Origin of the sequence: Emticicia sp. 17c, from assembly GCF_037153985.1 — a bacterium.
In the GTDB taxonomy this organism is placed as follows: Bacteria; Bacteroidota; Bacteroidia; order Cytophagales; family Spirosomataceae; genus Emticicia.
This window is the reverse complement of the sequence record NZ_JBBAYI010000009.1, coordinates 1-57,671: the sequence shown is the minus strand read 5'-3', so window position 1 is coordinate 57,671 and position 57,671 is coordinate 1. Positions and strand designations below refer to the sequence as shown.

Annotated in this window: 47 protein-coding genes (1 of these 47 running past the window's edge); 33 read left to right on the top strand and 14 right to left on the bottom strand. The window is 38.5% G+C overall.

Going from position 1 to position 57,671, the window contains the following annotated elements; all coding sequences use genetic code 11:
* The 3 genes from WAA15_RS17090 to WAA15_RS17080 all read left to right on the top strand — a co-directional run.
* Positions 1-549 carry the 3' portion of an N-acetylmuramoyl-L-alanine amidase family protein gene (locus WAA15_RS17090; protein WP_337044029.1) on the top strand. It extends 210 nt beyond the left edge of the window, so the window shows 549 of its 759 coding nt (coding positions 211-759); its start codon lies beyond the left edge, outside the window; its stop codon occupies positions 547-549.
* 119 nt (positions 550-668) lie between these two features.
* A complete protein-coding gene (locus WAA15_RS17085) occupies positions 669-1,607 on the top strand; it encodes an MlaD family protein (protein ID WP_337044027.1) in 939 nt (312 codons plus the stop codon).
* 86 nt (positions 1,608-1,693) lie between these two features.
* The gene (locus WAA15_RS17080; protein ID WP_337044026.1) at positions 1,694-2,296 is read left to right on the top strand and encodes a DUF4230 domain-containing protein; all 603 of its coding nucleotides are present in this window, start codon (positions 1,694-1,696) and stop codon (positions 2,294-2,296) included.
* 4 nt (positions 2,297-2,300) lie between these two features.
* On the opposite strand, the gene upp is transcribed toward WAA15_RS17080, so the two are convergent.
* Both upp and pfkA read right to left on the bottom strand, forming a co-directional pair.
* Positions 2,301-2,945, bottom strand: coding sequence for a uracil phosphoribosyltransferase (gene upp, locus WAA15_RS17075; protein WP_337044025.1), 645 nt, complete (start codon positions 2,943-2,945; stop codon positions 2,301-2,303).
* A gap of 28 nt (positions 2,946-2,973) precedes the next feature.
* Positions 2,974-3,948, bottom strand: coding sequence for a 6-phosphofructokinase (gene pfkA, locus WAA15_RS17070; RefSeq protein WP_337044024.1), 975 nt, complete (start codon positions 3,946-3,948; stop codon positions 2,974-2,976).
* Between the two features lie 501 nt (positions 3,949-4,449).
* On the opposite strand from pfkA, the gene WAA15_RS17065 reads away from it, so the two are divergent.
* The 3 genes from WAA15_RS17065 (at position 4,450) to WAA15_RS17055 (ending at position 8,735) form a co-directional block, all read left to right on the top strand.
* Positions 4,450-7,155, top strand: coding sequence for a hypothetical protein (locus tag WAA15_RS17065; protein ID WP_337044023.1), 2,706 nt, complete (start codon positions 4,450-4,452; stop codon positions 7,153-7,155).
* A 422-nt stretch (positions 7,156-7,577) separates the two neighbouring features.
* The gene (locus WAA15_RS17060; RefSeq protein ID WP_337044022.1) at positions 7,578-8,135 is read left to right on the top strand and encodes an acyl-CoA thioesterase; all 558 of its coding nucleotides are present in this window, start codon (positions 7,578-7,580) and stop codon (positions 8,133-8,135) included.
* A gap of 12 nt (positions 8,136-8,147) precedes the next feature.
* On the top strand, positions 8,148-8,735 hold the full coding sequence (locus WAA15_RS17055) for a phosphatase PAP2 family protein (RefSeq protein WP_337044021.1): 588 nt from the start codon (positions 8,148-8,150) through the stop codon (positions 8,733-8,735).
* A gap of 4 nt (positions 8,736-8,739) precedes the next feature.
* Here WAA15_RS17055 and WAA15_RS17050 read toward each other — a convergent pair whose 3' ends face one another.
* Positions 8,740-9,582 carry an AraC family transcriptional regulator gene (locus tag WAA15_RS17050; RefSeq protein WP_337044020.1) on the bottom strand — a complete coding sequence of 281 codons (843 nt, stop codon included), beginning with the start codon at positions 9,580-9,582 and terminating at the stop codon, positions 8,740-8,742.
* Positions 9,583-9,671: 89 nt separating this feature from the next.
* On the opposite strand from WAA15_RS17050, the gene WAA15_RS17045 reads away from it, so the two are divergent.
* Both WAA15_RS17045 and WAA15_RS17040 read left to right on the top strand, forming a co-directional pair.
* Entirely contained in the window at positions 9,672-10,613 is a 942-nt protein-coding gene (locus tag WAA15_RS17045) for an NADP-dependent oxidoreductase (RefSeq protein WP_337044019.1), read from the top strand.
* Between the two features lie 115 nt (positions 10,614-10,728).
* Positions 10,729-11,133 (top strand): DoxX family protein, encoded by a 405-nt coding sequence (locus tag WAA15_RS17040; protein WP_337044018.1) that lies wholly within the window; start codon positions 10,729-10,731, stop codon positions 11,131-11,133.
* 59 nt (positions 11,134-11,192) lie between these two features.
* On the opposite strand, the gene WAA15_RS17035 is transcribed toward WAA15_RS17040, so the two are convergent.
* Positions 11,193-11,747 carry a fasciclin domain-containing protein gene (locus WAA15_RS17035; RefSeq protein WP_337044017.1) on the bottom strand — a complete coding sequence of 185 codons (555 nt, stop codon included), beginning with the start codon at positions 11,745-11,747 and terminating at the stop codon, positions 11,193-11,195.
* 261 nt (positions 11,748-12,008) lie between these two features.
* On the opposite strand from WAA15_RS17035, the gene WAA15_RS17030 reads away from it, so the two are divergent.
* From WAA15_RS17030 to WAA15_RS16990, 9 genes are all read left to right on the top strand, one after another.
* On the top strand, positions 12,009-12,950 hold the full coding sequence (locus tag WAA15_RS17030; protein WP_337044016.1) for a helix-turn-helix transcriptional regulator: 942 nt from the start codon (positions 12,009-12,011) through the stop codon (positions 12,948-12,950).
* A gap of 73 nt (positions 12,951-13,023) precedes the next feature.
* Positions 13,024-13,563: a DinB family protein gene (locus WAA15_RS17025; protein ID WP_337044015.1), complete on the top strand. Its 540-nt coding sequence runs from the start codon at positions 13,024-13,026 to the stop codon at positions 13,561-13,563.
* 317 nt (positions 13,564-13,880) lie between these two features.
* Entirely contained in the window at positions 13,881-14,750 is an 870-nt protein-coding gene (locus WAA15_RS17020; RefSeq protein ID WP_337044014.1) for a ThuA domain-containing protein, read from the top strand.
* A 77-nt stretch (positions 14,751-14,827) separates the two neighbouring features.
* Positions 14,828-15,226 (top strand): VOC family protein, encoded by a 399-nt coding sequence (locus WAA15_RS17015; RefSeq protein ID WP_337044013.1) that lies wholly within the window; start codon positions 14,828-14,830, stop codon positions 15,224-15,226.
* 204 nt (positions 15,227-15,430) lie between these two features.
* Entirely contained in the window at positions 15,431-16,687 is a 1,257-nt protein-coding gene (locus WAA15_RS17010) for an asparagine synthetase B (protein ID WP_337044012.1), read from the top strand.
* Positions 16,688-16,821: 134 nt separating this feature from the next.
* Entirely contained in the window at positions 16,822-18,012 is a 1,191-nt protein-coding gene (locus tag WAA15_RS17005; RefSeq protein ID WP_337044011.1) for a M20 metallopeptidase family protein, read from the top strand.
* 131 nt (positions 18,013-18,143) lie between these two features.
* The gene (locus WAA15_RS17000; protein ID WP_337044010.1) at positions 18,144-18,464 is read left to right on the top strand and encodes a hypothetical protein; all 321 of its coding nucleotides are present in this window, start codon (positions 18,144-18,146) and stop codon (positions 18,462-18,464) included.
* Positions 18,465-18,609: 145 nt separating this feature from the next.
* Positions 18,610-19,848, top strand: coding sequence for a hypothetical protein (locus WAA15_RS16995; protein ID WP_337044008.1), 1,239 nt, complete (start codon positions 18,610-18,612; stop codon positions 19,846-19,848).
* Positions 19,849-20,099: 251 nt separating this feature from the next.
* Complete coding sequence (locus WAA15_RS16990) at positions 20,100-21,170, top strand: Gfo/Idh/MocA family protein (RefSeq protein WP_337044007.1); 1,071 nt, start codon at positions 20,100-20,102, stop codon at positions 21,168-21,170.
* Positions 21,171-21,229: 59 nt separating this feature from the next.
* Here WAA15_RS16990 and WAA15_RS16985 read toward each other — a convergent pair whose 3' ends face one another.
* Positions 21,230-23,506, bottom strand: a complete 2,277-nt coding sequence (locus WAA15_RS16985) for a PQQ-dependent sugar dehydrogenase (RefSeq protein ID WP_337044006.1) — start codon at positions 23,504-23,506, stop codon at positions 21,230-21,232.
* A gap of 199 nt (positions 23,507-23,705) precedes the next feature.
* On the bottom strand, positions 23,706-25,847 hold the full coding sequence (locus WAA15_RS16980; protein WP_337044005.1) for a glycoside hydrolase family 97 protein: 2,142 nt from the start codon (positions 25,845-25,847) through the stop codon (positions 23,706-23,708).
* A 467-nt stretch (positions 25,848-26,314) separates the two neighbouring features.
* Here WAA15_RS16980 and WAA15_RS16975 point away from each other — a divergent pair, with 467 nt between their 5' ends.
* The 5 genes from WAA15_RS16975 to WAA15_RS16955 all read left to right on the top strand — a co-directional run bounded on the left by WAA15_RS16975 (position 26,315) and on the right by WAA15_RS16955 (position 35,037).
* Positions 26,315-27,319, top strand: coding sequence for a glycoside hydrolase family 43 protein (locus WAA15_RS16975; RefSeq protein WP_337044004.1), 1,005 nt, complete (start codon positions 26,315-26,317; stop codon positions 27,317-27,319).
* Positions 27,320-27,479: 160 nt separating this feature from the next.
* Positions 27,480-28,319: a transglutaminase family protein gene (locus tag WAA15_RS16970; protein WP_337044003.1), complete on the top strand. Its 840-nt coding sequence runs from the start codon at positions 27,480-27,482 to the stop codon at positions 28,317-28,319.
* Between the two features lie 176 nt (positions 28,320-28,495).
* A complete protein-coding gene (gene glmM, locus WAA15_RS16965) occupies positions 28,496-29,905 on the top strand; it encodes a phosphoglucosamine mutase (RefSeq protein WP_337044002.1) in 1,410 nt (469 codons plus the stop codon).
* 525 nt (positions 29,906-30,430) lie between these two features.
* Positions 30,431-32,605 (top strand): 3-coathanger stack domain-containing protein, encoded by a 2,175-nt coding sequence (locus tag WAA15_RS16960; protein WP_337044001.1) that lies wholly within the window; start codon positions 30,431-30,433, stop codon positions 32,603-32,605.
* A 125-nt stretch (positions 32,606-32,730) separates the two neighbouring features.
* Positions 32,731-35,037: a sialate O-acetylesterase gene (locus WAA15_RS16955; RefSeq protein ID WP_337044000.1), complete on the top strand. Its 2,307-nt coding sequence runs from the start codon at positions 32,731-32,733 to the stop codon at positions 35,035-35,037.
* 5 nt (positions 35,038-35,042) lie between these two features.
* Here WAA15_RS16955 and WAA15_RS16950 read toward each other — a convergent pair whose 3' ends face one another.
* Positions 35,043-35,780, bottom strand: coding sequence for a peptidase (locus WAA15_RS16950; protein ID WP_337043999.1), 738 nt, complete (start codon positions 35,778-35,780; stop codon positions 35,043-35,045).
* A gap of 129 nt (positions 35,781-35,909) precedes the next feature.
* Entirely contained in the window at positions 35,910-36,872 is a 963-nt protein-coding gene (locus WAA15_RS16945) for an alpha-E domain-containing protein (RefSeq protein ID WP_337043998.1), read from the bottom strand.
* 252 nt (positions 36,873-37,124) lie between these two features.
* On the opposite strand from WAA15_RS16945, the gene WAA15_RS16940 reads away from it, so the two are divergent.
* From WAA15_RS16940 to WAA15_RS16925, 4 genes are read left to right on the top strand one after another with little or no spacing between them, the layout of a single operon-like run.
* A complete protein-coding gene (locus tag WAA15_RS16940) occupies positions 37,125-37,778 on the top strand; it encodes a response regulator transcription factor (protein WP_337043997.1) in 654 nt (217 codons plus the stop codon).
* A 25-nt stretch (positions 37,779-37,803) separates the two neighbouring features.
* Positions 37,804-38,304: a hypothetical protein gene (locus tag WAA15_RS16935; RefSeq protein ID WP_337043996.1), complete on the top strand. Its 501-nt coding sequence runs from the start codon at positions 37,804-37,806 to the stop codon at positions 38,302-38,304.
* Positions 38,305-38,350: 46 nt separating this feature from the next.
* Positions 38,351-39,397 (top strand): phosphotransferase family protein, encoded by a 1,047-nt coding sequence (locus WAA15_RS16930; protein ID WP_337043995.1) that lies wholly within the window; start codon positions 38,351-38,353, stop codon positions 39,395-39,397.
* Between the two features lie 2 nt (positions 39,398-39,399).
* The gene (locus WAA15_RS16925; protein ID WP_337043994.1) at positions 39,400-41,106 is read left to right on the top strand and encodes a T3SS effector HopA1 family protein; all 1,707 of its coding nucleotides are present in this window, start codon (positions 39,400-39,402) and stop codon (positions 41,104-41,106) included.
* A 6-nt stretch (positions 41,107-41,112) separates the two neighbouring features.
* Here WAA15_RS16925 and WAA15_RS16920 read toward each other — a convergent pair whose 3' ends face one another.
* Positions 41,113-42,966, bottom strand: a complete 1,854-nt coding sequence (locus WAA15_RS16920) for a tetratricopeptide repeat-containing sensor histidine kinase (protein ID WP_337043993.1) — start codon at positions 42,964-42,966, stop codon at positions 41,113-41,115.
* 192 nt (positions 42,967-43,158) lie between these two features.
* Positions 43,159-45,078 carry a tetratricopeptide repeat-containing sensor histidine kinase gene (locus WAA15_RS16915; RefSeq protein WP_337043992.1) on the bottom strand — a complete coding sequence of 640 codons (1,920 nt, stop codon included), beginning with the start codon at positions 45,076-45,078 and terminating at the stop codon, positions 43,159-43,161.
* A 185-nt stretch (positions 45,079-45,263) separates the two neighbouring features.
* On the opposite strand from WAA15_RS16915, the gene WAA15_RS16910 reads away from it, so the two are divergent.
* The 3 genes from WAA15_RS16910 (at position 45,264) to WAA15_RS16900 (ending at position 48,905) form a co-directional block, all read left to right on the top strand.
* Positions 45,264-45,896 (top strand): response regulator transcription factor, encoded by a 633-nt coding sequence (locus tag WAA15_RS16910; RefSeq protein WP_337043991.1) that lies wholly within the window; start codon positions 45,264-45,266, stop codon positions 45,894-45,896.
* Between the two features lie 88 nt (positions 45,897-45,984).
* Positions 45,985-46,329 carry a LytTR family transcriptional regulator DNA-binding domain-containing protein gene (locus WAA15_RS16905; RefSeq protein ID WP_337043990.1) on the top strand — a complete coding sequence of 115 codons (345 nt, stop codon included), beginning with the start codon at positions 45,985-45,987 and terminating at the stop codon, positions 46,327-46,329.
* 164 nt (positions 46,330-46,493) lie between these two features.
* Positions 46,494-48,905 carry a penicillin acylase family protein gene (locus WAA15_RS16900; RefSeq protein WP_337043989.1) on the top strand — a complete coding sequence of 804 codons (2,412 nt, stop codon included), beginning with the start codon at positions 46,494-46,496 and terminating at the stop codon, positions 48,903-48,905.
* On the opposite strand, the gene WAA15_RS16895 is transcribed toward WAA15_RS16900, so the two are convergent.
* The 3 genes from WAA15_RS16895 to WAA15_RS16885 all read right to left on the bottom strand — a co-directional run bounded on the left by WAA15_RS16895 (position 48,906) and on the right by WAA15_RS16885 (position 50,780).
* Positions 48,906-49,370 (bottom strand): PA2169 family four-helix-bundle protein, encoded by a 465-nt coding sequence (locus tag WAA15_RS16895; protein ID WP_337043988.1) that lies wholly within the window; start codon positions 49,368-49,370, stop codon positions 48,906-48,908.
* Positions 49,371-49,402: 32 nt separating this feature from the next.
* Complete coding sequence (locus WAA15_RS16890; protein ID WP_337043987.1) at positions 49,403-50,287, bottom strand: hypothetical protein; 885 nt, start codon at positions 50,285-50,287, stop codon at positions 49,403-49,405.
* Between the two features lie 127 nt (positions 50,288-50,414).
* On the bottom strand, positions 50,415-50,780 hold the full coding sequence (locus WAA15_RS16885) for a VanZ family protein (RefSeq protein WP_337043986.1): 366 nt from the start codon (positions 50,778-50,780) through the stop codon (positions 50,415-50,417).
* A 295-nt stretch (positions 50,781-51,075) separates the two neighbouring features.
* Here WAA15_RS16885 and WAA15_RS16880 point away from each other — a divergent pair, with 295 nt between their 5' ends.
* Positions 51,076-52,743 (top strand): glutamine--tRNA ligase/YqeY domain fusion protein, encoded by a 1,668-nt coding sequence (locus WAA15_RS16880; RefSeq protein ID WP_337043985.1) that lies wholly within the window; start codon positions 51,076-51,078, stop codon positions 52,741-52,743.
* 183 nt (positions 52,744-52,926) lie between these two features.
* Here WAA15_RS16880 and WAA15_RS16875 read toward each other — a convergent pair whose 3' ends face one another.
* The gene (locus tag WAA15_RS16875; protein ID WP_337043984.1) at positions 52,927-55,152 is read right to left on the bottom strand and encodes an LruC domain-containing protein; all 2,226 of its coding nucleotides are present in this window, start codon (positions 55,150-55,152) and stop codon (positions 52,927-52,929) included.
* 307 nt (positions 55,153-55,459) lie between these two features.
* Between WAA15_RS16875 and WAA15_RS16870 the strand changes: the two genes are divergently transcribed.
* From WAA15_RS16870 to WAA15_RS16865, 3 genes are all read left to right on the top strand, one after another.
* On the top strand, positions 55,460-56,026 hold the full coding sequence (locus WAA15_RS16870) for a dihydrofolate reductase family protein (RefSeq protein ID WP_337043983.1): 567 nt from the start codon (positions 55,460-55,462) through the stop codon (positions 56,024-56,026).
* A 118-nt stretch (positions 56,027-56,144) separates the two neighbouring features.
* Entirely contained in the window at positions 56,145-56,501 is a 357-nt protein-coding gene (locus WAA15_RS24580) for an ISAon1 family transposase N-terminal region protein (RefSeq protein ID WP_442892807.1), read from the top strand.
* On the top strand, positions 56,491-57,474 hold the full coding sequence (locus WAA15_RS16865) for an ISAon1 family transposase (RefSeq protein ID WP_442892808.1): 984 nt from the start codon (positions 56,491-56,493) through the stop codon (positions 57,472-57,474). The genes WAA15_RS24580 and WAA15_RS16865 overlap by 11 nt, the downstream gene beginning before the upstream one ends.
* Positions 57,475-57,671: the final 197 nt, after the last annotated feature.

The following is a 57,671-nucleotide window of genomic DNA, read 5'->3' as shown; positions in this document are numbered from 1 at the left end:
GTAGTTTATACCCGAAAGAAAGATGTTTTTATTCCCTTGCACGAACGTGGTGAAATTGCCAACCGTAATAAAGCCGATTTGTTTATTTGTATCCATGTGAATGCTAATCCGTATTCATCGAAAATATATGGCTCAGAAACGTATACCATGGGTTTGCACAAAACTGAGGAGAATCTGGAACTGGCCAAACGGGAAAACGCCGTAATTCTGATGGAGGATAATTACAAAAAAAATTATGATTTTGACCCTGATTCTCCGTTAGCCCATATTAAAATGGCCAATTATCAGAATGCGTTTATGAAACAAAGCCTCAACCTTGCCTCAAAAGTTGAAAAACAGTTTCAGAAGTCGGGCCGAAAAAGCAGAGGAGTCAAACAGGCGGGCTTTCAGGTTTTATGGGAAACAACCATGCCCGGTATTTATATTGAAACCGGATACCTGACCAACTCGGTTGACAGAGAGATACTTTCGACAGAAGCAGGGCAGCAAAAAATAGCAGAGGCTATCGTAAAGGCTATCAGAATTTATAAAGAAGAGGCAGAAAAATAAATATCAACTCCTAAACGTTGAAACACGAATGCAGAAATGTATTTTTGCAAAAATTTAAGTCGTATAGTCTCCGTTTAGGGTTTAACACTTGAATTCACCCATATCACACGAATTTTAGCATGAAAAAAGAGGTAAAAGTAGGCTTATTAGGTATCATTACTTTCGCAATTTTCTATCTTGGATTTAATTTTCTAAAAGGGCTGGACGTTTTCCGTACAGAAAACGAATACTATGCCTATTATTCAAACGTAGAAGGTTTGCAGAGTTCAAACCCTGTAACTTATAATGGTGTAACTATCGGCAGAGTAGTTGAAGTAATACCAGACCAAGAGCGCAACCGTGTGAAAGTAACACTTGCTATCAAACGTGATATTGTTGTGAATGATAACTCTGTGGCTATTTTATCTGACAATGGGCTTCTGGGAGGAAAAATGATAAAAATGCTGATTCAGTCGGGGACTCCTCTTAAAGATGAAGAAACTTTAAAAAGTGAGATAGAAGGCAGCCTGATGAGTGGTATAAGCGAGAAAGCAGCTCCGGTACTTAAAAACGCCGACTCATTAATTGTTACCCTTACAACCATTGTAAAGCAATTTGACCAGACAGGCGTTGCCCTGAAAGCATTAATAAGCAATGCGAATGACGCAACCACAGGTGTAAATGCAGTGGTGGCATCGAATGCCAAAAACTTGTCTGCTATTACAGCCAATGCGGCCACGCTTACTTCAAATCTGAACGGGCTGACAACAAATCTTGACTCACAAATAAAGCCTATTCTACAAAAAACCAATACCTTTGCCGACTCCCTGAATGCCGTGCGTCTGGGCGAAACAGTGGCGAAACTCAATACTTCAGTAACTAGTTTACAGGGTATTCTGAAAGAAATTAATCAGGGGAAAGGAACCATCGGAAAACTGGCAAAGGACGATTCGCTTTATGTAAATCTTGACAAAACAGCGGCGAATCTGGCGGCTTTAATGGCCGACCTCAAAGCAAACCCTAAAAGGTATGTTCATTTCTCGCTGTTCGGTCGGAAAGACAAAGAGCCGAAGAAATAAAACTCTGTGGTTAATACTCACTAAAAAGCTATGTTTTCCGTTATGTTCACATTACATTTTGATACTGACACTAAAACGTATAGCTGATGTTTCGTCGACCATTCAATCTATTACTCTTGCTGTTTGTTGCCTTTATTTCCATTTTTCTGTGGGAAAAACTCAAGTTTTTGAACCCTTTCAGGATTCAGGATATTAAAACTACCCATAATATTGTACTGAAAGAAATGTCTACTCTAGGCAAAGTAGAGCTAGCCAATTTTACTTTTCGTGATGTAGTAGAACAGGAACTCTCGGTCAGTTATTTGCCTAATCCGAAAGCTATCCTTATTGTGCAAGGAAATGCCGTAGGCTGTATAGACTTAACCAAAATTACGGCTGAAGATATTGTTACAAAAGACGACACGCTGGTGGTACACCTCCCCGACCCTGAGCTTTGCCATTATAGCATCGACCACAAGCACTCAAAAATTTATGATACTCAATATGCTTTTATGAACGAGCAGGCACTTCTGAACGAAGCCTATACCCGTGCCGAAAGCAAAATTAAAGAATCTGCCCTTGAAATGGGGATTTTAGAACAAACAAAGAAGAACGCCGAAATTGTACTGAAACCTCTGCTTGAGAATGTTTCTGGCAAAAAAGTAGTTTTGCAGTACCGATTGAGAGCTACACTTGAAAGGCTGAAATAAAGCCTCAGACTTTCCCACCGAAGGCTAGGTCTCCGGCATCGCCCAGACCGGGCACTATATAAGATTTGTTATTTAAGTCTTCGTCAATATCTCCTATCCAGAGGCGGCACTGAGGCAGGCGCGCCATTATGAAACGGACTCCCCTGCGGCTAGCAATTGCCGACACAATGTGTGTTTTTGCCGGAATACCATAACGTAACATGGCATGATACGCTTTTTCGATTGATTTTCCGGTGGCAAGCATGGGGTCGCTGATAATTAAAATCTTATCCTGAATATCGGGGCTGGTAATGTAGTCCATTTCTATTTCGAACGACTCTTTTTCATCGTGCTTGCCACGATATGCCCCGATAAAAGCGTTTTCAGCTTTATCAAAGTAATTTAATAAGCCCTGATGCAGCGGTAACCCTGCCCTAAGAATAGTAACCAACACTACTTGTTGAGAAACCTGCTGGGTAATTTTTGCGCCTAATTGTGTAACCACATCACGATTCTGATAGGCCAGTGTTTTTGAAATTTCATAGGCAAACACTTCACCAAGCCGCTCCATATTCCGCCGAAATCTCATGGCATCCTGCTGGGTTTCTTTATGACGTAGTTCTGCCAGAAAATGATTGGCAATAGAGCTGTGTTCGGTCAGTACAAACATAGGGTCAAGGCGCTTGTTCGATACAATATTATAGGCTTAGGATATGAACCATTCTTAGCAAATCATCATGAATTGGCTTAGGTTTTTTAATGGTGTCAATAAATGGTGTGTACACCATTTCATTATTAACAATACCTGCCATTACATTTTTATAACCTTTTATGAGGCCCTCTACGGCTCCTACACCCAAGCGGCTTGCTAAAATACGGTCATAAGCTGTTGGTGTACCTCCCCTCTGAATATGCCCCAGAGTAGTTACTCGTATATCCAGCTTATCGGCCACCTGTTCTTTTATTTTGTCTGCTATTTCGGCGGCATGGCCTTCTTCGTCACCTTCGGCTACTACTACAATCGATGATGACTTCGAGCGAGTCCAGCCATCTTTCAGTGTGCTTACTACTTTCTTAATAGGCGTATGGGTTTCTGGCACCATCACGATTTCGGCCCCGCCACCAATCCCCGACTGTATGGCAATATAGCCTGAGTCACGGCCCATAACTTCTATAAAAAACACACGGTCGTGCGAGTCAGCCGTATCACGTATTTTATCAATAGCCTCCAGCGCGGTATTTACTGCGGTATCAAATCCGATAGTATAGTCAGTTCCATATAAATCGTTATCAATGGTACCCGGACAACCCACGGTCGGAATCTCATATTCATTATAGAAAACTTCTGCTCCTGTAAATGTCCCGTTTCCGCCAATCGCCACCAAGCCTTCAATACCTGCATTCATGAGGTTTTCGTAGGCTTTTTTTCTTCCTTCGGGGGTCATAAATTCTTTACTACGTGCCGATTTAAGGGTAGTACCGCCTCTTTGCACAATATTACTAACTGACTGTGAGCTCATAGGGAATATATCGCCGGCAATCATGCCGCTATATCCTCTCCTGATACCATATACCTCTAGTCCATGATAAATAGCTCCTCTCACTACTGCTCTGATACAAGCATTCATGCCCGGGGCATCGCCACCAGAGGTAAAAACTGCAATTCGTTTCATTTTAATATAGGTACTTTTTTGGCTTAGAATTAAAGTATATGTTTAATAAGGTCTTGCTGTTATATCGCAAAAGTAATTAGTTTTATTTACTTCTCCCAAATTTTAATTGTTATTAGTATTTAATGATTATTCTGCCAAAAGTAATTTTATCAAAACAATATTTTATTATATAATTATTTTAAGAAATTTTTGAATAAAACCACCTTAAAAATCATAATAAATCTTTTCCAAAAGGAAAAATTAATTTCTATAAAAACAGTTTTGCTGCACGAGCCTTTGAATACACCTATCAAATAAAAGACAACACTCTGATAATCAACATCTTAAGCTAAAAGTTACGTATGTTATATTTTTGGCATACTATTTGAATCTGATTTAAGTAAAATTATTAGTGGCCAAACCACTAGCTACATGAAAAATAAGTTAGCTATAATTAACTTTTACAAAATGTCAGGATTAAATTTACTATCAAAGAAACATTGTGTTTTCATCGGAAAGCTCATGTTTCTACTCTTAGGTGCTCTCCCTATAATGGCGCAAACCACAAACCCTGAAAATGTTGGGATCGGAACCACGAAACCTGACAGGTCAGCACTATTAGATCTTACATCTACAACTAAAGGTTTACTCATTCCGCGCATGACTTTAGCCCAGCGGGGTAACATTCCGAATCCGGCCACCGGATTAATGATTTATCAGACGGATTTCCTTGCGGGATTTTATTTTTTCGATGGCAGTAAATGGCAAAGCTTAGCAGCCAACGTTATGGGGCAGTCGCTCAGAGCGGCAGCTAACGATGAGGGCTCTTGGGGCCTGACCGGAAACACAGGACTAAGCTCTGACATACATTTTGTAGGTACTACCGACACCAGTTCGCTGGCATTCAGGGTCAACAACCTGAGGTCTGGTTTTATTGATTATCGTTATGGCAATACTTATTTCGGATACAGAGCCGGTTACCGTAGTTCGGGCTTTAACTCTGTTGCGATTGGGGCTTATGCCTTACATGAATTCAATACAGGTTTAAACAACGTAGCGGTGGGGTATCAGTCATTACCTAATAACACCACAGGTAGCGACAACGTAGCCGTTGGAACAAGTTCGCTCTTTTATAATAGTATTGGCTCACAAAACGTAGCAATTGGCTCACAAGCTGGTCAACGTTCAATTGGTGACGGCAACCTGTTTATAGGAAATAGAGCTGGAGCCAACGAAGTAGGCAGTAATAAACTCTATATTGATAATGGCAACCAGAATGGCCCTCTGCTTTATGGGGATTTCCTGAAAGGATATATAGGTATTAATACAAAACAGCCTGAAAGTGCCCTTACTATTAATAGTAGAGCAGCTAATGTGAGTGGCTTACAGCTTCTTAACATGACAAGTGCCTCTCCGGCTGGCCGACCAAATATGAAAGTGTTGTCGGTTGATGACAGAGGTCAGGTAATTCTTGTCAGAGACTCTATTGGTTTAGGTGGTGGTATCACCACAAGTATACCTAATTACTGGACAGCCAAAGGAAACTCAATCGAAAATAATAATAACGGCGATGTAATTGTAGGCAATATTCGTTTCAAAAATTTGCGTTCTACTTCGGCTGCAGGTAAATCAAACCTGAAGGTACTTTCGGTTGATGAGAACGGCTTACTGGTACTGGTAAAAGATTCGGTGGGGGTAACCACTAATTCTATTCCAAATACAGGGCAACCGTCGGCTATCAGTGGCTTCTGGAACGAAACCGATAACAATATTTCAAACACCAATACAAGCGGTAAAGTGATTCTGAGAGGTGGTGTACAACTACAAGACCTCACAGCATATAATAGAGCCTATACACCTTACGGAAAAGTGCTTACCGTCGATGACTTCGGTAACTTACTACTCGTACGTGACTCGGTTGGCGTGGGTTCGGGGCCTTCATCATGGAGCATTAATGGCTCTACCATCTCGAACAATAATGCTGGCAGGGTTTATATCAATAATGGTTTAACTTTACCACAACTTACAAGCCAAAGCATGGTTACCTCTGTAAGTCAGAAATTCCTGACCGTTGACACCGACGGAAACGTAATTCTGGCTAATGTTGACGGCACGTCAGGAGGTACAGGTAGCAATGCGTGGGCACTTAGTGGTACTGCTTTAAGTAACTCCAATACGGGTGTAGTTACGATTAATAACGGACTTACGGCCAAAAACGGCATTAAAATAGAAACCGGCGGGCTTAGTTTTTCACAGTTGAGAGCATCTTCGCCAGCTTCAAAATCAAACGGAAAAGTGCTTTCGTTAGACGATAACGGTAATCTGATTCTGGTAAGAGACTCGGTAGGAGTAAGTACTAATGGTGGTGTACCAATTATTCCTTCTAACGAAAACTCACAATGGACAGTTAATGACAACAACATTTCCAATAAAAATACAGGCAATGTGTACATAAACAATGGCCTGATTTTACCAAAACTAACCAGCGACTCCCCTACTTCGGTTACTTCGCAAAAGGTACTTTCGGTTGATGCCACAGGTAGAGTTATTCTGGTAAACACCCCAACATCAAATGTTATTGGTGGCGGTAATGGTAGTTCTTTATGGAAAACAATTGATAATGGCACAGGAATTGTAAATAGTAACACAACGGGTGGTATTTATATTAATAGTAATGAAGATGACAAAAGCGGTTTGCAGTTCGTGAAACTGAAAGCAGCTTCAGCAGCAGGTAATAGCTACGGCAAAGTGTTATCGGTAGATGATTACGGCAATGTGATTCTTGTGAATGATGCCGTAGGTGGAGGGCCTTCTGGCCAATGGGATACCATCGATGGCCGTTTGCACAGCGCAAACAATAGCAAAGTAGTAATTGGTACAGGTATTAACTCTTTCCCTGATGGCTTTAGCCTGTATGTAAAAGGAGGAATCCTGACTGAGCGTGTAAGAGTAGCGGTAGCAAACTCAGGGCTATGGGCCGACTATGTTTTTCAGGATGGCTACAATCTTATGCCTCTGAAAGACGTAGAGAAATTTGTTAAATATAATCACCATTTGCCAAACGTGCCATCGGCTGAAGAAGTAGCAAAAAACGGGCTTGATTTAACAGCCACCAGTGCCAAATTAATGGAAAAAGTTGAAGAACTGACCTTATATTTAATTGAGGCAAATAAAAGAATTGAAGCATTAGAAGAGAAAATGAAAAATCTCGAAAAAATACAAAAATGACAATTCTCATTGTGTGAATAAACAATTGTGTTTTCCTAAACTTTACTGTTTCTTATTCTAGACACTAAGTATCATTATACTGGCTAAAGTGTGCCTGCTTGGCACTTATTTAGCCAGTATCTTAAAAAAAGTAAATTATTTTTTTCTAGTTTTTTTTACAAAAAAATAATTTCAGAAATAAAACTGGCATACTAATTGCAATAGTTTTATTAAAATAATGCAAATATCAATAGTTTCATAATATTGATTTTTATGGGTTAGGGTTTATTGTTAAACGCCATGATACAAGATTATCGTGGCGTTTTTACATTTACAGGCATATCAGGTTTTTATGTATACATGCAGGTACCAGTTATGGCAATGTATTGGCAAGTTGCCATTAAAATTACCTATATTTACAGCTTCTATACTAATTAAGTAGCATGACAAATATATCTAAGTCAAAACCTGTTTCTCACTCACGTACAACCATAACCGAACTAATGATTCCGTCGTATGCTAATTTTGGCGGAAAAATACATGGGGGCATCCTGCTTTCATTAATGGATAAAGTGGCTTATGCCTGTGCTTCCAAACACGCCGGCACTTATGTAGTAACTGTTTCAGTAGATGGTGTTAACTTTCTTCAACCTATCGAAGTAGGCGAACTGGTTTCTTTACACGCATCGGTTAACCATGTAGGGCGCAGTTCATTGGTTGTGGGCATAAGGGTAGTTTCAGAAAACGTAAAAACAGGAGAAACCAAGCATACCAATACCTCTTATTTCACGATGGTAGCCAAAGACGATTCAGGCAAACCTACCGAGGTGCCGGCATTGGTGCTGGAATCGAAAGAAGATATTCGTCGATGTCTGGAAGCACTGAAGCGTAAACAATTAAAAGAAGCCTATAAAGACAGTTTCGATAACGAAATTTCGGCACTTCATCTGGAAGAAGACCTGCACTTACTCAAGCAAGAACGAATAATTATTCAATCCTAAATTCACGCACGTATGAAATCATGCCTAAGTCTGATTTTTGTTTTCCTGTTTTCTTTACCCGTTTTTGCTCAAAACCCTGACATAAACTTACTAAAAAACATACATTCTAACCGTAATACGCATCTCGACCCCCTATTTGAAAATTTCAGCCATTACACCTACCCTGTTAGCGCGGCTGTTCCGGTAGGGTTATTGGCCGCAGGATTAATAAAAAAGGATATAACCTTACAAAGACAAGGGCTTAGCTCTGGAATAGCCCTCATTACCTCGCTTGGTATTTCATACGGATTAAAAAAAATTGTTGACCGCCCACGGCCTGCCGCAACCTATACTTTTATACATCCTCCTATTGTAGAAACTGACCCTTCGTTCCCGTCAGGGCACACCACCGCGGCTTTTTCGGCGGCAACTTCGTTGAGCCTGAGCGTAAAAAAATGGTATGTGGTAGTTCCTGCCTATTTATGGGCTGGTACGGTAGCCTATTCGCGGTTGCATCTTGGTGTGCATTATCCTACCGATGTGCTGGCAGGGGCTGTTATTGGTGCCGGAACCGCCTGGGCAGGGCATTGTATTAATAGGTGGTTACAGAAAAAACGTTAATCAATTAGCCGGAAACAAGAGCTGCTTTATTCTTTCTGAACTCCGACGGACTCATACCCTTATATTTTTTGAATGTTCTGGTTAAGTGGCTTTCGTCGGTAAAGTTAAGTTCAAAGGCTATTTCGTTCATGCGCATATCACTGTATTGCAAGCGTGTTTCAACCAGTTTCAGTTTATAATTCATAATATATTGCTGCATACTTTCGCCTGTAAGTTTCTTAAAATATTCACTTACATAAGTAGGCGAAATATTAAAATGTGCGGCCATTTCTTCGGCTCTTAGTAGTTCAGGAGTATAAATATTTTTATGTATGTAGCTTAGCATACTTAAATCTTTGCTCTCGGTATTTTTAGTAATTTCAGGCGTAGTAAATGTAATGTTACGAGCCACAATAGTCAGTAAGGTATTTACTATTTGTTGGGTAAGTTCACGCTGATAAGGATATTGATTCACGTACTCACGGATGAGTGCCTCTATTAAAGATTTCACCAGCGGCTTATCGGCTTTATTTTTTAAAATACAGCCCGGCAAACGGTTATGGTTCTGAAAAATAAACTCCAGTTTATTAATCCATTCCTTGCTTTGCTCTTTAATGTATACATCATTAAACCTGATAAAGAAAAACCTCGTACTTTTTTCTATTTTAAAAGAATGGCAATCCTGCGGCATTAATAAAAATAGTTTTTCGGGGCCATAAGGCCAGTTATTTTTGTTAATACATTGTGTGCCTGTTCCGTCAATGATATATACCAGTTCAAAAAAATTATGTTTATGTGCCATTACAGGGCACTCGCAGGTTTCGAGGTATTCTACCTCAAAAGGTTCATATAAATTCCTAATTTGCATACCTGCAAATTTACAAGATAAACCCATATTTATACAAGAATCTTATTGGGCAACTGTCATAATTTTGCAGCATAAAAATCAAGATAAAAATGAAAGCAATTGTATTAAAAGAATTCGGAGACGTTGAAAACCTGATAGTTGAAGAGGTTCCTACGCCTATTATTAATGATAATGAAGTGTTAGTTCAGGTAAAAGCCATTAGCATAAACCCTGTTGATATGAAAACACGTTCAGGGAAAGCCCTAGCCGCCAGATTAAAAACCGAAAGCCCGATTATACTTGGCTGGGACATCTCAGGGGTAATTACTCAGGTGGGCAGTAAAGTAACTGATTTCAAAGAAGGTGATGAAGTTTTTGGCATGGTGAATTTCCCCGGTCACGGAAAAGCCTATGCCGAATATGTGGCAGCACCGGCTACACAACTGGCCATAAAACCTCAGAACATTTCACATCAGGAAGCAGCAGCAGCTACCCTAGCGGCACTTACGGCTTGGAAGGCTCTCGAAACACACGCACAAATACAAGCAGGCCAACGCCTGTTAGTACACGCTGCCGCCGGAGGTGTAGGGCATTACGCCGTACAAATGGCCAAGCACTTTGGTGCTTATGTAATTGGCACTTCGTCGGCAGCTAATAAAGATTTTGTGTTGAGCCTCGGTGCCGACGAGCATATCGACTACAAAGCCCAACCCTTTGAAGAAGTAGTGAATGAGTTAGATGTAGTGCTGGATGCCGTAGGTGGCGATAACATCGAACGTTCGTTTGAAGTTGTGAAAAAAGGAGGTATTGTTATTACACTTCCTTCAAACACCTCGGAAGGTATTGTTGAAAAAGCCCGCCAGAAAGGAATCAAAGGTATGTTCTTTATGGTTGACTCAGACGGCGAAGCCATGCGCAAAATTGCGTCTTTACTGGAGCAAGGCGTTGTAAAATCTCATGTTTCAGCAGTCTATTCCTTCAACGACATACAAAAAGCACATCAACAAATAGCTACGGGTTCTACACGGGGTAAAATTGTTATAACGCTTTAAATAATACCTGAAAACCAATCAAACTATGGTTATTGACTATTGAACTGATAGCCATAGTTGATTTTGCTATATTCTTTTGTAAATTAAGGCTTGATTCTCACAAACACTTACACTTATGATTCAAAACTCTATTACGTTTGTTTTACTTCGTTTAGCCGTAGGCATGAGTATGTTCGGGCATGGCTTGGTACGGGTACCGAAACTTGCTGTTTTTAGTAACTGGATGGTAGAAAAGTTTGATAAATCTTTTTTACCAAATGCACTCGTTGTTCCGTTCAGTTATGTACTACCCGTGCTTGAACTAGCAATAGGCGTATTACTACTGATAGGGCTTTTTACGCGGCAGGCGTTAATTACAGGTGCTATTGCCATGATATTACTGATTTTTGGCTCAAGCATGGTCGAGGACTGGGGAGCTATTCCATCGCAATTGATTCATACATTCTTGTTTGCCGTACTATTATCTTATACCAATTATAACAGTTATGCGGCCGATAATCTCCTAAAAAAACAAGATTAAGTCATCTATAAAAAAAAACCCCGTAGTGTTACGGGGTTAATCCAGAATGCAGGTAATTATTATTTAGGCATTAATACTGTATCTATTACATGTATTACACCATTGCTCTGATTCACATCCGAAATCGTTACTTTTGCCATTCCCCCTTTTTCGTCTGTAAGTATAATATTTTTACCTTTCATGGATGCCTTTAATTTTCCTCCTTGTACGGTTGTTAAGGTAGCAGTTCCGTTACCTTCTTTAATTTTTGTAGCCAAGTCTGAAGCATTCCATTTACCAGCCACTACGTGGTAAGTAAGAATAGTAGTAAGTTTTGCTTTGTTTTCAGGTTTTACTAATGTTTCTACTGTACCCGCAGGCAATTTATCGAACGCCTTGTTGGTTGGTGCAAAAACAGTAAAAGGACCAGCCCCTTGAAGTGTTTCTACTAAACCTGCTGCTTTTACTGCGGCTACTAATGTGGTGTGGTCTTTTGAATTTACTGCGTTTTCAACGATGTTTTTTGAAGGATACATCGGGGCTCCTCCTACCATAACGGTTTTTTCTTTACCACTTTGTGCAAATGAGCTAATTGAAATCAACGCTGACGCAAGGATAACTGCTAAAGTTTTCATGATTAATTTTTGTTTTAAATTGATTATATTATTGTAATTGTAATTATACCTCAACTAACGGAATTCAATAAAAATCGGATTGGAAAACAGCTTTATTTTTTCTTAATTTTTTTCTAAAATGCTGCAAATAAGCCTATTAAGCCAACTATTTTTTCGGAATCAGTTTTTCAAAGCCAAATATTTCAGAAAAGAAATTCATTCGCAGACTCATGAACTTATATATTTATTTCAGATTTTTGTAAAAGGTTTAATAAACAACGTATGAATCGCTTTGACAGAATAACGGCTATACTGATTCAGTTACAATCTAAGAAAATAGTAAAAGCACAAGACATAGCCGACAGATTCGGGATAAGCCTGCGAACTGTTTACAGAGATGTACGTTCTCTGGAAGAAGCAGGCATTCCTATTATTGGTGAAGCTGGTATCGGATACTCAATCATGGATGGCTACCGCTTACCTCCGGTGATGTTCACTCGCGAAGAAGCCCGTACGTTCATCACCGCCGAAAAACTGATGGAAACCTTTACTGACCTTTCTACCAAAGCGAGTTATAAATCGGCTATGTACAAAGTAAAGTCGGTACTACGGAGTTCTGAAAAGGATATGCTCGATAGCATTGAAGAAAACATCGAAGTAAGGCAAAGGACTATCCCTTTCAATACTTCTATCAGCAATACACTTGAAATTATTCTGAAAAGTATTTCAGAAAAGAAACTGGCTCAGATGGAGTATTCGAGCTTTAACTCCAGTGAGCCAATTCAACGAAAAATCGAACCCGTAGGCATTTATCATGAATTTAATTACTGGTATACTATTGCTTTCTGCCACTTGCGTGGTGACTACCGGCATTTCAGAACAGACCGTATCCTGCAAATAGACCTGAGCGATGAACCTTTCACAAAAGAACACTACTCGCTAAAAGAATACCTTGAACGAATGCCCGAAAACGACAACCTTGAAACCGTAATTATAAGGGTAAACAAACCAGCACTCAGATTTTTACTAGAACAAAAATATTTTAATGGTTTTGTATCAGAAACAGATAAAGGCGAGATGATGGAGATGACTTTCCTGACGGCTTCACTTGATAATTATGCCCGCTGGTTCATTACTTTTGCCGATCAGGCTGAAATTATTACCCCAAAAAGCCTGAAAGATAAAATCAAAATGCTTGTTTCGGCAATTTCTGCAAAATTTTAAAAAATTCTTTACCTCTGCTGACATAAGGCTGTCACTAGGCTGTATTTATTTTGTAGCATAAACGAAAAAAGCTATGCTACAAGAAATTACAGTTGCCCCTGACAAGAGCTTACAAACGCTTATAAAGGACTACGCCATTTATAATCAGGTAGCTACCAAAAGAATTGTAACTTGGTTAAAAACCAAAGCAACTGACCTGCTGGATATACAAATGCCTGCGGGTTCGCATAGCCTGAAACAAACGCTTTTACATATCTGGCAGGCCGAACACTCGTGGTTAGCCTGTTTACAGAACAATACTACCGACATTACTTATGAAGACATGGAAAGAAGCTCGACTGACAGCATCTTTGAAGGATTACTGATGCAGTCAGAGAAGTTTGCCGATTATATTTTATCGCTCGAAGAAACACAACTTAAAGAAACCACACACGTATACATACCATACGTAATAGACTGCAACATACCCAAGTTTGAACTCATACAACTTTGTTTTGACCACAGTACTTATCATAGGGTACAAATCACTGATATGGCTCGCCATATTGGGCTGACGGATCCACCAATTACCAATTATATGTATTATCTCTCACGAGAAAATGCGTTTGCCTGACTTATACGTGTTTTAGGGGAACACGAGTACTAATCCACAAAACTTTTAAAAATCCCTCAACTTTTATTAGTGTCTGAATATACCTCCTTTGTGTGTATCCACAAGCATAAAGGAGGTTATTCTTTTATAAAGCTACTTTCGGAAAACATAACCTCAGAACTTAAAATTTTCATCCAACCAGTAAAGAACTAGCAAAAGATACAATACGATTTAAGCAAAGTAGTAAAAAATAAAATAACTATATTTTTGCTGATACCTTACCGAACGACATTACTTTTGTCTTTCAATCTATTCAATCAGGTACTCTCTAAAAAATTATGATTCATTCTGTTAAATTCAAGCGTGTGCTTTTTAGCATTGGTGTATTTGTTGCAATTTGCTTTTGCACTTTTACTTATGCCCAAGCCCAAAGCCCCAAATTTAAAGTTATTGCTTTTTACACAGCCAAGAACGACCGCGCCCATATCAGTTATGTACACGAAGCCAATAAGTGGTTTCCGAAAATTGCTCAGCAATATAATTTCACTTATGATTCAACCAGTAATTGGGATAACCTTAACACAAAGTTTCTTTCTCAATATCAGGTAGTTTTGTTTTTAGACACCCGCCCCGAAGCCCCCGCCCAACGTGAGGCTTTCAGACAATATATGGAAAATGGTGGGGCATGGATGGGCTTTCATTTTGCAGCCTTTGCCTTGAATAATTCGGCTTTTAATCAAGATTGGGACTGGTACCATAACGATTTTCTGGGTTCGGGAGAATATAAAAGCAATACATGGCGGCCTACATCGGCCATTTTGCGCGTTGAAGCCCAAAAGCACCCTGCTACCAAACACTTGCCCGAAACATTTAAATCTTCACCCAATGAGTGGTATCGCTGGAAAAACGATTTAAAGGCAAATCCTGATATTGAAATATTAATGTCGATTGACTCAAGCAGTTTTCCTTTAGGCACAGGTCCCAAACCTCACGAAATCTGGCATAGTGGCTATTATCCGGTAGTATGGACCAATAAAAATTATAAAATGATTTACCTAAACATGGGCCATAACGACATTGACTACGAAGGCAAAACCAATAAAGAGTTATCATTTACACTTGCTAACGACACACAGAATCAGTTCCTGATTGATGCCTTGTTGTGGTTAGGAAATGGTAAAAAAGTAAAGTATAACAAAAGAAAATAGCTTTAATACAACTGCATACCAGAAACACTTTTGTACCAAACCAAGTTATTAAATCAGACAATTTTATCAATACCAACATGAGGCAACAAATAGGGCATGTATCGTTAGTAGTAGATGATTACGACGAAGCCATTAAGTTTTACACCGAAAAACTGCATTTCAGGTTAATAGAAGATACTCCCCTGACCGACACCAAGCGTTGGGTGGTAGTAGCCCCTCCGGGTTCAACTGGTTGTAACTTGCTATTGGCTAAAGCAAGCAACGATGAGCAAAAAAGCCGTGTGGGGAATCAGACAGGCGGAAGAGTGTTTTTGTTCCTCTTTACAGACGATTTCTGGCGTGATTACAAAAATATGATTGCCAATGAGATTAAATTCGTCAGACAACCCACCGAAGAATCCTATGGCACAGTAGCTGTTTTTGAAGATTTATACGGAAATCTGTGGGATTTTATCGAATCCAAGAAACAGGCTTAATCACAGCGATACCCCCAACCAGCCCACAATCAGATTTCCTCAATTAAGATTTTCGTATAACTGCCTTTAGCGTTTTTTAAAATTCAGAGGTTTTACTTTGGCAAAACTACCCTAAATTACTGGTTATCAGGAGCTAAAAAATAAGCTCCTGACACGGGTATTCTGGCTTTTGATTGTTATATTTGATTAAAAATTGATTGTGCCATGGTAAAAAAAGTACTAATTCTGTTTTTTTTCCTGAGTTGCTGGCAGAGTTTTGCTAACTCCATTCTGATACCCATGGATGAAACTCAGACAAATCACCTGAAAGCCTATGGTATTGCCTACCAAACACTTCGGTCTGATACTGAGTTAGACTGGCTACTGAATTACCGTGGCGGCAGTTTTTTATTTGATTATTCATCAACACTAGAAAAAGAGTGCCTCATCAGGGGCGTTTCTTTTGAAGTAATTTCTACGGCAAACGTGCAGGCTATACTGAAAGAAATTTCAAACCCTGACGTAAACATGGAAGTAGTAAGGCTATTTAAAGCAGCAAAAATTGCAGTCTACTCCCCTATTAAAGTAAGCCTTTCAAGTTTTGAAGATACCGACGCCGTTTTATTAGTACTGAAATACGCCGAGATTCCGTATGAAATTATCTACGATGAAGAAATTATCAGAGGCGATTTAGCCAAATATGACTGGCTACACCTGCATCATGAAGATTTTACGGGGCAATTTGGTCGGAATATGCGCCGGATGTCGGCACTCGACATGAAAGCGCAGGAAGATATTGCCCAACGCCTGAAATACACGAAGATTTCGAGCCTTAAACTTGATGTAGCAAAAATGATTAAAATGTTTTGCATGGGTGGCGGGTATTTGTTTGCCATGTGTTCGGGTGCTGAAACCCTCGATATTGCCCTCTCGGCCGAGGGTATAGATATTGTAAGCAGTAGATTTGATGGCGATAACGTAGATGCAGATGCACAATCAAAGCTCGATTTTAATAAAACATTTGCATTTGAAAACTTCCATTTATATCTGAACGATGGCGAGGGCTATGGCTCAATGTCTTTTTCAGACATTAACGTCTGGTCGGGCAGGTTCGACGACGAACAGAGTGGTTATTTTAACTTATTCGATTTTTCGGCTAAATGGGATGTCATTCCGGCTATGCTAGCCCAGAACCACGAGCATCTTATCAGAGAATTTATGGGCCAGACCTCCGCCTTCAACAAGAGGACAGTCAAATCAAACGTGCTTGTAATGGGTGAAGGGAATGAGTCGCACCGGTATATTTACGGTGAATTAGGCTTGGGGCAGTGGGTATTTTACGGAGGGCATGACCCTGAAGGACGCAGGGGGTTTCATCGGATGCCTACTGATTTGAATCTCTTCCCCCACTCGCCCGGATACCGGCTCATCCTGAACAACGTATTGTTTCCGTCGGCTAAGAAAAAGAAACGAAAAACCTGAGCCAACCCAATTCACTATTTGCACACAAGAAATTTTATCAGTCAGGGTCGCAAAGAATCTAAGCAGATTTTAAATATGGTTTTTTAAAAAACGTTGTAGATTTGTAACCTATTTCAAACAAGCTAGCTCGCCCTATGTCGATTGACTCAAAAATAAAGCAATTAGCAAAAGACTATGCCACTGAGGTAATTGCAAACCGTCGTTACTTACACACAAACCCTGAACTTTCTTTTCAAGAATATAATACTGCAAGGTTTGTTGCTCAAAAACTTAAAGATATTGGTCTTACACCTCAGGAAGGTATTGCCAATACCGGAGTTGTAGCCATTATTGAAGGGAAAAACCCCGACAGCAAGGTTATTGGCCTGAGAGCTGACATGGATGCTTTACCTATTTTTGAACAGAATGATGTGCCTTACAAATCGGTTAATGAGGGCGTAATGCACGCTTGCGGACACGACGTGCATACCTCATCTTTGCTGGGTACGGCTAAAATACTGTATCAGTTACGCGAAGAATTTGAGGGTTCGGTAAAATTGGTGTTCCAACCAGCCGAGGAAAAAGCTCCGGGTGGAGCCTCCATCATGATTAAAGAAGGTGTACTGGAAAACCCTACACCGGCCAGCATGATAGGCCAACATGTGGCACCTAATGTGCCTGTGGGTAAAATAGGTTTCAGAGAAGGAATGTACATGGCTAGTACTGATGAGCTATACCTGACAGTGAAAGGAAAAGGTGGCCACGGAGCCATGCCTGACCAATTAATAGACCCCGTTCTGATTGCCTCTCATATCATTGTTTCGCTTCAACAGATTATCTCACGCAATCGTAAACCGGCTAATCCGTCGGTACTTTCTTTTGGCAGATTCATTGCTGACGGAGTTACTAACGTTATTCCGAATGAAGTAACCATTCAGGGTACTTTCAGGTGTATGGATGAAGAATGGCGGGAAGACGGGCTTCGCCGAATGAAAAAAATGGCCGAAGGCATCGCCGAAGCTATGGGCGGAAGTTGCGATTTTGAAGTAATAAAAGGGTATCCTTACCTTAAAAATCATCCTGAACTTACCCGACGTCTGAAAAACCAGACTATTGAATATATGGGAAAAGAGAACGTAATTGATCTTGACCTCTGGATGGCAGGCGAAGACTTTGCTTTTTATTCTCAGGTTGTTGATTCATGTTTCTATCGGCTCGGAACCCGTAACGAAGCCCGCGGAATTATTTCTGGAGTACATACTCCTACCTTTGATATTGATGAAGCAGCCCTTGAAATCGGCCCGGGTTTAATGTCATGGCTGGCTATTCGTGAGCTAGCTCAATAGTAGGTATCCTGCTTTTGCTGTTTTACTTAATATAACTTTACTTTTAACATTATTTTTAACTTTTGCCAGTGCTAAGCTATGCCCTTAAACTGCGGCTATTTACTTAGTTACATTGTAATTAGTGTGAGTTTATGAAAATTCTACTTATTTCTTTACAAATATTGGGTGCCATTACCCTATTCCCGTGGTTTTCGATGGCAGGTTTATCGTTCATTATTTTAAAACCTGCCAAAGCGTTAAAAAAACAACTGGCATGGCTTTTAATAATAGGTATCTTCTCTTATCCGTTTATTTTAGGAAGCAGCTACTGGTGGTCATGGGCAAACCTCATAGAAGGTTACCCCAGAAGAGCCATATTCTTTAGCTGCCTACCCTTAATCATTTTCGGAATAGCGTACTTGCTCATTGCAACCCTGACCGATTTTATTGAAAAAATAAAGGCAAAAAAATAAACTAGTCTAAATACTTACTTTCGTTCATTTCATAGCTCTTTAAAGCTTTCTTTAAAGAGACACTTAGTTATTTCAAACAAAATGCTGAACTTTGGGTGTTAAACCTGTTTTCATTAAATATTGCCGTACTAATCAAACCCGCAGAATGAAAATATTTCAAAAGTTAAGCAATAACTCGTTACCTGTTCAGTGGCACCATATCTTATTTTATACTTTACTCATTGCTATTATTCCCCACACAGGCTTTTACTTTGACCTCAATAAGGACTGGCCTCGTTGGTCATACTATGCCTTCGAGCATGGTTTAAGTCAGATTTATAATTCCGATACCAATTATATGCCCTTCTATCTGCATGGGCTATACTGGTTTGGCAAATTACAAGGCAGCAAAGAGTTGATTTATGCCAATAGTTATCAACTTAAATACTTTTTTCTGTTGTTTGATTTCGGAGGTGCTATTGCTTTGGCATGGGCTCTCAGAAAATACTACACCATAAAATTTGCCGAGTACCTGTTACTCTTTAATCTTGGGTATTTGTATTGTTCTGTCATCTGGGGGCAGCTTGATAGCATGCCTACAACTATTGTTATACTGGCTATTATTTGTTTGTTTGAGCGTAAGTTACTCTGGGCAGCTTTTTTCGGTACACTCGCAGTATATGTAAAATTACAGGCCATTATATTTTTACCTTTCTTTGTTATTCTGCTTATTTACCAACTTTCTCGAAAGTTCGACAAATGGCTTCTGGTCAAGATGATTGGCATTTCGGTTTTAACCCAACTGTGGCTACTGAGCCCTTTTATTTGGGGAGGCACATTCTGGAATTTTGTTAAAGTAGTCCGAGAATCGGTTGGTTTTTTCCCAAGAGTTTCATGGCACGCGTATAACTTCTGGTATCTGGTTATTAAGCAAGACCCTACGCTTCTGAATGATACCTTGCCTTTTGCAGGACTGACCTACAAAAAATGGGGTTTTATATTATTTTTTGGTTCATCGGCTTTAGTATTTATTCCGCTTTTATGGCAAACTTATATAAACATTAAAACCAAAAAGTTGCTGGATGCCAATTATTATGCCCTGCTTTGGCTAACAGCCGCAACCACAGCAACGCTATTCTTTTTTGTTAATACTCAAATGCACGAGCGGTATTCTTACCCAGCCATTGCACTATATTTTGCCTATGCCCTTATTAGCGGAGAGTACGCCCTTTTTGCCTTAATTTCGGTAGCACATTTAGCAAACGTCGATGGCATGAACAAGTATTTCGGTTTAAATCCTTTCAAACCTGAATACACGGCTCTTATTTTTGGGCTTATATTGCTTATTTCCTTTGTTAAGTTATTTATCTGGGCCAAAAACCTAAAGAATATTTATACCACCTGAATGTATTAATCTAGGTAAATAACAAATTTTTAAACTTGAAAATACAATACAAACTATTTATATTGAATTTTCAAAAAAATATGAAAAATACTTTCTTTTAGCAAAATATAAAGGCGTAGAACTTAAAAGCCTTTTTGTTTAATGCCTGAATAAGAGTATTTTTGCCTTGCTCAAAAAATAACCTTAGTAATTAATGCCTAATTCAGGATGTATCAATCTATTGAACTCTATAAATAATATTTGAAAAAATTATGACTCCTATTCGTGTACTAGTTGTTGGCTGCGGAAATATGGGTGCTTCTCATGCCTTTGCGTATCAGTCAATTGATGGCTTTGAAATCTGTGGTATTGTGTCTACTGGCAAAAGTAAAGAAGTACTTAATGAGAAACTTGGTGGTGGCTACCCTTTATTTTCAGATTATGAAGAAGCTCTAAATGAGACCAAACCAGATGCCGTATGTATTTCGACTTATCCTGACACCCACGAGGCCTTTGCCATTAAAGCACTTGAAAGTGGCGCACATGTATTTATTGAAAAACCATTAGCCGATACAGTTGAAGGTGCTGAACGCGTAGCAGCAGTAGCGCAAAAAACAGGAAAAAAATTAGTAGTAGGTTATATTTTGCGGCATCATCCATCTTGGGAAAAATTCGTAGAGTTATCACATCAGCTAGGCAAACCACTGGTTATGCGTATGAACCTGAACCAGCAAAGCCACGGTACAATGTGGGATGTACACCGTAACCTCATGAAAAGCCTTAGCCCTATTGTAGACTGTGGGGTACATTATATAGATGTGATGTGCCAGATGACTCGCTCAAAACCTTTACAGGTAACAGCCATTGGTGCCAGACTAACCAATGATATTGCCGCCGATAACTATAACTATGGCCAGCTGCAAATCAGGTTTGAAGATGGCTCGGTAGGTTGGTATGAAGCTGGTTGGGGTCCTATGATAAGCGAAACCGCCTTTTTCGTAAAAGATGTAATCGGGCCAAAGGGTTGTGTATCTATTGTTGCCAAAGATGCTGGCGCAAGTGGCAAGTCTGACAACGTAGACTCGCATACCAAAACCGAATCGTTACGATTCCATCATGCCGATATTAATGAGAAAAACGAGTTTATTAAAGAGGATACATGGTTTAACCTGACCGACGAGCCAGACCACCAAGAACTTTGTAACCGCGAGCAAAGATATTTTCTGAAAGCTATTCAAGAGAATATCGACCTTACTGACCACGTACAGGATGCTGTAAACAGCTTAAAAATTGCCTTTGCCTGTGATGAATCGGTTCGTACAGGGCAGGTTGTATACTTATAATCTACTAAGCCCACTTACAGACAACAACTAACTGCAAGTGGGCTTATTCCTTTCATACGCTACTCTTTAAGTATTTTCAGGGTTTTATGCATACTACCATACCTGATATTGAGTAGATAAACCCCAAAACTCTGTTCCGACAACGCCCTGTTTACTTCTTCTTTCAGGGTTCGCCAATAGCCAGTTTTTTCCACAACCAGTTGCCCTGTATTGCGGTATAGGCTTAGCTCTACCATATAATCATCTAAATCGTCTGTTGCTACAAGACTAACCGTATTTTTTGTCGGATTCGGATAAACACCTAAAATAACAGGGTCAACATTTGGGTCAGGGTCGGGGTCACCTGGGCATAAAGGCTTAATATCTTTTGTATAAGTAGCACTTAAGCCCAGAGGGTCGGTCACGGTCAGGCTTACCTGATAAAAATACGTTTGGTTGTCGCAAGGTACAACACCAAGTACTATTACTCCCTGTGGCTGTCTGAAACTGGTTACAAAATGTGTATGGTCTTCATGGCGCAATATTACCAGCCATTGATACGACAAATCTGTTTGTTCTTTGTCGGTTACAACAGCCGAGGCATTAATTGTAAAATCCTGTATGTTGCGAAACGAAAATATTTGGTCGAGCGTAGTACTTACAATTTTTGGAGGTGTATTATTGAGGTAAATTTTTATGGATTTTGAGTCAGATTTCCCTCCTCTATCGGTCACGGTTAAGGTAGCTGTAAATATTTGAGGTTGGTCTGAATTAGCCAGATAAACATGGCTTGGATTAGGTTGATTAGAATTTTGACCATCACCAAAATCCCAGAAAAACTGTATGGCATCTCCTTCGGGGTCTTTTGAATCGCTCCCTCTGAAATTAACGGTCAAAGGGCTTGCCCCATACTCGGCCGATACTTCTAATACAGCCAGTGGGCGGAGATTTGCATTAGGGTCGAACGTAATTTTTCTGATTTCGCTTATATTCGGAAACAGAAAGCTCACATAATAAATGCTTCCGTCTACCGGATTCAAAGCAAAACAAGTTGGGTGTACATTATCAGTAAAATCAATTACCTCAACCGGATTATTTTTTTCGTCTAGCCGGAAAGCCTTCACCCAACCTTGATAATCACCCTGAAAATACAGATTACGATAAGCCTCTGGAAACGCTGTCAGGGTATAGAATACCCCTCCTATCGAAGCGTTTCCCGAAAACGGATTTCCTTTAAACTGAGCCGACCCTACGCCATAGGCTTGCCCATCAACCCATGCCTGTACCAAAGGGCCTCTCCATTCAACAATAGGCAAAACCGGTTCTACTGGCAGGTATGAAGGGTTTTTATAAGACTCATTCGTGTAGCTCATACCCTCATAAGTTGGCCAGCCAAAATTTTGGCCTCCTTTGCTGATAATGTTAATTTCTTCCCGATGGCTCCAGCCCACATCACCTACCAGAATGGCTCCGGGCTTACCATCGGCCGGATTCGTACTTCCTGTATTGGGCTGCACATCAAAACGAAACGGATTACGTAAACCATAAGCCCATATTCTGGATTTGGCAGCACGCGGATTGGCAGGGTCATAGAATGGGTTTGAAGCTAGCCCGTCACCAGTATTGGGGTCAATCCTTAGCATTTTACCATTCAACGAATTTAACGACTGGCTCCGATACGCATTAATATTCTGGTCGGGGGTAATTATGCCTACTGAAATGGCTTCCTGAAACCACGGGTTTTGGGTATCGTCGCTTGGTGGCTCGTTAGCCAATGCAGCATCTCCGGCCGTAGCAAGCAGGGTACCATCTTTAGCAAATACCAATGAGCCTACGCCATGATTATCAACCAGAATCGGGATTCCTGTCGAAATACTTTCGCCAAGCAATACTTTACGGCTGCTGTAATTGACTGTTTTAAAATTATCGGCTTTATTAAGAGTATAGCGCGTAATGCGCCCGATAGTTGTTTTAAAACCATCTGCATTAGTTGAGTCATAAGCGGGTGTACCAAAATATAAAGCATAATGCCTTTTTACTGTATACATTAAGTAGATGTATCCATTATTGAGGAAATCGGGATCAAGGACTACACCATTTAACCCGTGGTCATTAAAGTCTAATACCTCGGCCGATATATCAATGATTGGTTTAGTAACTTTGACACCATTTTCGACCATAAATATCTTACCCGATTTTTCCCATACATACATTCTTCCCTGTTTGTCGAATGTCAGGCCAACAGGAATCGTCCATCCATCTGAAATTTTCTCATCAATAAAACCTGTGGGTTGTGCCAAACTATCTTGAAAGCAGATTATTAAAGTAAAAAGTAGGGGGTAAATTAATTTTCTCATGCTAGGTTGTTGTGAATATAACAGTTTTATAGTTGGATTATTTATTACAACGAATACAAACGCTATCAGCGTGTATTATGGTGATGACTGCCTTTTGGCTGAAATGGTTTGAAAAGCCTCTGATTAATTTTGTATAAAATAAAAATCGCACCTCCATGTAACAGAAAGTGCGATGCCTATTTTATAAAAACAACCAAAATCAATTCTGACAGCCCCCTATCTGAGCTTTAAAGGTAGCTCCTGGGCTTGCTTCAAACCCAGACAACAAGGTTACTGATTTGCCTGCGTCATAGGTTACATTTCTGCTGGAATTTATTTTTACCGATGAACTAATGGTATCTGATACCAGATATAAGTCTTTCAGCGTATCGTTTCCGGTAGTAATGGTATAATCTTTTATACAGTTTTTCTTTGTGAGTACAATCAAAAAACCGCCATAGGGTTTCATGGTTTCATTAATGTTCAAACCAACCTGAGTAGTAAAATCTGTTTCAGACGTAACAATATCTCTTGGTGTATCTCCGTCTTTGAGTTTCTGCATTGTGTACTCTCCGGCAGTAATAAGCCCAAAATTCAGATTCACTGCTTTGTCGGTCTCTAACCCATTAATACCTGAAATATACCAGTTATCGCCTTTACGTCGGGCCATTATTACATGAGTACCCGGAAAACCATCTACCAGATGGGTTTCGTCCCATGTTGTAGGAAACCCCTGAATTATATTCTGTGCAATGGCAGGCAAACCCAGATAACTCTGCGCTCGGTCTACCAGATGCGTTTGCCCTGATTCAAAGTTATTCAACAAAGCTATTTCATGTACATCGGTGGTATAATGTACCACTCCGCGGCCTTCTCCGATAATTACAGGGGTGTAGTCCATTACCCCAATTACGTTTCGGGTAAAAGGCAGTATTGTATGATGGGCCGGAGCATTGGGTCGGAAATTATCACCGTCGAACAGGTAGGCTTCTGCACCTTTTACTGCTTCCATAGCTACCAGATTAGGATAGGTTCTCTCCCATCCTTTCGGCACCGTACTTCCATGAAAGTTGACCATGAGCTGATACTCGGCGGCATCTTTCAATATATCAAGATATAATTTGATAACCTCCTGTTTGTCGCTCTGAAAATAATCAATCTTAACCCCTTTTATTCCCAGATTTTTAATTCGTGCGAACTCGGCCCGCCTTGTATCCCGAATATGCATCAGGTCTCTTGGCTGGTCATTAAAAAAAGGATTAGTTGGCCCACCCGAATTATACCAAAGCCATAGTTTTACGTTTTTAGTATTTGCATAATTAATGATGTCATCAATGTTTCCGCCATTGGTCATGGTATTCCAGCTAACGTCAACTAAAAAATAGGGAAGTTTAAATTCTGCTGTAAAATCAATAAAGTTGCGGGTTTTAACAAAATCAGTCGGGCTATCAAGGCTCGACCACCAACTCCAGCCTGTTAAACCGGGTTTAATCCATGATACATCGGCAATCGTAGATGGCTGGCTTACATGGCTTACAAGGTCTGACTCCACAATATTCTTGTTTTCTTTACCAATAATAATTACCCGCCAGGGCATCACCCACGGCAAGCTAGACTTTGCATAAAAAGCATAACCGTTGCCATCTTCCCAGATGGGCGGCACTAACCTGTAAGTACCATTACCATAATAAACATCTATGTGGCTTCCATAAAAGTTATCCTGCAAGTCAGATTCGGTTAGCAAAAGCCAGAACTTTGGAGTTTTGAACAGAGCCGGAAAACCAGAATGGTTCCAGATTGACTGATTCATGTCTATGCCATTTCTATAAAGATTTTCATAAACCGGTCCATAAGTGCCATAATTTTGTATCCATGCTTTTCCGTCAACAGGCAACTGAAACGTAGTATTTTCGCCTACTACGTAATATTCTGCACCAGAGGTTTCAGGAAATACATAACGAAACGCAACGCCATCGTTATAAGCCCTGAAAATAACATTTAGTAGCTTGCCATTTAAACTGAAGTTGAGTTGAAGTTCATTGGCGTTATTTCTAAGACTGAGCTTTTTTCCGGTTGTTTTCTGATAATTTTCATCTATACTTCGGGTTGATGAACCCTCAAAATTAAAATTGCCAATAAAAAGCTCATCTGCTCTTCTTACGCCTAGCTCTGACGTACCCACAATATTATCAACAGTTTCATTCTCAACGTAATCAACTGTATAAACCAGTTTTCTGTCATCGGGGGTAAGTGTAATCGTAGCGCGGATTTTAGTATCCGGCGAAGCAACGCTCCAGCTCTGGGCAGTTATTTTTAAGGATATACAAAAGCAAAAAACCAATAAAAGGAGTTGTTTTTTCATAAAGGCTGTAAGGTTAACTCATCTGTTAGCAAACTAATTAAGCACTATATTCTTAGCGTGGGTGTATTTGATTCAATAGGAAAATTTTTAACTAAACTTTAGCCTTTGCAGAAAAGGGAGTATTTCTACTAGTTTGGTAATAGAAGAAAAGTAAAAGATAGCCTCAAATTTGTAAGTACAAATCTATATGAAGGAGTATGTTTTATCCAAATTTATTATCGCTAACAAAACCAAAAAGTTTTTATATGGTCGGATATTATCAAATATCAATTTTATGTACCGGTATATTTCCAGTTAAGTAGTTTTTAAAATCAGCTTCGTAAATATATTGAAGAATAATTTTGATAAGCCTGATAAAATATGAATATTCACGACCGGAAACCAGAGGCTTCTCTGGCTCTGCTGATTTAAACGCCAGCCTGAGTATCTGAAACCCGATTGATACCTTTAATTTCGACTATAAACCTATGTTTCGTAAAACCTCGTTTGACCTTTTGAAAGTAACATTCTTATTTGTTTTCTCCTTCGGTGTGTTCATACATACAACAAGTATAGCCCAAACTAAAAAAACAGCCGGAAACCCTGTTTTTCAGGGTTGGTATGCCGACCCCGAAGGCACTATTTTTGGTAAAAAATACTGGATATATCCTACTTACTCGGCTCCTTATGGCAAGCAGGTATTTTTTGATGCTTTTTCGTCACCTGATTTGGTTAACTGGACCAAACATGAAAGAATATTGGACACCGCAAGTGTAAAATGGGCAAAACGCGCCATGTGGGCTCCTTCAATAGTTGAAAAAGGAGGCAAATATTATTTGTTCTTTGGTGCTAATGATATTCAGAATGATAAACAACCCGGGGGTATTGGAGTAGCCGTGGCCAACAAACCCGAAGGGCCCTATAAAGATTACCTCGGGAAACCCCTGATTGATAAGTTTCATAATGGCGCGCAGCCTATCGATCAGTTTGTATTCAAAGATAAAGATGAATATTACCTGATTTATGGAGGCTGGAAGCATTGTAATATTGCGCACCTAAAAAAAGACTTTACAGGTTTCGTTCCGTTTGAAGATGGTAGCACTTTTAAAGAAATTACGCCCGAAAACTATGTGGAAGGCCCTTTTATGTTTAAGAAAAACGGAAAATATTATTTCATGTGGTCGGAAGGTGGCTGGACAGGCCCTAATTATAGTGTAGCCTATGCCATTGCCGACTCTCCTTTCGGGCCATTTAAGCGTATCGGCAAAATATTGCAACAAAACCCCGAAATAGCCACAGGTGCAGGGCATCATTCGGTGATACATGCCTCTGGTACCGACGACTGGTATATTGTGTACCATAGAAGACCTCTTGGCGAAACCGACGGTAACTCGAGAGTAACTTGCATTGACCACATGTATTTTGATGAAAATGGCTTTATAAAGCCTGTTATTATTACTAACGAGGGTGTCGAAAGAAACGCCATTAAATAAATTTGCAGGGATACTAAACGGCTAAAGTACGATACAATCATTTATCAGTATAAACTTTAGAATGATTATAAAAGACAGGCTTATTTAAATGGGGTGGAACTGACAAGGAATAAAATTTTGTTCAGAATTTGGTTAGAAAGCAACACTTATCCAACAATTTATGATTCTAAGTGTCGAACATACATTACATTATAAATATTCGCAACCAGTTTTTTTAACGCCCCATTATATTTATTTGTCGCCTAAGGCATCTCCTCATCAGGAAATCCGTAGTTATAAACTCGATATTACCCCAGTAGCCAACCTGCTTTATAAAAACATTGATGTAGAAGGCAATGCTCAGTACATTGCCTACATTAACGCCTCTTGCGAAGAGCTTACTTTTAAGGCTACTTTTGAAATAGAATCAAAACCGGCAAATCCGTATCATTTTGTTTATTTCCCGTTCAATTCTGAAAAACTTCCTTTTAATTATCCCGAAAAAGAAGCGGCTTTACTAACCCCTTATCTTAATCAGACTGGCGTAACTACTTTAATTCATCAGTTCTCAAGACAGATAGCAGCAGAAGCGAACTGGAAAACCACCGAGTTTCTGGCTAGAATCTCCAAATATATCAAAGAAAGTTTTGTGTACGAAAAACGGCTGGAAGGCCCCGCTAACCCTGCCGAACGCACACTTTTAAACCGAAAAGGCACCTGCCGTGACTACGCCGTGCTGATGATAGCCAGTTGCAAAGCCTTAGGTATTGCTGCCCGATTTGCCAGTGGCTACTGCTACGGCAGCCAACTACAAGCCCATGAACTTCATGCCTGGGTTGAGGTTTACCTGCCCGGGGCAGGCTGGCGTGGTTTTGACCCCACAGAAGGTAAAATCATTGACAATCATTACATTACTCTCGCGTCTTCGGCACAACCCGAATTAATTAACCCCATTACCGGTGGCTTCAGGGGGAGTGCAAAATCACAATTAAATGCCTTTGTAAATATTAAGCAGCTATAATATTTCGTTAACCGAAAGGGTTTTCTCAAGGCCTGAATAAAGCCGAATACAAAAAATCAGTTTTTTTTATATCTTTGTGTGCGATTATTCCCAGTTAAAATTAAATTCTCAATTTAAAACTGTATTTAGTCGGTAAGATTAACAATGGTTTTAAAATCACCCAAAACACGTTTACAGTGACCCTAATTAAATCTATTTCTGGTATCCGCGGGACTATCGGCGGCAAAAGTGGTGATGCCTTAACTCCTTTAGATGTCGTAAAATTTACAGCCGCTTATGGTGCATGGCTTAAAAAAAGGAACCCAGATGCTAACCTAAAAGTAGTACTCGGAAGAGATGCGCGTTTATCAGGTCAAATGGTTTCTGACCTTGTTTGTTCTACCCTTGTGGGCATGGGTTTCCATGTTATTGATTTAGGATTATCTACAACGCCAACAGTCGAAATTGCGGTTCCTCTGGAAAAAGCAATTGGCGGTATTATTCTGACTGCCAGCCACAACCCTATTCAGTGGAATGCCCTGAAACTTCTCAACGAAAAAGGAGAGTTTATTTCAGGTGAAGACGGAACTGAACTGCTGGCTATTGCAGAAAAAGAAGATTTTGAGTTTAGTGATGTTAAACATCTGGGCAAAGTAACCTCAGACGACACTTATTTCAAAAAACACATTGATTTAATTCTGGCCTTGCCATTGGTCGACAAAAAGGCTATCGAAAAAGCAAAGTTCAGGGTTGTAGTTGACGCCGTTAACTCAACAGGGGGCTTAGCTGTTCCTCTGCTTTTAGAAGCCCTCGGCGTGACAGACATCAAGAAAATCAATTGTGACCCTACGGGTGTTTTTGCACATAATCCTGAGCCACTTCCTGAAAACCTCAGAGAAATATCGGCAGAAACCCGTAAAGGAAATTATGACTTAGGTATTGTAGTTGACCCTGACGTTGACAGGCTGGCTTTTATTTGTGAAGATGGAGAACCTTTTGGTGAAGAATACACGCTTGTGGCAGTAGCCGACTACATTTTATCTAATACAAAGAAGAAAAAGTCTTTAAAAACGGTTTCAAATTTATCTTCAACACTAGCACTCAAAGACATTACCCTAAAAGCAGGCGGAGAATATGCGTCAGCAGCAGTAGGAGAAGTTAACGTTGTAGTTCGGATGAAAGAAACCGGTGCCATTATTGGCGGAGAAGGCAACGGAGGTATTATTTACCCAGAATTACACTACGGCCGTGATGCGCTTGTGGGTATTGCCTTGTTTCTGAGCCATTTGGCTAAATTTGGTAAACCCGTAGGTTTTCTGAGAAAAACGTACCCTAACTACCATATTGCCAAAAAGAAAATTGAGCTAACACCAGATATTAATGTTGATGAAATTCTGGAAGATATTAAAGCCAAATACGAGCGTTATCCGATTAATGTTGAAGATGGTGTAAAGATAAATTTCGAGAAAGAATGGGTACACCTCAGAAAATCGAATACTGAACCAATTATCCGTATCTACGCTGAATCAGAATTTGAAACAACGGCATCGAACCTTGCCGATAAAATTATCAGAGATATTAAAGAATTAATCTCGCAAAGAGTTTAGGTATCTGAAACGCAGTAATTTTAATTTTTCATTTAAAATTGCTGCGTTTTTTTTATTTTTTGCGAGTTATTGAATAATTTTGCTTCATTAAATAATTGGTTACTATGCTGTTGTAGAATAACTTTCTACTTTAATGTGTCCTCCATTCGCTACTCCTTTCCTATTTATTTGCTTTTGGCATTGATTTTGTGACAATTGTATAAAAGAAGACTTTGCTTGGTTAACGGTATTATTGTGTTTTATGGCTTCTGGGTTAACAAAAGGGAATATTTAAAGAACTTATTAGCGTATTAGACAAAACTAATATTTTACAAAAAATAAAATATTACCGTTAAAAAACAAAATGTACTCTTACTCAATAATTTTGTTGAGTTTTACATTATAATTATCGTCCGGAAATGAGACCTTTTAATAAATCTTAATTTCCTAACTAATTGTATTTTTTCAGTAAAGTGTGAATTATAAATTTTTCTTTGAAACATTTTAGGGCCAAATTCATACAAATATTTAGAAGTTTTTATTGTCATGTCAGGAAAAAAAACAAGTCTTCAAATTATTACGTGCCTTTTAGTTCTGTTAACTTTTTTACGAGCCAATGCCCAGAATACCTCTACCATCATTGAATGGCAAAGATGTTACGGATGGGATAGTTGGTATGGGGATGAAGGTATCAGAATAGCTCCTACCAAGGATGGAAATTTCATAACGCTTGGAAAAAAAACACTTCAGGGTTATGAAAACATTGTAACTTCAAAAGTAAATGCTAAAGGAGAAATTTTGTGGGAAACTATCATTTTTGATACTCAGGTGTATACCGGTTTCCGAGGCTTCGATGTCATTCAGCACCCCGATGGTGGGTATATTCTGGTTGGGCAGGTAGTTGACGTAAGAAGACTGAGCTTTGTTAGCACAGACCTTCGTCAATTAGAAACCAATACAGGTTTTCATGGGTATATCGATATGCTAGTTGTAAAGCTCGATAGCAAGGGACAAAAAGAATGGTTTAAACTTATAGGAGGTTCGGCGGAGGATGTACCTGTAAGAACTATACTAACACCTGATAATAATATCATGCTATTGGGTTATACTTCTTCTAATGACCAAGATATGTATGATACCGGCAAAAACAATGATTCTTTCAACCGCGATGTATGGGTAGCAAAACTCAATTCAAGCGGAACAATTATTAGTAAGAAATGTTTTGGCGGTAATAGCGATGACATACCTTTCGACATGAAAAGATTGGCAGATGGTAACTATGTAATTGTAGGTAGTAGCAACTCAACCAATTGGCAGGCTGCTTCAAACAAAGGAGGAAAAGATGTTTTTGCGATAAAAATCGACGAATCGCTCAACACTATCTGGCAAAAAAGCTACGGAAGTAACCAGAACGATGAAGGGCGCAGGATTATAGAGTTACCCAATGGTGACCTAATACTTGGCGTTGTTTCTAACGCACTCAACGGCGATTTTGAACTAACACCCAGCAGTGATTTTCCAGAAAATTATCAGGAAAATATCTGGCTAACGCGCCTGAACGCAGGTGGAGATATGCTAAACAAAAAGATATTTGGTGGTGTGGGGCGTGATATACTGAACGATTTAATTCTGACCAAAGATGGTAACTGTACCTTCGTAGGTTCTACTAATTCGAGTAATGGCAGTATCACCGACCGCAACAGAATACCCAATAATAACAATAGCCAGTTTGATGTTTTTTTAATGAAAACAACCACAAACTTTGATGTTATCTGGTCGAAAACCATTGGGGGTTCAGGCATAGACGAAGGTTTTGGGCTGGTTGAAACACCCGAGCAGGAAATGATTGTCATTGGCACCACAACCTCGTTTGATGGCGACGTGACTGATAACCATTACAGCCAACGCGATTCAAGAGATATATGGCTGGTACGATTGGGGTATCTTTGTGAAAACAATATTGTTACAAGCATTGATTTGGTTGCTTCTAATAAGGAAGTACTTGCTTCTCAAAGCATTAATACATCTGACCGAATCAGAGATGGCTCAGTGGTTAAGTATTCGGCTACCAGGAATGTTGACCTTACCACTGGTTTTAACATAGAATTAGGTAGCACCCTTGAGGTGAACCTGCAAGGTTGTAATAATGATAACAGCCCAACAAACAGCAACCCTATTCAGGTTAAAACCAATAATGAGTGTCGTGAAGGTGGTATGAAATTTACTTTTTTCCCTTACACACCCGACAAAGACTTAGGGCAGTATCGTATGTCTATTCAGAACCTCGACCCAGCCATCGAGTTTAAGTTTTCAGGAAACACACTTATCACCAAAAACAATGTACCTGATAATCGTAATGCTTATTACTTGCTGACTGTATCAAGAGATGGCTATAAAGACTTTGTGGTGCAAGGCTATACCAGTACTTGCGAACACGACGGTGCCCCTATTGATTGTCCTGAAAATACGAGCGACGTTATTCTTGATAAAGAATATTACAAAGAAGGCGATATTTTTACTGCTACCTGGACAGGTGAGTTGATTCCAAACCAGACACTGGAGTGGTATAACGAGAATGTAACACTGATTTCGAAAACCGGAAAAACAATGATAGGAAGAATTGATTCTTTCCCTGCGCATATACAAGCCCAGCCCGGTGTTTTTCCTACTTACCGACCATGCCACGGAGCTGTGAGAGTTGATTTCAGAAAAGCCGAATAAATGTCAGCATCAGTTAACACATCAATAATAAAAAATCCTTACTGATAGCTATCATTAAGGATTTTTTATTTTAGTTTTTAGTCATTATTTTTGTAGTCGATTTACCTAAACATGAACAAGTTTAAATGCGAAGTCTCAGTCTTATTGTTTTTTTAATAACCATAACATCTGCTTGTTTTTGTCAAATACAAATCACTTTCCCCTTAGAAAGAAGCGTTTTTCAAAGAGACAACCAAAATAACTCCGTAATAAATATTTCTGGAAATTTTGACGGTGACCTTGACAAAATAGAAGCAAGATTAGTACCGGTTAAGGCAGGTCAGGGAATCCAAACTGATTGGATTACTATAACCGCAAAACCAGAAGGAGGTTTTTTTGTGGGTTCTTTACTAGGCAAAGGAGGTTGGTATTCGCTACAAGTAAGAGGTTGGCATAATGCGAGTATTGTAGAGGAGGCTTCAGTAGCAAGAGTAGGTATCGGTGAGGTATTTGTTGTATCGGGGCAATCAAATGCAGAAGGTATATTAAATTATGGAGCCAAACCCTCAATAGACGACCGCGTAAACACTTTTAATTACAGAGTAGACGAAACTTTATATGAATACCCTTATCTGACCAGCTTTTCGCATATAGAAGCCAATACAATGATAGCCCCCAGAGGGCAAGGTGCATGGTGTTGGGGTGAATTGGGCGACTATCTGGCGCAACGCCTTAACGTACCTATTTTCTTTCTGAATACATCCTACGGTGGAAGCTCGGCCGAAAACTGGTATAGTAGTGCTAATGGGCTGCCTACCAAAAATCTCTTTAATATGCCATTTCAGGGAGGTGCCCCCTACTCTAATCTGAAAATCACTTTACAATTCTATGTTTCTTATCTGGGAGTTAGAGCCGTTTTGTGGGAACAAGGCGAAGATGACTCCGAAACAAGCGAAGATTCATATTATAATTATATCAGAAACGTCATTGATAAAAGCCGGACCGATAGCAATAAAAAACTTAGTTGGGTAATTGCCCGTACCTCGCTTAACGACTTTGCCAATGTACATGTTAATCCGGCAATTATCAGAGCGCAAAACAGGCTTATTAATCCTAACGATTATATTTTTGAAGGCCCTTACACAGACTCTGTGCAAGTTCCCAGAACAGAAGGTGTACACTTTAAAAACCTCGGTATCGGAAACGACGGCATATCAGACCTCGCTAAAGCGTGGGATAAAAAACTTAATGCTGATTTCTTTGCACGCTCGGCTCCATTTTTATCTTCTTCACTGATTACCTTAAACCCTAATTGCCAGTTTTCTGAAACTGCTATTCTGACTTTACCCGGCACTTATCAATCTCAGCGGTGGTCTGACCCCAATAATTCAACTACCCCTTCAATTGTAGCACAAAGTGGTAATTTTAAAGCCGTAGTTCGAGACCAGACAGGCAATTATCTTTTCTCTAATTCAGTAGATATTAAAAAACTGGCTCCGAATACAGTTCCGTTTATCACAGCAAAAACGAATCCTAATTTTTGCGAAGGTAGCAGTACACAGATAATCACAACCGATACACATTACAGCCGTTTCCGTTGGAACAACGGAGACAGTAACAAAGAAATTACTGTGAAAAACTCAGGAGTTTACACTATCAGAGGCATTAATTCTTTTGATTGTTTTTCACCACCTTCAAACGAAGTTATTACACGGGTATTGGCTTTACCTCCAAAACCCAATATTATTTTAGGTACTGCACCAGTTATCTGCGAAGGCTCTACGCTTACGCTTTATGCGTCAGGATTTGGTAAAAGTTTCTGGAGTACTAACGATTCAACCGGAAGCATTTCATTTACTAAACCAGGCGATTATAGCGTTTCTGTAAAAGTAAGAGATGATAACGGCTGTGTTTCTGTTAGCTCTGACGTAACAAAAGTAAGTATTAAACCACGCCCCGAACAACCTACTATTGCCCAAGTTGGTGCATTTACATTGGAAGCAAAACAGTTTTCTGATAAGATTGACTCCTACGAGTGGAAGCGCGACGGTGCTTTTCTGACCACAAAGGCAGCCTTGATAAAATCAACAAAACCGGGCTTCTTTGTAGTAACAGGTATTAAGAACTATTCGATTGGCAATAACCAGAGTATTGCCTGCCGTTCGGTACTTTCAAATGCTTTCTCTTTTATACCAGATGTATCAATTGAAGAGCTAATTTTATACCCTAATCCCACGCCAAACGGGCTTATTACACTTGAAACACGTGATGACCTGAGCGATTTAACGCTTTCGGTTTATAACTTGAAAGGAGAGTTCATTTATTCGATGCTGGTTCCGCCACTTACCGAACGGAGAGTAATCGATTTATCTTTTCTGGGAGGCGGCAAGTATATTGTACGTTTACAAAACAGCACATTCTCGCAATCAAAAAACATTCTGATTGATAAATAAAATTTTTATTCATCAACCTCTAACGACTTACTGAAAATAGGTTCCATCCAGTCGTTTGAGAGTTTTTGTACCGACGCATTCAGAAGGGCATTCCATTGGTAGGATATCTGTTCCAAATCTTGTTTTTCGTAGCGGTGTTCTACCATATTGAAGCTGTTTTTCTCACACAGAATTACATCAATCGGGAAATCAACATCATTGGCACTTACACGGGTAGAGTCGAAGGCTAAAAAGCCAAGTTTCAATACCTCTTGCAAAGAAGTATTATATTTTAAATTGCGGTAAAGGATAGGCTTACCGTAGTTCGATTGCCCTATAATAATAAAAGGAGACCCCTCTGTTACTTCAATCCAGTTACCTTCGGGGTAGAGCATATATAGTTTATGTTCGTCGTCGTTTTCGAGTTGCCCACCTATCAGAGCCGACAAGTTAAAAGCCAACCCTGCTTCTTTTAATGAGGCTTTGTCTTCCGTAGCTACTCTTTTTACTTGGTCGCCAAAAGCATTTACCGCCTTATACATCTTGTCAAACTTATGGTCTTGCTGTTCGAGCACTTCTTTGAAATACGTAATTGCTTTGTCACGCACTGAACGCAAGCCCGCAGTCATGATAAACATCGAATGATGATTTGACTGATGAATGAACACTTTTTTATTGGTAGAAACTTCACTACCAGAAGTGATTCGTGTATCGGCAAGGGCAACAAGCCCTTTGGCTACTTTTACTCCAAGACAAAAGGTCATATCATAATGTTGAGCGGATCGCCGCTTCGATTATTAGCAATGAAAGCAGCATTCATTACTGATTGAAAACTAGTAAAGTCACAAAAATAGAAAAAGCTATTCTACTAATTGCTATATTATTAATTAAATTTACTGCTCTACTGGTTTTAAACCAAAATATGTTTCAAAAATTGCGCCTGCTACATTATTGTTTTTAATCTGGAATTCATCGAGATACGGGTGCAATGCTTTCTGGAAAATATCATCTACTTCCGTAAATTCAATTTCATGGCGTAATTTGCTCAACAGTTTTTCGGCTGGGTTTGAATAGCCTTCCGTCATTTTATGGCCCGAAATCTCGTATAACGAAAGCTCTGCCTGACGGATACAATAAAACACTGACCGCGGGAAACTTTTATCCAGAATCAGGAATTCGACAATGTGTGATGGATTAATAACCCGATGCTCCTGACGATACATATTGAATGCTCCGACAGATTTCAGCACCGAAGTCCAGATTAATAACTCCTGTGGTGAGCCGAATGCTTCATCGTCAGGTAGAAGTGTAAAATAGCGCACATCAAGAAACCGTGATGTTTTATCGGCACGTTCGAGAAACCTGCCCATACGCCCAAAATGAAACGCTTCATTTCTGGTAACCGTCGAGTCAACAATACCCCAGAACAACTGGCAGCCATCCTTGATTTCTGTAAAAAACTGTTGCAGTTGCTCTACGTCCCAGTTCTTTGCCGACTGGGTTTCTTTAATTTTCAGGTAAAAAATATTAATATGCTCCCACATTTCCTTTGTGATACTCTCACGGATAGTACGGGCGTTTTCTCGGGCTGCGGCCAAACAACTGTATATTGAGTTCGGATTACGTTTATCGAAGGTCATGTAATCAATTACATTATTCCGATTAGCACGGTTATGAAACTCATAAAAACCGTAGTTATCAGCAGTAGCTATCAACAGAGGCTCCCACTGTTCGGTTAAAATACCCGGAGCGTCAAGGGCAAGGTTCAGATTTACACTTACAAAACGGGAATAATTTTCGGCTCGTTCAATATAACGATTTATCCAATAAATTGAATTGGCAACGCGGCTTAGCATAATATTCTTTGGTTTTTATTGATGGCAACCAAAGATAGTAAAGGAAATTTGAAATCCAAACGAAATTTCCTGATGATTCATCAAGCTATTAATTCGTTTATAGAATGTCTTAAAAATTCACTACTTTTAGGTATTTTATTTTATTATGAGTTCAGGTAGCTTTGTATAAGATTTAATCTTAGAGAAAACTGCCAGTATTATTAAGATATACTTTGGTTTATTTAATCGTTTTTACTTTATACTTCTTTTTCTATGCAAAAAATCAGGGTTTTAATTGCTGATGACCACGTTATTGTTGCCGAGAGTTTAGGTTTTTTAATTGATACCCTTGAAGGCATTGAAGTAATAGGAATTAAAAATAGTGGCTGGCAGGTATTGACATTTCTGGAAAGTAATGAACCTGATGTTATTCTGATAGACTACCACATGCCGCTTATGAATGGCATCGAAACTACTATCAGAATACGTGAAAAATACCCACATATACGCATTATGCTTCTGACAATGGCCGAAGAACCTGCCGTTATTAAAGAGGCCCTCATAGCTGGTGTTTCGGGATACATAGTAAAGAAAATTGAAAGAAAAGAACTGGAAATTGCTATTAAAACGGTTGCTAGTGGCAAAAAATACCTGAGCGATGAAGCCGTTATGCGTCTGGCCGAGATTCCGAATCAGAATACCCCAAGCGGTAACGATGAAGTGAGAGAAAACGTAGCAATTACGCCCAGAGAAATAGCAGTACTAAAACTAATTGTAGAGGAGCTTTCGAACGAACAAATAGCAGACAAACTCTGCATAGGTGTAACCACCGTAGAAACTCACCGACGGAACATGATGCGCAAATTAGGGGTAAATAATGCTCTCGGTCTTATGAAATACGCTATTAAAAATGGTTTATTAAACTGATTATTCACTTTTAAATAACTAGAATATGGAAGACGATGTTCGCAAGAAATTAATAGAAGCACAGACTAAATCTGGTGACACATACAGCGGTGGCAATTTAAATAGCCTTGTTTCTGTTCCTTTAGAAAACTTGTATTTTTCTTACTTGACTGAATCTATTTTCAGGCCAAAGTTCAAAAGAACATTTTTAGCTTATGTACTAAAAGTTGGGGAAGACTTTAGCCATGCCATTCATTTTCCGGTAGATTTCAACCTTGCTTTTCATAGCATAACAGATACCGCATTACTAGTTAACCCTGACGCTTCACTTTTTATGCTTAAAAAGGGGAATGAAAATGTTCCTGATGACCAAAAAAGGTTTGAACACTTCAAACAGGATGCTATGGCAAATTTTGATACGATGACTAAAATCGTAGATGGTAAACCTCAAGGCATTACTGCTGACTTGTTATCAGGTAAATCACATACTAGAGACTTCAGATTCTCTTTACCTCAGTTTACGATTGATTATATTCTGAGCAGATAATTAATACTTTTCAGATACTATTAATAACCCTTTAAATGGTAAAAAAATGATTTTTACTGGTTACACTCTCTTTGCTTATTTTTTACAAAATAGTAAAGACTACCTTCCTGAAAGCCCTTATTTGAAGCGATTTATTAAAGAAGAACCCATTACCTCAAAGAATTACATATATATATTAGGGGTATTAGATGAGGGTCGTTTTAAGCCCGGACTTTTCATAAAACAATCCAAAAATTTTGACTCTCGCAATCTGCTTGCCTTAAATACAGAAAATGACGCTTATGACAACATTACCAAAGTACAAGCACTACAAGGATTGTTTCTTGAAAAACTTGATTTTATCAAGGATATTAATTTATTGGTACTTAAATATACAGAAGGCGAAAGTGCTGATACAGGCTTTTTAATTTATACCTGCGATGTAGCTCAGAACCTAGCTAAAAGTTTATCAACTACGCTGGCCTTGTTTCATCTTCATTTAACGCAAGTTATCAATAAAAATAATCCTAATTTTCTATTATTCAAGCCTGAGATTTTTTCACTTACAAAAGAGTATATCGACAATGTTGATAAGGTAAGAGCCATGAATCTGAAAATTAAGGTAAGTAGCAAAATACCCTCTACCAATGTCATAAATTTACTAGCGAAGATTCATCCGTACCTCAGTGGAATAGATTTTAAACAGGACACTCTGATACATAACGATATTCGTTACCCGAATTTCTTTAAAGACTCAGGGGCATCAACCTATAAACTAGTAGACTGGGAGTTGGCTTGTTGGGGTGATAAATATTGGGACTTAGCCGCTTTATTTGATATGTTCCTACAAAAATCGTTAACACCCAACTGGTTAAACTACACCCAAAAAGCTATTGTAGAAGTATGGAACAATTACCACTCTATTATGAATATAATACCTACTGACGACGACCTCATAAGGCTTATTCAGTTTGTTGGATTAAACAGAATAGCTAATCAGTTAGCGCAAGAAAACGATGATTTAGACCCTGAGCTTATAGATTTAATAACAACGCCTCAAACGGCTGAGTATCGGCATACAAATATCTGGAAAACCATTAAAACCAATAGTTAATTATGACAACTAATCGTGCAAAATTATTGAGCATCCTTCAAGAGATAAAGTTAGAGAATAATAAACTTACCCTTGTAAGTGCGCGTAACGCAGCAGAATCGGTTTCTATTGATTTGAACTCTTTAAACAGAATTCAACCTGAGGGAGTTCTGGATAAATTACAGCAAATAATATATACGCATTATAATGCTTGCCCGAAAGACGATACTATAATAGATAATAGCCGAACTACTCCGTTATGGATGCCCGGTCTGGAAGAACAGCGTATTCAGAACGATAACTTTTGGGACCTAGAAAGTGTAGAAACAAATAATACTATTATAGCCCGTAAACATAGCGAACGCGTAAGGGTTCCTGATGGTAGCTATTATAAGTTTGGAGAAGTAAAACTGGGAGATAAGGACCGGAAAAAAATTAAAATGATTAATGCCATACACATTGTAACATCAAGGCAAACCATACAAGGTACTATTACCAATAAAGATGATTTCAATTATATTACCATATATGGCAAGTATATACTGAAAGATGAAACAGGCGAAGATACAATCAGATTTTACTTTAATTTATGTCCTGAACCTATCAAATCAAGAAAGAAAAGACACAATCATAAGCAATATGCAATTAACAGATGGAAAGAAAAGTTAATGCGTAGATTAAACGACCGTGCAATACCTTTTAATTTAAAGTATCTAAGTTCTTTACAACTTTATAATAGGTCTGATGCGGGTGTACTTTATATTCAGAAACACAATTTTAACCTTGTGGCCCCTATTGTGTTAGAGGTATATAACGATTTAATAAAGGCAAATGCGATAAGAAAGAGCAGTGTTCCTTTATTTACCCACCAAATCAAGGAGGGACTTGGTTTTGCTGAAAGCCCGTCTGAACGGGAAACAAGTTTTGGCATGAGTGTAGCTAAAGGAATCAGCCAAGCTATTGTCAGTTTCTTGGAAAAAAACAAGGTTATCAATAAAGCTAACTTAAATGATTGTCTGGATCATATCCTTGATGCGTTTACGAAAGATGACAAAGGAAATACTCTAAGAGATGTTGAAGAACTTTACCTGAATGTAGGTTCAAAGGTTTCTTATGACTTCGGTTTATTTAATAACAAGCCAGTATTAAGTTATCAACCATTTCCGGGGAAAGCTCGTTATTTAAGGGCATCTAGTTTCTTTGCTAATATATTAAGAGAAAAAGCTATTACAATAAATGGCCAGAGTACTTGGATTACTTATGATGAGATACAGGTACAGTCTGAGATGGGTCTTGTGACTGAAAGGGGGTTTCGTCTGGTAAACGATTTAGAAAGGCAAGGCATACAGTTCTTTCTAGAGAATTTTGATTTCTTTGTATCCTCTTCTGGCAGAAAACCTTCCGAAATTCCTGTTCCAAATGGTTTAGACTGGGAGGGGTCACAACTTGATTGGAATGACTTAACACTTAATGAAATAATATCCCAATCTTTCGACAAGGATAATCAAGAAAAAGTAGAAAAAGCGGATATGCTAATACAAAAATATGTTAACATTAAGTTTCCACTACCAAATGGCTTTAGTACTTTCGAGTTTTGCCCTACCCTAACACATGGGCTTGCGTGTTTAGGCTATTTTTTCTTGTATGTGCATAGTCGGGTTAATATAAAAGCTCATCCTTCTTTGCCTGTTTTAAAGCCTTTGTCGGACCTGTTATCACCGAAGAAATAGAATTAATTAACCTTTAGTATTTGTATGAAAAGGAACCGTAACATGTATACTGGTTCCTTTATTTGTTATTGAGTTAAAATCAATCTGAGCCAAGAGTGTTTCTACCCTACGCTTCATGTTTTCAATACCTTTTCCACGGATTCCCGATTCGGGGTTGATTCCTCTCCCATTATCTGCTACTACAAGATACAGATTTTCTGAGTCCTGCTGAAAACTGATTTCTGCCATAGTAGCTTGCGAGTGTTTGAGAATATTATTAATTAACTCCAGACAAATACTATATAACTCTAGTTCTATTTTTTTATCATCAATGGTAATACCCTCTGCAATTTTAAGGTCTATTTTTAACTTGTCACTCTGGTTAATATCTGAAACCAATTTAGTAAGCGCACCAAATAATCCTTTTTCTTCAAAATCGTTTGGCAGTAAATGGTGTGAAATCAGCCTTACTTCGTCATAAGCGTTATTCATCAACCCAAGAATATTATTATATATTCTCTGTTCTTTTTCGGTCAGGTTTTCTACATCAAGTGCTTGTAGCATCCATTTAATGCCCGACAAAGTACTACCTAAATTATCATGCAGTTCGGAGGCTACTCTTTTGCGTTCAAGGGTTTGCCCTTTTACGAGAGCTTCTGTAATTTCTTTGTTTTTCTGTGTTAGTTCATTATTTGCTTGTGTTAAAGCGAGTGTCCGTTCTTCTACTTTGTTTTCGAGTGTGGCATTTAGCTTTTCCAGTTCACTTTTTACTATCAATATTTCATTTTTCTGATTTTCTATCAGCAGGTTTTTAGCTTTTAACAAGCGATTATTCCACCAGAAGAAAATCCCGAAACCCATAATTCCGAGTAAGCCTATCAGTAATCCTTTTTTAATCAGGCTTTCTCTTTCAAGGTTCTGATTCAATATTTCATTTGAGTCTTTAAGTCTGAGGTTTTCATACTCAAACTTCATGCTTAGCAATTGTTCTTCAAATTCCTGTTTTTTATTTTCTTCTATTAACTTAATATAATTTTCATAGTAATATAGGGCTTTTTCGGAATTACCTGTTTTTTTATATACTTCGTATAGTCTTTCATAGATAGGTAGTTTATTAACATTACCCACGTCAGGAAATTCTTTGAGTGGTTTTTCGGCATAATACAATGCCTGTTTGTAATTACCTAACCCATAATATATACGTGCAAAAGCATTATATTCTTCAATCCAGTCATATTCAATAATGCCTTCAATGGTTTTATTCAACTCCATTCCCAGATTAGCATAATGTAGGGCCTGATTATATTCTTTTTTTTCTATGTATGTATTTGCGATACTCCATATACAATAGCTTTTCATAGTTGAAAGACTATTCTCCTCTGAATACGACAGACATTTTTGGAAATACTTTAGTGCTTCATCTAGTTTTTTTCTTGAAAAATACCCTCTGCCAATATCGTTCAGACAGTTGGCATAGCCTTTTTTATAGCCAATCTTTAGAAAATAAGGCATAGCTTTCAGGTAATACTCCTGAGCTGAATCATAGTTTTTCAAGCCAAAATAAGTATTTCCAATCTGCCTGTTATTAACAGCTATGAGGGTATCTATTTTCAGTTTTTCTGATAATTGCAAGCTTTTAAAAAGATACTCCGCCCCTTTAAAGTCTTTGCCAGTCATCAGAAAAGAATACCCTAACTGATGGTTGGCTCTGGCTATGCTTGGTTTATGTCCAATTTTTTCGGCAATTCTGAGGGCTTTTTCAGACAAACGAATACTTGAGTCGGGTTTATGCAAAGCATAACAAAAGGCTATTTCACAAAGCATTTTTATCCTAAGCGTATCTCCTGCAATAGAAACACCCTCTGCCGGCAGTTTTGCCATAGCGCTATTTAAGCTATCTATTGCTTTTCTTGACTGTTTTAGAGGTAATTGCCCCCAAGAATGACAACAGTAGAACAAGAGTATTAAATAATAAATCTTTTTTCTCATCGTGCAGTGGGTAGTGAAAACAGGGTATCTGATAGTTAATAAAAGCCTGCTAACATAAAATTAACCGCGTTTAACAGTATAAATTTATAAATTGTTTTTCCATAAAAACTCTGGTACAACTATTAGTAATTGCGTGCCTTGTGTTTTCAGCGTGTTTATCTCGAATTTTGCCGGAATACCTTTAACTCTGGTATCAATATTTTTTAGTCCTTTTCCGGCTTTACCACTAATATTAATAAAACCTTTACCATTATCAAGAATACTCATTTCAAGTTCCTGCCTAGCGTTTACTTGCATTGTCAGGCTAACCAGATTGGCATCTGCGTGTTTAATAATATTACTGATGGCCTCTAGGCAGCAGCTATAAAGCTCAAGGGCAATATCCTGCCTGATAAGTTCATCTATATTATCAGCTTTAAATGTAAAAGCTATACCCGCCGGTGCATTGTTCAAGTCCTGCACAAATTTTTCTAAAGCCCCTACCAAGCCTTTTTCGGCTAATTCAGCAGGCAGCATATTATGCGAAATCCGACGCACCTCTTCATAGGCTTTATGAATTGTTTTTAATATTCCGTTATAGATTTCCTGTTCTTTGGTTGATAGGTTTTCGCTATCTAATGCCTCGAAACGCCATTTCAGGGCCGATAACATTCCGCCCAGATTATCGTGCAACTCGTTTGCTACTCTTTCGCGTTCAATTGTTTTTCCTTTAAATAGTGCTTCGCTTATTTCACGGTTTTTCTCCAATAGCTCTTCATTAGCTAAAGTTAACTCTTTTGTTCGTTCGGCTACTTTATTTTCAAGAGACTCATTTAATTGTTCGATATCGGCTTTTTGAATCTGTATTAACCGGTTTTTATCAGCTAACGATTGTGAGTAAATTACAACTATAATAACTCCAACAAGTAACGCTATCAGCCCCACACCTAGTAACCGGCTCCGACTCTCTTTTTCTTTAATATCGAGGTTAAGTGCTGTTATTTTCTGATTATTTTTTTCAGTTTCATAGTCAAGTTTGAGAAATCTGAGCAACTGAGAATTTTTGATTGAGTCTTCGCTCAACATAATGCGGCTATAATCTTTATAATATTTATATGCCAGTTGCGTGTTTCCTGTTCTTTCATAAATATCAGCCAAAGTTTTAGCTACATCGCGGTGCATCAACTGATTGGTGGGCGCAAGGTTTTGCAGGGCTATCGACGCATATTTCAAGGCTTCGTTGTATTCCTTTTGCAAGAAATAAACCTGAGCTATTTCGTTGTTAACAAAGGCTTGTTTATCATTATAGCCGTCATTTACAGTTAACGCCTGTTGGAATCTGGCCAATGCTTGCTCATAATTGCCTAGTTTAACCAGCGTTTTACCGATATTTATTAAAGCGGCATTTTGCACTTTAGGGCTTTTTGTCTCGCTATTTAGTTTTTCGCATTGCTCAAAATAATACAGTGCTTTATTATAGTTTTTTGCCTCAAAATGTACCACTCCAAGATTATTAAGGCTCAGAAGGTATTCTTCGGGTTTACCGTTATTTTTACATATAGCCGAATGCTTTTGGTAATATATAATTGCGTTGCCAAAATCATTCATGAGCATATAATTACCGCCTAGCCTTGCATTCAGGTATTTGAGTTCATTAGGTATCTTTAACTCCTCTGCTATTGCCAACGCTTTCAAACAATACTCCGACGACCTCACGGGCAGGTATTGGGCATGATAATATTTACCTAGCTGAATACATACTTTTACAATTCCTGCCTTATAATTTCGCTGTTCGGCTATTGCCAACGCACGTTGCCAGAAAACAGTAGCCGAGTCATTTTTAATTCGTGCGTATTCCTGCCCTATCTGGCTATATATCTGCACAAGTGTGGTATCGTTGGAAAAAGATTCGTTTTTGGAAGACAATTCTGATAAAATAGTATATAAACTGTCTGATTTTCTCTGGTGCTGTGCAAGTGTAGCATATAGCGAAAAAAACAGTAATACCGACAGAAAATACCTCATCTACTCAATAATTAAGATAATTATGCACGGAAAATACTAAATTTTATTGGATATGCCATTAAGTTAACAATAAAAAATACTGTCTGGACAGTAGACAATATACCGTCTGGGCAGTATTGAAGAAATGCTTTTTATACAAGAACTTTGTAGCTTACCTCCCGAAGGTATCCAAAATAACACATGCTATGGCTGCTAAAATCAAGCTTTTTCTTGCTGATAGTTATTTACTCTTTATGGAAGGGCTATCACTTATGCTTTTATCGTCAGATAAATTTGAAGTGATAGGTAGTGCTTCAAACCAAGCAGAATTACTGAGTGGTTTAAGAAAAAATCCTTGTGATATTCTCTTAATCGACCTTAATCTGCTTTTTCAGGGGCACACTCTTTTCATAGAAGATTTAAGAAAACATTACAAGAACAAGATACTTGTGCTACATGATGCCGTTAACTTATCTCATTTAAAAAAAATACAAATAAACGTTAACGGCTTTTTATCAAAAACACTCAGCAGTACCCAACTTTATGAAAACATTAATGCTATTGCACAAGGGCAAGAAATTATTACTCCGTTTGTAAAAAAGTACGTTTATGCTATTTCTCCTTCACAAGAAGAATTAATCAGCAGGTATCAACTAACCAATCGGGAAGTAGAAGTAATTAAACTGATTGCCCTTGAGTTTTCATCAACAGAAATTGCCAGCAAACTTTGTGTAAGCGAGTTTACGGTAGACACCTATCGTAAAAACATTTCAAAAAAACTTAATGCCAGAAACGTAGCCAGTATTGTGAATTTTGCCCATCGCTGGGAACTGGTTTAAAGTTTTATCTTATGCGAGATTGCCCAGAGGATTTACAGAACAAAGCCTTTTTGAATAAAATCCTTAATGACAAACCCTAGAAAAATGAATGGAAACATCTGCAATTGAACCTCAATTTGTGAATGTAGGTGGCCGACAGCGTATACAACCAACCCATGTTGTTAAACTTGTTGCTTATATTAATTATACAACGGTTTATCTTGCTAACGGCGAAAGTTTTATTATTGCCCGCACCATTGGTAAAGTTCAGGAAACGCTCCAACCTCATGGAGAATTCATCAGAATCAGTAAAAATCTTGTTGTTAATCTGGCATATATGCGCCAACAAACCCCGAATGGTATTATCCTGAAAAACAATGAGATAATCGACTGGTCGCGTAGGAGAAAAAGAGAAGTAAAAAAGTACCTTAAAAAGTTTATCAAAACTTATTGAATCTACAAATGTAACGCCTCTGGTTAGCCAGAGGTTTTTTTATTATATACCTGTATACGGCTTTGTAAAAGTTTTTTTTTAAATTGCCTCCCCTGAATATTTTCCACAGGTTTGTCTGCTTTTATAGTTAGTTGTACAGCAACCCTTATACCCTGACATACTCTATGAAACTTCTCAAAAAAATACTTATTGGCTTAGTCATAATCATTATTGCCGCTGGTGCTGGTGTTTACTTCTGGTTACAAACCTACAAACCAGACCTTAATGCAGAACTACAACTGAAAGGCTTAAAACAGCCTGTTGAAGTATTGTATGATGACTACGGCGTACCACATATATATGCCCAGAACGAAGAAGATTTATTTTATGCTTTTGGCTATGTACATGCACAGGACCGCCTGTTTCAGATGGAACTGATAAGACGTCTGGCTGATGGAAGGTTGGCAGAACTTTTCGGTGAAAAAGCCTTGCCTTCTGATAAGTTTTTTCGTACGCTGGGGCTGCGTAGGCATGCCCAGTGGACAATTGATTCTCTGATTAGCAAAAACCCCGATGCACCTTTTGTAAAAGCATCTCAGGCTTATATTAATGGTATAAACGAATACATCAAACAAGGGAAAGCTCCGCTGGAGTTTACACTGGCGGGTATTCCGAAAACCCCATTTACCATAGCCGACTCTTATATTATTGCAGGCTATATGGGTTTTACGTTCGCAGAGGCTTTTCGTTCTGAGGCTATTTCTACATTTATTTACAGTAAATATGGTGATAAATACCTGAACGATGTGTGGTCGCAATGGCCTAAAGGCGAACCTAAAATACCTGTTCAGGCACAGGATTCGGTCGTTAAACTATCTAAAACACTGGCCCAAATGGCTAATCAGTTAACTACTATCGAAGCCAATGCTCCTTTTCCTCCTTATCATGGTTCTAATGGTTGGGTAATAAGTGGTTCAAAAACAAAGTCAGGAAAACCAATTTTATCGAACGATACCCACATTGCGTTTTCACAACCATCAGTCTGGTATGAGGCACACCTCGAATGCCCGGGTTTTAAGTTTTATGGCAATTTTCTGGCAGGTACACCTCTAGCAGCTTTAGGGCACTCCGAACACGGTGGCTGGGGCCTTACAATGTTTGAAAACGATGACGTTGATTTTTTCAGAGAAAAAGCTAACCCCAACAATCCTAATCAGGTTTGGTATAAAGACCACTGGGAAGATTTAAAGGTGTATGAAGAAAGTATTAAAGTAAAAGATGCTCACGATGCCAAAATAACAGTTAAAACCTCAAGGCACGGTATCCTGATGAACGATAGCTTTAAAGATATGGCCAATGAAAAAGACCCCATTGCCATGTGGTGGGTTTTTAATCAGTTTCCGAGCCATTTGCTAGAGATTTTTTATGATATGGCTCATGCCAGAAACGCAGGCGAGGCAAGTAAAGCGGTGAGTAAACTGGCGGCTCCGGGTTTAAACTTTATGTGGGCCGATACCGAAGGAAATATTGCTTGGTGGGCGGCAGCTAAATTGCCTAAACGACCCACCCACGTAAATCCGATGCTCATTTTAGATGGTACAACAGGAAATGACGACCCACAAGGGTGGTATGATTTTTCGCAGAATCCACAGATTTTAAACCCTACAAGAGGAATATTATATACAGCCAATAATCAACCAGCCGATATGGGTAATGGCCTTGTACCGGGCTACTATGTACCCGGCGACCGAGCTAAGCGTATTGAACAACTGTTGTTTACGGATAAAAAAGACTGGACTCAGGATGAACTAAGAACCGTAATTAATGATGTAACTTCGCCAAATGCTAAAGGTTTACTTAAAGATATTATTCCGATTATATTTGCAGAAGAACTCTCTCCGCTAGCCAAGAAATCTATTGAAAAACTCATTCCGTGGGATGGCTCCCATAAGCTGGAAAGTATTGAACCTACAATTTATTACAGATTTTTGTATTATATTTTTGTCAATACTGTTAAAGATGAACTAGGCAATGAAGTTTTTAAGGCATTTGAGCATAACGTCAATTTCAAAAGAAATATGACTACCCTGATAAAAAAGGAAGACTCACCGTGGTGGGATAACATCCATACCAAAGAACGGGAAACCCGCCGCCAGATTTTAACAAAATCGATGAATGATGCCGCCGCCAGCCTTGAAGAACAACTGGGTAGCGATATGGCAGCGTGGAAATGGGAAAAAGTACATACTCTTACGCATAACCATCCGTTAGGCATTTTGCCAGTTGTAGGGCGGTTTTTCAATGTAGGACCATTTCCGGCACCCGGAGGCCGTGAAACTATCAATAACCTTGATTTCCCGATTGATTCAACAGGAATCTATCGGGTAAGCTATGGCCCTGCTTTACGCCGGATTATAGATTTTGCCAAACCCGATTATAGCAAAAGTGTGTTACCTACGGGCCAGTCAGGTAATATTATGAGTAAACATTACGACGACCAAGCACGTATGTTTGTGGAAGGTGGGGCTCGTTCAGAACTAATGAACAGAGCCGATATTGAGAAAGTACAAACAGGTAAACTACTGCTAAAACCTTAATTAAGGTGTAGTTTTTAGCTCATGAAACCGAATTAAAGCCTGATAGGTAAGTGCAATTTCCTGTCTTTGTTTACTGATAATATTATATATTCTTGGAGGCAGAAAACCATCACCAATATTAAGTATTGTATCATAGGCAATCATGGTTACATCGTCACCTTTACGGCATTCATCAATAATAGCGTCATCATTCTGGGTAGTAAATAAGCCTTTTATTTCTACCCAGATTCTATTAAATATGGCTCCCATACTGATACTATCTGCTATTTTTTCGCCTATTTCTATTTCTTCCAGCTCTCTTTGAAGCTCATGAGCATAAGCCAACCGTTTGTCTGCTTCTTCCAGTAAAGCGTTTCTGAGTTTATCATTTTCCACGTTGGCTGCGGCTTCTTTATAAGCATCTTCGGCATCAAGGTTATGAATAATAATATAATTTACCTCCCGCGCTATCTTTTCCGTTTCCATAGTTAAATCATTTTTATTACTTTCAATTATCATTAATTTTTGGCCACTACTGTTTTTGAATGCTTATTGAAACTAATGGCACTATCGGGCACCAGATTTTCGATTGCCTTCACAAATTGTTGAGTAGCACTATTTACCTGATTCAGGTTATCCCATGTTAGTGAATAAACTACTTTGTTTGAGTCGTCTAGTAACAGGATTTCCCGATAATTTTTATCTTTTACCAGATAACGTTCTACTTTTTCGCCTGCTTTATCAAGATTTACAGTGTTTGATTTTAGTTGCTCAAAAATCTCTGGCGAAATCATAAAATCGGTTCTATTCACAATCTGGCCGTTTTCGTCTTGCACCACTATCACCTCACCCATTTCATCTATTGAAATCTGATATTCATGTTTGTACTCCTGCGATAAAGGCATATCCAGATACGACAACACAATTTTGCTAATAGTTGGTGGTACGTCGTTATAGTAAATAACTTTCTGTTTGTTCGTATTTCTGTCTACAAATACAACCTCTTTAAAATCGCTTTTATCAATCGCTACCACTGCTGATTTATCTCTATCCGACGATTTTACCTCTTCGTAGTACACATAAACACTATTATTTTTAGGCTGAATAGTAGTAATCAGGGGTTTTGTTTTTTCAGAAGTAGAACCACTGATAGCCACCACAAACTGGTTAACAAAGTCTTTATTACCAATTACAGGCACAGCATTGTTTTCGCTAATAATAGCGGGCTTAAAAACCGAATTCATCTGGCTATAATTTGTAAAAACATGGTAAGTTGGTTTACCCGAAGTTTCTATATTCTGAAGAGAGAAATCCTGATTAAAACGCTTAATTTCTACCTGTTGGCCAAAAGCTAACATTCCGGTTAGCATTAATGCCATAATGCTGAAAATATTTTTCTTCATAATATTAAAGTTTTGAGGGGTTCAATCCTTTATAAAAAGAAAAAAAGCGTTCCAGCGTATTATAAAGAAGAATTTTGGTTAATAACAACAGAAAATGGGGAACTACTGCCCCAAAAGCAAGCTACTTTTATAAGTTCAGCTTCATTTTCAGTCTATGAAAAATTATGCCTGCCAATACCCCGATAGTGTCTGCCACAGCATCAATCCAATCAAAATTACGGTAGAATGACTCCGGTAATAAGCCTTGCCAAATCTCAATAAATACGCCAAAACCTATACCCACCAAAATGGTTTGTGTATATTTACCAAAGGCAGATTGCCAGCAAAACGCCCATCCACCAAATGCTATCAGATGTGCTGTTTTATCGTTAATACTTTCGCCAAGCGGAACTTTATTATTAGGCAAAGTGCATAAGACAAAAATAATAATACTTATGCCTATGGCTGTATATTTGCTAGAGATAACCTGATTGATTATTGTTTTCAGATTCATTAAAATAGGAGTTTTTTAACCTTGCTATTAAACCTACCTGTAAAGTTTATAGTTAATATGCTATTACAGTTTTTAGCATATAATATGCTTGCTTAAAAGTATGAAAAGTTTTTTTAAGCTATTTGTTAAGTTATTTATTTCTTAATTATCAGTCATAATAAAGGAACAAAATATAAGGATTCTAATTTTTTTTAAAATAAAATAAATAAAATGTTTTTTTAGAAAGGAAACTCAAATTCTTTGCAATAAAAAAATATTAAATTCGCAAAAGTAGCAACAATACCACCATTGACTTATGGCAGAAGCGACTGAGAAATCTTTGAATTTTATCGAACAAATTATCGAGAATGACCTCGAATCGGGTAAATATGATGGCCGAGTATTGACTCGCTTTCCACCCGAACCCAATGGATACCTCCATATCGGGCATGCCAAATCTATTTGTCTGAATTTTGGAGTAGCCCAGAAATATGGCGGAAAAACTAACCTGCGCTTTGACGACACAAACCCTGTTACTGAAGATACAGAGTATGTAGAATCTATCAAAAACGATGTGCAATGGTTAGGTTTTAACTGGGCTAATGAATTTTATGCTTCTGACTACTTTGGCCAGCTATATGAATTTGCTAAAAACCTTATACAGAAAGGTCTAGCCTATGTTGATGATAGTACTTCTGAAGAAATGGCTGCCATGAAAGGCACACCTGTTGAACCAGGCATTGACAGCCCTTACAGAAACCGAAGTATTGAAGAAAACCTGACGCTTTTCGAGCAAATGAAAAACGGAGCATTTGCAGAAGGCACACGCGTATTGAGAGCAAAAATCGATATGGCGTCGCCAAATATGCTCATGAGAGACCCAATTATTTATCGTATCAAGTTTGCTAAACATCATCGTACGGGCGATAAATGGTGTATCTATCCGATGTATGATTTTGCACATGGCCAATCTGACTCAATTGAGGGTATTACACACTCTATCTGTACGCTGGAATTTATACCTCACCGTGAGTTATACGACTGGTGTATCGAAAATCTGGAGATATTCCCATCAAAACAATATGAGTTTGCTCGCTTGAACCTGACTTATACAGTTATGAGCAAGCGTAAACTACTACAATTGGTTAACGAAGGCCACGTAACAGGCTGGGACGACCCACGTATGCCTACTATCTCAGGCTTGAGACGCAGAGGTTACACACCGGAATCTATCCGTGATTTTTGTGAAAGAATTGGTGTTGCCAAACGTGATAATCTTATAAGTGTTGGTTTGCTTGAATTTTGTATAAGAGAGCAACTTAACAAAACTGCTACCAGAGTAATGGCCGTATTAGACCCTCTAAAGGTAACTATTACGAATTATCCTGAAGGTCAGGTGGAAGAATTAACTACCGAAAATAATCCTGAAGACCCAGAAGGAGGTAGCCGTAAGATTCCGTTTAGCCGTGAGATTTATATCGAAAAAGACGATTTCATGGAAAATCCTCCTAAAAAATATTTCCGTCTGGCTCCCGGGCAAATGGTACGCCTGAAAAGCGCGTATATTATACGCTGCGACGAAGTTGTGAAGGATGAGGCAGGAGAAGTTACAGAACTCCGTTGCTCGTATATTGAAAACTCTAAAAGTGGACAAGATACATCGGGTATTTCGGTAAAAGGAACCATCCATTGGGTATCTATTTCACAAGCTCTTAATGCTGAAGTAAGATTATACGACCGCCTGTTTAAAGTAGAAGACCCAAGTAGCGAAGAAGGTGATTTCAAGGAATATATCAATAATGATTCTTTACACACCATTACTGCTTATGTTGAACCTAGTTTAAAAGAAGCAAAATTGGGTACAAGTTATCAGTTTTTACGAAAAGGATATTTTTGTCTGGATAAAGACACAACAAACGAAAAGCTGGTATTTAACCGCACTGTGGGTCTGAAAGACACATGGGCTAAAGAAACAGGAAAATAATATTTCTGATAGATAATTAACAAAATAGGCACTCCAAATTAGAGTGCCTATTTTGTTAATATAATTTTTCAGACTACCCAATGCTAGTGTAATTCAGCACTCAGGTGTTTGATATTATTTTTTTGGTTGCGTAGTATTTCTGTATTACTACCTAAAAATACTACGCAACCAAACAGATGTTTACTATCTTACCAGATACCAGTTTGTATCTTTAGTGCCTCCGCTTAATGCCCAGCTTTCAAACTTCGGATACAAATCTTTGATGTTTTTAGATTCTAACGGATAAACAAATGAAACCGGAACGCTCAAACCCCATGGTTCATTATAAACTGATTTGAATGGGTCTGTTGTAGATAATTTTTTACCCTTTACGCTTTCAATCAGGCTTTTATCTATTTTATCTGTTCCGTTATATCCAACAAGATGCACTTCACTTCTTCCACTATTATTTTGTTCAGACGTAATAATAAACATATTCAGATTCTGAAAGGTAAAGTTATCAAGCGGGGTAGTAAACTCTATGGTTATTACTACATCAACAGGTTTATAGCTTCCGTCTGCAGTCGATATAGTTGGTGTGCCCGATACCCCAAAGGCTTTATGCGCATCATCAACAATGGTAGCTACTGCATAAGTCTGCCCCGACTCAACCCCATTAGAACCCAGCTTCAAAGTAGAACCAACCAAATTTGTACGTGAATAAGTAACCGATTTCACACTTGCGGCTGGTATACCATCTAACTGCACTGCCACAGCATTACGCTTTGAAGCTCCCACCGAAACCAGATTTCCTTTTAATGTAACTTTTGTTACCTTGTTTGAAGTATTCTGATATTTAATAAGATTCATTTCTATAACAACGTCGTTCATATCATAATCACCAATCTCAGGCCAGTTATCTTCAAACGCATACGAAAACGTACCGAGGTCAATATCTGATACCGTCTGATTATCAGGAGTAGTACCAGCACTCGAATCATTGTTACCACCAGCGTTACATGTTGTACCCGCAATCACTACCGTCGATTTATCGTATGGCACTATTGTTGCGGGACTATTCACGATATAATAAGTACTCCATTGTTCGTTAGCCGTATGGTCAGAACAAGCAATTTCGAGTCCTCCCGAATATGTAATAGCCTGCCATTGCCCTTGCACATCTACTTTCTTTAACCTTGCCAATGCTTTACCAGTATCAGGGCCAGTCATATAATTTTTATTACTGCTGAATTTGGCCGTACCTGTAACTTCCAGAATTGCCGAAGGCTCAAGATTAAATCTTGTACCCGCTGCTTCAATATTATTAATGGTCAATAAAGCTTTACCAATGATATTTACTATGGCACCATTTGACGTAAGTGTTCCGATTTTTGTATAACAAATAGCCTGTAAGGTAGCATTTGTTATTGTTGCTGTGGTTACAGTGAGGCTTCCTTCATTACGAATTTTGGTAGAAGCAGTTGTACTTGTTAAACTTTTAAAAGTAGCCGTACCATAGTTGGTAAAACTTCCGTTCGAAAGTGTAGCTTGGTCAACAGTTAACGTACCGTAATTGGTATATAGCGTTTCGTTAGATGTATTCATGGCTGAAAGCAAAGCTGTACCATAATTTATAAAAGCCCCTGTTGTGTTCTGCATTACATTAGTGAGGTCGATTGTTCCTGCATCTGTAATATAAATAGCATTATTATTACCGAGTGTTAGGGTATAACCTTGATTTCTCCAGGTACCTTCAATATATATTTTTGCATTATTAGTACCGTTATTTGCATCGATTTGCCCTGTAAATGTAGTTCCGGCTTTAACAACATAAGATTTATTCGACTCTACGGTAACATTAGAACTACCAGTAATTGAGATGGCATCAGTTGGCACAACTATTGCGGCAATAGACGCATCACGTGATGGCGTAAAAGTATCATTTGCTGACGAGCCTGATATACTTTCTCTAAGCTGATTCTGAGAAGCACCCTGAGAAACCACTAAAGAATTTGCGCCAGCAGCAACAGCTATCATGGTAACAGAAGAAATTTTAACAGGCGAAATCTGCTTAAGGTATACATACTGTAACAAAGCAGGAACTACAATTTTACCAGTAAAATCCTGTCCTTTTTTAGCCACACCTGCGCCTAAAAGGTTAGCTTTTGCACCAAGCCGTGGGTCATTGTCATATAATTCTACACGGTAAAAATACTGTCCGTTGTATTTGTCGTTAACAGCCACCTTCACATCTATCGTTCTGACTGACGACCATTTAAAATCAGCAGGAATTGCGGCTCCTTCAGGAAACAATTTTGGCGAAGTTGTTTCTGTCGGACTAGGAGCATCCATCTTAAAACATCCGGTATTTAACAGCGAAAGGCCTGTTAATAACAATAATAAATAGTAATAATTGTTTTTTTTGTTCATAATAGTAATGTAAAAGATTCATGGCGATTAAAAAATGCCTAATTCATAGCTTACTTGAATAAATATTATGCCAGAAATTTTAAAATTTTCTAAGAAATATTTTTACTTATCAAGCGGATATAAATTATACAAAGTTGTGAATATTAATGCCTGTGTAGCTTAGGTTTTCGATGTTTGGAAGAAAGCAAAGGAATATCGGTTATTTTTAGCAGTTAAAGTAGCTAGATGGCGCATTTACACCTCTTAATTGTCATATTTTCACCTTGTATGGATATAGCCTATTGAGTAGTTTTACATAAAAACATTTATGCGCAAAATTATAGTTACTGAGTTTATAACGCTCGATGGCGTTGTTGAAGCACCCGGAGGCAATGAAACCCCGCATCCTCATGGCGGCTGGCAAGCTGCTTACTCCTCACCTGAAAGTGGAGTATACAAAATAAATGAATTAAAGGCAGTGGATGCGTTGTTACTAGGGAAAAATACTTATAATGCCTTTGCTGATTATTGGCCTAATCAGACCAATAATGATTTTGCCAGATTTATTAATGAATATCCCAAATATGTTGTTTCTAAAAGTCTAAAAAAAACAGAGTGGAATAAAAGCTATATCATTCGTAATGTAGAGCAAGATATTGCAGCTTTGAAACAAACAAAAGGGGGAGATATTCTTGTTTATGGAAGTGCTACCCTAGTTAGAAGTTTATTGTACCATAACCTTATCGACGAATTAAGACTAATGATATACCCTGTTTGTGTGGGTGGAGGCTTAAGAATATTTGAGAATAATCTGGAATTAAAGAAGTTTACATTGAAAAGCTCAAGTACATTTGCTAACGGAGTTATTGCGCTTGAATTTAATATCTTTAGCTAGATGAACTTGCTCCAATTCACTATTATATTATGGCTAATCCATTTCAATATGAATCAGTCCTAAAAGTTGTGGGGTAGGTAAATAATTTCGAGATTTGTATTTTTAAGATAAAGAAGAGATGCAAGAGAGTTACAGAGATATTTTGAAATTATTACTACCCACTATTATAGTTGAGAATTTTGAACTTACTTCCTATAAGACTACAGAAGAAGTAATGCATTTATATCTACAAGAGATTAATCAGATACCTAAAGAATTTGAAGGGCAGAAGTTAGAGTCAAAGGGATTCTTTGAAGAAATTACAGTTCAAGACTTTCCAATACGAGGCCATAAAGTTTTTCTTCATATCAAGCGACGCAGGTGGTTTAGTCATACTCTTGAAAAAGTAGTATATCGGAATTGGGATTTAGTGGCAGATGGGACGAGAATGACTAAAGAGTTCTCGATTTTTTTAAAGACACTCAATCGATTCTAATGCAGATGCTGCGCAATCCATTGCTGGTTATTATGGAGTCAATGGTAAGAGACTCCAAGAGCAGTATAAGAACTATTTAAGTGATTTTACGAGTTGGTCTCAGCTAAGCCATGCTAAGAAATGGCTTCTTTTTCCACAGAACATTGGTAAATATTTATCCATTGACGAGACCAGCTTGTCAGATGGAGAACTCTATACAATTCTCACCAACAAAGCGGCTAAGGGCAAAAAGGGCAGTATTGTGGCTATTGTAGCAGGTACTAAAGCAGAAACAGTGATTGATGTATTACAAAAAATTCCTGTCAATCTTCGTAAGAAAGTCAAAGAAATTACCTTAGATATAGCAGCTAATATGGAGTTAATAGCCAAGAGAGTTTTTCCTAATGCGACCAAAGTCACGGATAGATTCCATGTTCAGAAGTTGGCAACAGAAGCTTTACAGGAAATCAGAATCAAACACAGATGGCAGGCGTTAGATGCTGAAAATGATGCCATTGAAATAGCTAAGAAAACAGATACAGAATATATTCCAAAAATACTTCTAAATGGAGATACTGTTAAACAACTACTAGCCAGAAGCAGATATGTATTATACAAAAAAGAGAAAGACTGGACAGAAAATCAAAAACAAAGAGCCACGATATTGTTCGAGTTATATCCTGATATTAAGCAAGCTTATGATCTAACAATGAATCTGTCGTATATCTTTGAAAATACTAATGACAAGCTGTACGGCTTAACAAGGCTGGCTAAATGGCATGAGAAAGTAAGACAAGCAGGCTTCAAATCATTCAATATAGTAGCCCGCTCAATACAAAATCATTATAAAACCATTGTAAACTTCTTTGAGAATAGAAGCACTAATGCTTCAGCTGAATCTTTTAATGCAAAGATTAAAGCGTTCAGAAGTCAATTCAGAGGGGTAAAGAATATACCTTTCTTCCTATACCGACTTACGAAAATCTATGCCTAGACGTACCCACCCCACAGGTTTTTGACTTGATCCTTCAATATTCCATTTAATTTTGTTTTTTGGTGTATTATATATTAATTTTTGGGGTATAAGCCCAAAAAAAAGACCCCAACATTTCTGTTGAGGTCTTTGATAATAAAATCCTGGCATCTACCTACTCTCCCAAGTTTGAACTCAGTACCATCAGCGGTGCGGGG

What these genes read in the sequence shown, in the direction of transcription:
- WAA15_RS16880 (WP_337043985.1), top strand. Translation starts at nt 51,076, where the DNA reads ATGGCAGAAGCGACTGAGAAATCTTTGAATTTTATCGAACAAATTATC.
- WAA15_RS16875 (WP_337043984.1), bottom strand. Translation starts at nt 55,152, where the DNA reads ATGAACAAAAAAAACAATTATTACTATTTATTATTGTTATTAACAGGC.
- upp (WP_337044025.1), bottom strand. Translation starts at nt 2,945, where the DNA reads ATGTTTGTACTGACCGAACACAGCTCTATTGCCAATCATTTTCTGGCA.
- WAA15_RS17085 (WP_337044027.1), top strand. Translation starts at nt 669, where the DNA reads ATGAAAAAAGAGGTAAAAGTAGGCTTATTAGGTATCATTACTTTCGCA.
- WAA15_RS17015 (WP_337044013.1), top strand. Translation starts at nt 14,828, where the DNA reads ATGAGGCAACAAATAGGGCATGTATCGTTAGTAGTAGATGATTACGAC.
- WAA15_RS17080 (WP_337044026.1), top strand. Translation starts at nt 1,694, where the DNA reads ATGTTTCGTCGACCATTCAATCTATTACTCTTGCTGTTTGTTGCCTTT.
- WAA15_RS16945 (WP_337043998.1), bottom strand. Translation starts at nt 36,872, where the DNA reads ATGCTAAGCCGCGTTGCCAATTCAATTTATTGGATAAATCGTTATATT.
- WAA15_RS17050 (WP_337044020.1), bottom strand. Translation starts at nt 9,582, where the DNA reads ATGCAAATTAGGAATTTATATGAACCTTTTGAGGTAGAATACCTCGAA.
- WAA15_RS16940 (WP_337043997.1), top strand. Translation starts at nt 37,125, where the DNA reads ATGCAAAAAATCAGGGTTTTAATTGCTGATGACCACGTTATTGTTGCC.
- WAA15_RS17010 (WP_337044012.1), top strand. Translation starts at nt 15,431, where the DNA reads ATGGTAAAAAAAGTACTAATTCTGTTTTTTTTCCTGAGTTGCTGGCAG.
- pfkA (WP_337044024.1), bottom strand. Translation starts at nt 3,948, where the DNA reads ATGAAACGAATTGCAGTTTTTACCTCTGGTGGCGATGCCCCGGGCATG.
- WAA15_RS16935 (WP_337043996.1), top strand. Translation starts at nt 37,804, where the DNA reads ATGGAAGACGATGTTCGCAAGAAATTAATAGAAGCACAGACTAAATCT.
- WAA15_RS24580 (WP_442892807.1), top strand. Translation starts at nt 56,145, where the DNA reads ATGCAAGAGAGTTACAGAGATATTTTGAAATTATTACTACCCACTATT.
- WAA15_RS16975 (WP_337044004.1), top strand. Translation starts at nt 26,315, where the DNA reads ATGTTTCGTAAAACCTCGTTTGACCTTTTGAAAGTAACATTCTTATTT.
- WAA15_RS16950 (WP_337043999.1), bottom strand. Translation starts at nt 35,780, where the DNA reads ATGACCTTTTGTCTTGGAGTAAAAGTAGCCAAAGGGCTTGTTGCCCTT.
- WAA15_RS17025 (WP_337044015.1), top strand. Translation starts at nt 13,024, where the DNA reads ATGCTACAAGAAATTACAGTTGCCCCTGACAAGAGCTTACAAACGCTT.
- WAA15_RS17065 (WP_337044023.1), top strand. Translation starts at nt 4,450, where the DNA reads ATGTTTCTACTCTTAGGTGCTCTCCCTATAATGGCGCAAACCACAAAC.
- WAA15_RS17060 (WP_337044022.1), top strand. Translation starts at nt 7,578, where the DNA reads ATGACAAATATATCTAAGTCAAAACCTGTTTCTCACTCACGTACAACC.
- WAA15_RS17045 (WP_337044019.1), top strand. Translation starts at nt 9,672, where the DNA reads ATGAAAGCAATTGTATTAAAAGAATTCGGAGACGTTGAAAACCTGATA.
- WAA15_RS17005 (WP_337044011.1), top strand. Translation starts at nt 16,822, where the DNA reads ATGTCGATTGACTCAAAAATAAAGCAATTAGCAAAAGACTATGCCACT.
- WAA15_RS17040 (WP_337044018.1), top strand. Translation starts at nt 10,729, where the DNA reads ATGATTCAAAACTCTATTACGTTTGTTTTACTTCGTTTAGCCGTAGGC.
- WAA15_RS16980 (WP_337044005.1), bottom strand. Translation starts at nt 25,847, where the DNA reads ATGAAAAAACAACTCCTTTTATTGGTTTTTTGCTTTTGTATATCCTTA.
- WAA15_RS16895 (WP_337043988.1), bottom strand. Translation starts at nt 49,370, where the DNA reads ATGGAAACGGAAAAGATAGCGCGGGAGGTAAATTATATTATTATTCAT.
- WAA15_RS16890 (WP_337043987.1), bottom strand. Translation starts at nt 50,287, where the DNA reads ATGAAGAAAAATATTTTCAGCATTATGGCATTAATGCTAACCGGAATG.
- WAA15_RS16910 (WP_337043991.1), top strand. Translation starts at nt 45,264, where the DNA reads ATGGCTGCTAAAATCAAGCTTTTTCTTGCTGATAGTTATTTACTCTTT.
- WAA15_RS17055 (WP_337044021.1), top strand. Translation starts at nt 8,148, where the DNA reads ATGAAATCATGCCTAAGTCTGATTTTTGTTTTCCTGTTTTCTTTACCC.
- WAA15_RS16885 (WP_337043986.1), bottom strand. Translation starts at nt 50,780, where the DNA reads ATGAATCTGAAAACAATAATCAATCAGGTTATCTCTAGCAAATATACA.
- WAA15_RS16985 (WP_337044006.1), bottom strand. Translation starts at nt 23,506, where the DNA reads ATGAGAAAATTAATTTACCCCCTACTTTTTACTTTAATAATCTGCTTT.
- WAA15_RS16925 (WP_337043994.1), top strand. Translation starts at nt 39,400, where the DNA reads ATGACAACTAATCGTGCAAAATTATTGAGCATCCTTCAAGAGATAAAG.
- WAA15_RS17030 (WP_337044016.1), top strand. Translation starts at nt 12,009, where the DNA reads ATGAATCGCTTTGACAGAATAACGGCTATACTGATTCAGTTACAATCT.
- WAA15_RS16970 (WP_337044003.1), top strand. Translation starts at nt 27,480, where the DNA reads ATGATTCTAAGTGTCGAACATACATTACATTATAAATATTCGCAACCA.
- WAA15_RS16870 (WP_337043983.1), top strand. Translation starts at nt 55,460, where the DNA reads ATGCGCAAAATTATAGTTACTGAGTTTATAACGCTCGATGGCGTTGTT.
- WAA15_RS17000 (WP_337044010.1), top strand. Translation starts at nt 18,144, where the DNA reads ATGAAAATTCTACTTATTTCTTTACAAATATTGGGTGCCATTACCCTA.
- WAA15_RS16955 (WP_337044000.1), top strand. Translation starts at nt 32,731, where the DNA reads ATGCGAAGTCTCAGTCTTATTGTTTTTTTAATAACCATAACATCTGCT.
- WAA15_RS16990 (WP_337044007.1), top strand. Translation starts at nt 20,100, where the DNA reads ATGACTCCTATTCGTGTACTAGTTGTTGGCTGCGGAAATATGGGTGCT.
- WAA15_RS16905 (WP_337043990.1), top strand. Translation starts at nt 45,985, where the DNA reads ATGGAAACATCTGCAATTGAACCTCAATTTGTGAATGTAGGTGGCCGA.
- WAA15_RS16960 (WP_337044001.1), top strand. Translation starts at nt 30,431, where the DNA reads ATGTCAGGAAAAAAAACAAGTCTTCAAATTATTACGTGCCTTTTAGTT.
- WAA15_RS16930 (WP_337043995.1), top strand. Translation starts at nt 38,351, where the DNA reads ATGATTTTTACTGGTTACACTCTCTTTGCTTATTTTTTACAAAATAGT.
- WAA15_RS17020 (WP_337044014.1), top strand. Translation starts at nt 13,881, where the DNA reads ATGATTCATTCTGTTAAATTCAAGCGTGTGCTTTTTAGCATTGGTGTA.
- WAA15_RS16920 (WP_337043993.1), bottom strand. Translation starts at nt 42,966, where the DNA reads ATGGCAAAACTGCCGGCAGAGGGTGTTTCTATTGCAGGAGATACGCTT.
- WAA15_RS16900 (WP_337043989.1), top strand. Translation starts at nt 46,494, where the DNA reads ATGAAACTTCTCAAAAAAATACTTATTGGCTTAGTCATAATCATTATT.
- WAA15_RS16915 (WP_337043992.1), bottom strand. Translation starts at nt 45,078, where the DNA reads ATGAGGTATTTTCTGTCGGTATTACTGTTTTTTTCGCTATATGCTACA.
- WAA15_RS16995 (WP_337044008.1), top strand. Translation starts at nt 18,610, where the DNA reads ATGAAAATATTTCAAAAGTTAAGCAATAACTCGTTACCTGTTCAGTGG.
- WAA15_RS17035 (WP_337044017.1), bottom strand. Translation starts at nt 11,747, where the DNA reads ATGAAAACTTTAGCAGTTATCCTTGCGTCAGCGTTGATTTCAATTAGC.